At 50.8% G+C, this 56,534-nt stretch carries 53 protein-coding genes and 3 pseudogenes (1 of these 56 running past the window's edge); 24 read left to right on the top strand and 32 right to left on the bottom strand.

Features of this window, described 5'->3' with window-relative positions:
- The 9 genes from ACK5LI_RS02910 to rpsB all read right to left on the bottom strand — a co-directional run.
- Window positions 1–991, bottom strand: the 5' portion of a protein-coding gene (locus ACK5LI_RS02910; RefSeq protein WP_416946134.1) for a pyridoxal phosphate-dependent decarboxylase family protein. 485 nt of this gene lie to the left of the window's left edge; only the first 991 of its 1,476 coding nucleotides appear in the window; the start codon lies at window positions 989–991; its stop codon lies off the left edge, out of view.
- A 30-nt stretch (window positions 992–1,021) separates the two neighbouring features.
- The gene (locus ACK5LI_RS02905) at window positions 1,022–1,831 is read right to left on the bottom strand and encodes a phosphatidate cytidylyltransferase (protein WP_416946133.1); all 810 of its coding nucleotides are present in this window, start codon (window positions 1,829–1,831) and stop codon (window positions 1,022–1,024) included.
- On the bottom strand, window positions 1,828–2,559 hold the full coding sequence (locus tag ACK5LI_RS02900) for an isoprenyl transferase (protein WP_416946132.1): 732 nt from the start codon (window positions 2,557–2,559) through the stop codon (window positions 1,828–1,830). Before ACK5LI_RS02900 ends, ACK5LI_RS02905 begins: the two co-directional genes overlap by 4 nt.
- Window positions 2,560–2,753: 194 nt before the next feature.
- Window positions 2,754–3,308: a ribosome recycling factor gene (gene frr, locus ACK5LI_RS02895; protein WP_416946131.1), complete on the bottom strand. Its 555-nt coding sequence runs from the start codon at window positions 3,306–3,308 to the stop codon at window positions 2,754–2,756.
- A 5-nt stretch (window positions 3,309–3,313) separates the two neighbouring features.
- Window positions 3,314–4,030, bottom strand: a complete 717-nt coding sequence (pyrH, locus tag ACK5LI_RS02890; protein WP_416946130.1) for a UMP kinase — start codon at window positions 4,028–4,030, stop codon at window positions 3,314–3,316.
- A gap of 62 nt (window positions 4,031–4,092) precedes the next feature.
- Window positions 4,093–4,863 carry a glycosyltransferase family 2 protein gene (locus ACK5LI_RS02885; RefSeq protein ID WP_416946129.1) on the bottom strand — a complete coding sequence of 257 codons (771 nt, stop codon included), beginning with the start codon at window positions 4,861–4,863 and terminating at the stop codon, window positions 4,093–4,095.
- The gene (locus tag ACK5LI_RS02880) at window positions 4,860–6,020 is read right to left on the bottom strand and encodes a DegT/DnrJ/EryC1/StrS family aminotransferase (RefSeq protein ID WP_416946128.1); all 1,161 of its coding nucleotides are present in this window, start codon (window positions 6,018–6,020) and stop codon (window positions 4,860–4,862) included. Before ACK5LI_RS02880 ends, ACK5LI_RS02885 begins: the two co-directional genes overlap by 4 nt.
- Window positions 6,021–6,183: 163 nt before the next feature.
- Window positions 6,184–7,050 carry a translation elongation factor Ts gene (gene tsf / locus ACK5LI_RS02875; protein WP_416946127.1) on the bottom strand — a complete coding sequence of 289 codons (867 nt, stop codon included), beginning with the start codon at window positions 7,048–7,050 and terminating at the stop codon, window positions 6,184–6,186.
- A gap of 23 nt (window positions 7,051–7,073) precedes the next feature.
- Window positions 7,074–7,847: a 30S ribosomal protein S2 gene (gene rpsB / locus ACK5LI_RS02870; protein ID WP_416946126.1), complete on the bottom strand. Its 774-nt coding sequence runs from the start codon at window positions 7,845–7,847 to the stop codon at window positions 7,074–7,076.
- Between the two features lie 348 nt (window positions 7,848–8,195).
- Here rpsB and ACK5LI_RS02865 point away from each other — a divergent pair, with 348 nt between their 5' ends.
- The 5 genes and pseudogenes from ACK5LI_RS02865 to ACK5LI_RS02845 all read left to right on the top strand — a co-directional run.
- Window positions 8,196–9,986, top strand: a complete 1,791-nt coding sequence (locus tag ACK5LI_RS02865) for a hypothetical protein (protein WP_416946125.1) — start codon at window positions 8,196–8,198, stop codon at window positions 9,984–9,986.
- A 186-nt stretch (window positions 9,987–10,172) separates the two neighbouring features.
- The gene (locus ACK5LI_RS02860) at window positions 10,173–10,916 is read left to right on the top strand and encodes a lysophospholipid acyltransferase family protein (protein ID WP_416946124.1); all 744 of its coding nucleotides are present in this window, start codon (window positions 10,173–10,175) and stop codon (window positions 10,914–10,916) included.
- A complete protein-coding gene (locus ACK5LI_RS02855; protein WP_416946123.1) occupies window positions 10,901–12,565 on the top strand; it encodes a ribonuclease J in 1,665 nt (554 codons plus the stop codon). Before ACK5LI_RS02860 ends, ACK5LI_RS02855 begins: the two co-directional genes overlap by 16 nt.
- A gap of 92 nt (window positions 12,566–12,657) precedes the next feature.
- A complete protein-coding gene (locus ACK5LI_RS02850) occupies window positions 12,658–13,452 on the top strand; it encodes a fumarylacetoacetate hydrolase family protein (RefSeq protein ID WP_416946122.1) in 795 nt (264 codons plus the stop codon).
- A 577-nt stretch (window positions 13,453–14,029) separates the two neighbouring features.
- Window positions 14,030–14,227 (top strand): annotated as a pseudogene (locus ACK5LI_RS02845) (hypothetical protein); the annotation flags it as partial.
- Between the two features lie 357 nt (window positions 14,228–14,584).
- Here ACK5LI_RS02845 and ACK5LI_RS02840 read toward each other — a convergent pair.
- The 7 genes and pseudogenes from ACK5LI_RS02840 to ACK5LI_RS02810 form a co-directional block, all read right to left on the bottom strand.
- A pseudogene (locus ACK5LI_RS02840) lies at window positions 14,585–14,875 on the bottom strand (IS5 family transposase); the annotation flags it as partial.
- Between the two features lie 258 nt (window positions 14,876–15,133).
- The gene (locus ACK5LI_RS02835; RefSeq protein WP_416946121.1) at window positions 15,134–16,264 is read right to left on the bottom strand and encodes a hypothetical protein; all 1,131 of its coding nucleotides are present in this window, start codon (window positions 16,262–16,264) and stop codon (window positions 15,134–15,136) included.
- A 54-nt stretch (window positions 16,265–16,318) separates the two neighbouring features.
- Window positions 16,319–16,876: an adenylyl-sulfate kinase gene (locus ACK5LI_RS02830; RefSeq protein WP_416946120.1), complete on the bottom strand. Its 558-nt coding sequence runs from the start codon at window positions 16,874–16,876 to the stop codon at window positions 16,319–16,321.
- Window position 16,877: 1 nt separating this feature from the next.
- Window positions 16,878–17,645, bottom strand: coding sequence for a class I SAM-dependent methyltransferase (locus tag ACK5LI_RS02825; RefSeq protein ID WP_416946119.1), 768 nt, complete (start codon window positions 17,643–17,645; stop codon window positions 16,878–16,880).
- Window positions 17,645–18,397 carry an NTP transferase domain-containing protein gene (locus tag ACK5LI_RS02820; RefSeq protein ID WP_416946118.1) on the bottom strand — a complete coding sequence of 251 codons (753 nt, stop codon included), beginning with the start codon at window positions 18,395–18,397 and terminating at the stop codon, window positions 17,645–17,647. The genes ACK5LI_RS02825 and ACK5LI_RS02820 overlap by 1 nt, the downstream gene beginning before the upstream one ends.
- Entirely contained in the window at window positions 18,398–19,021 is a 624-nt protein-coding gene (locus ACK5LI_RS02815; RefSeq protein WP_416946117.1) for a gamma-glutamyl-gamma-aminobutyrate hydrolase family protein, read from the bottom strand.
- An 8-nt stretch (window positions 19,022–19,029) separates the two neighbouring features.
- The gene (locus ACK5LI_RS02810) at window positions 19,030–21,414 is read right to left on the bottom strand and encodes a PEP-utilizing enzyme (RefSeq protein WP_416946116.1); all 2,385 of its coding nucleotides are present in this window, start codon (window positions 21,412–21,414) and stop codon (window positions 19,030–19,032) included.
- Between the two features lie 651 nt (window positions 21,415–22,065).
- Between ACK5LI_RS02810 and ACK5LI_RS02805 the strand changes: the two genes are divergently transcribed.
- From ACK5LI_RS02805 to ACK5LI_RS02780, 6 genes are all read left to right on the top strand, one after another.
- Window positions 22,066–22,803, top strand: coding sequence for an MgtC/SapB family protein (locus tag ACK5LI_RS02805; RefSeq protein ID WP_416946115.1), 738 nt, complete (start codon window positions 22,066–22,068; stop codon window positions 22,801–22,803).
- Between the two features lie 314 nt (window positions 22,804–23,117).
- On the top strand, window positions 23,118–23,252 hold the full coding sequence (locus ACK5LI_RS02800) for a hypothetical protein (RefSeq protein ID WP_416946114.1): 135 nt from the start codon (window positions 23,118–23,120) through the stop codon (window positions 23,250–23,252).
- 259 nt (window positions 23,253–23,511) lie between these two features.
- On the top strand, window positions 23,512–23,859 hold the full coding sequence (locus ACK5LI_RS02795) for a DVU0772 family protein (protein WP_416946113.1): 348 nt from the start codon (window positions 23,512–23,514) through the stop codon (window positions 23,857–23,859).
- Window positions 23,860–24,457: 598 nt separating this feature from the next.
- On the top strand, window positions 24,458–24,697 hold the full coding sequence (locus ACK5LI_RS02790) for a hypothetical protein (RefSeq protein WP_416946112.1): 240 nt from the start codon (window positions 24,458–24,460) through the stop codon (window positions 24,695–24,697).
- Between the two features lie 211 nt (window positions 24,698–24,908).
- Window positions 24,909–25,793 (top strand): DMT family transporter, encoded by an 885-nt coding sequence (locus ACK5LI_RS02785; RefSeq protein WP_416946111.1) that lies wholly within the window; start codon window positions 24,909–24,911, stop codon window positions 25,791–25,793.
- Between the two features lie 485 nt (window positions 25,794–26,278).
- Window positions 26,279–26,413: a hypothetical protein gene (locus tag ACK5LI_RS02780; protein WP_416946110.1), complete on the top strand. Its 135-nt coding sequence runs from the start codon at window positions 26,279–26,281 to the stop codon at window positions 26,411–26,413.
- A 132-nt stretch (window positions 26,414–26,545) separates the two neighbouring features.
- Here ACK5LI_RS02780 and htpG read toward each other — a convergent pair whose 3' ends face one another.
- Together htpG and ACK5LI_RS02770 are read right to left on the bottom strand one after the other, a co-directional pair.
- A complete protein-coding gene (gene htpG / locus ACK5LI_RS02775; RefSeq protein ID WP_416946109.1) occupies window positions 26,546–28,456 on the bottom strand; it encodes a molecular chaperone HtpG in 1,911 nt (636 codons plus the stop codon).
- Between the two features lie 250 nt (window positions 28,457–28,706).
- Complete coding sequence (locus ACK5LI_RS02770) at window positions 28,707–30,020, bottom strand: hypothetical protein (protein ID WP_416946108.1); 1,314 nt, start codon at window positions 30,018–30,020, stop codon at window positions 28,707–28,709.
- Between the two features lie 173 nt (window positions 30,021–30,193).
- Between ACK5LI_RS02770 and ACK5LI_RS02765 the strand changes: the two genes are divergently transcribed.
- The 3 genes from ACK5LI_RS02765 (at window position 30,194) to ACK5LI_RS02755 (ending at window position 31,594) form a co-directional block, all read left to right on the top strand.
- Window positions 30,194–30,514: a TIGR03905 family TSCPD domain-containing protein gene (locus tag ACK5LI_RS02765; protein WP_416946107.1), complete on the top strand. Its 321-nt coding sequence runs from the start codon at window positions 30,194–30,196 to the stop codon at window positions 30,512–30,514.
- Between the two features lie 130 nt (window positions 30,515–30,644).
- A complete protein-coding gene (locus ACK5LI_RS02760; RefSeq protein WP_416946106.1) occupies window positions 30,645–31,019 on the top strand; it encodes a hypothetical protein in 375 nt (124 codons plus the stop codon).
- 89 nt (window positions 31,020–31,108) lie between these two features.
- The gene (locus tag ACK5LI_RS02755; protein ID WP_416946105.1) at window positions 31,109–31,594 is read left to right on the top strand and encodes a hypothetical protein; all 486 of its coding nucleotides are present in this window, start codon (window positions 31,109–31,111) and stop codon (window positions 31,592–31,594) included.
- Window positions 31,595–31,629: 35 nt separating this feature from the next.
- Here the strand turns inward: ACK5LI_RS02755 and ACK5LI_RS02750 are convergent, their stop codons facing one another.
- Complete coding sequence (locus ACK5LI_RS02750) at window positions 31,630–31,953, bottom strand: hypothetical protein (protein WP_416946104.1); 324 nt, start codon at window positions 31,951–31,953, stop codon at window positions 31,630–31,632.
- On the opposite strand from ACK5LI_RS02750, the gene ACK5LI_RS02745 reads away from it, so the two are divergent.
- Together ACK5LI_RS02745 and ACK5LI_RS02740 are read left to right on the top strand one after the other, a co-directional pair.
- Entirely contained in the window at window positions 31,942–32,718 is a 777-nt protein-coding gene (locus ACK5LI_RS02745; RefSeq protein ID WP_416946103.1) for an HD-GYP domain-containing protein, read from the top strand. The genes ACK5LI_RS02750 and ACK5LI_RS02745 overlap by 12 nt on opposite strands.
- Before the next feature lie 331 nt (window positions 32,719–33,049).
- Window positions 33,050–34,684, top strand: a complete 1,635-nt coding sequence (locus tag ACK5LI_RS02740; RefSeq protein ID WP_416946102.1) for a hypothetical protein — start codon at window positions 33,050–33,052, stop codon at window positions 34,682–34,684.
- A gap of 129 nt (window positions 34,685–34,813) precedes the next feature.
- On the opposite strand, the gene ACK5LI_RS02735 is transcribed toward ACK5LI_RS02740, so the two are convergent.
- The 4 genes from ACK5LI_RS02735 to ACK5LI_RS02720 all read right to left on the bottom strand — a co-directional run bounded on the left by ACK5LI_RS02735 (window position 34,814) and on the right by ACK5LI_RS02720 (window position 36,921).
- Window positions 34,814–35,092 (bottom strand): hypothetical protein, encoded by a 279-nt coding sequence (locus tag ACK5LI_RS02735; RefSeq protein ID WP_416946101.1) that lies wholly within the window; start codon window positions 35,090–35,092, stop codon window positions 34,814–34,816.
- 200 nt (window positions 35,093–35,292) lie between these two features.
- Complete coding sequence (locus ACK5LI_RS02730; protein WP_416946100.1) at window positions 35,293–35,745, bottom strand: peptidase M15; 453 nt, start codon at window positions 35,743–35,745, stop codon at window positions 35,293–35,295.
- A gap of 8 nt (window positions 35,746–35,753) precedes the next feature.
- Window positions 35,754–36,152, bottom strand: coding sequence for a hypothetical protein (locus ACK5LI_RS02725; RefSeq protein WP_416946099.1), 399 nt, complete (start codon window positions 36,150–36,152; stop codon window positions 35,754–35,756).
- Between the two features lie 319 nt (window positions 36,153–36,471).
- Window positions 36,472–36,921: a hypothetical protein gene (locus ACK5LI_RS02720; protein WP_416946098.1), complete on the bottom strand. Its 450-nt coding sequence runs from the start codon at window positions 36,919–36,921 to the stop codon at window positions 36,472–36,474.
- Window positions 36,922–37,450: 529 nt separating this feature from the next.
- Between ACK5LI_RS02720 and ACK5LI_RS02715 the strand changes: the two genes are divergently transcribed.
- Together ACK5LI_RS02715 and ACK5LI_RS02710 are read left to right on the top strand one after the other, a co-directional pair.
- Window positions 37,451–38,197, top strand: a complete 747-nt coding sequence (locus tag ACK5LI_RS02715; RefSeq protein ID WP_416946097.1) for a S24 family peptidase — start codon at window positions 37,451–37,453, stop codon at window positions 38,195–38,197.
- Window positions 38,198–38,492: 295 nt separating this feature from the next.
- The gene (locus tag ACK5LI_RS02710; RefSeq protein ID WP_416946096.1) at window positions 38,493–38,723 is read left to right on the top strand and encodes a hypothetical protein; all 231 of its coding nucleotides are present in this window, start codon (window positions 38,493–38,495) and stop codon (window positions 38,721–38,723) included.
- Window positions 38,724–39,412: 689 nt separating this feature from the next.
- On the opposite strand, the gene ACK5LI_RS02705 is transcribed toward ACK5LI_RS02710, so the two are convergent.
- Window positions 39,413–40,180 (bottom strand): transporter substrate-binding domain-containing protein, encoded by a 768-nt coding sequence (locus tag ACK5LI_RS02705; protein WP_416946095.1) that lies wholly within the window; start codon window positions 40,178–40,180, stop codon window positions 39,413–39,415.
- Window positions 40,181–40,621: 441 nt separating this feature from the next.
- Between ACK5LI_RS02705 and ercA the strand changes: the two genes are divergently transcribed.
- The gene (gene ercA / locus ACK5LI_RS02700) at window positions 40,622–41,788 is read left to right on the top strand and encodes an alcohol dehydrogenase-like regulatory protein ErcA (RefSeq protein ID WP_416946094.1); all 1,167 of its coding nucleotides are present in this window, start codon (window positions 40,622–40,624) and stop codon (window positions 41,786–41,788) included.
- Window positions 41,789–41,810: 22 nt separating this feature from the next.
- Window positions 41,811–43,976, top strand: coding sequence for a PAS domain S-box protein (locus tag ACK5LI_RS02695; protein WP_416946093.1), 2,166 nt, complete (start codon window positions 41,811–41,813; stop codon window positions 43,974–43,976).
- A 127-nt stretch (window positions 43,977–44,103) separates the two neighbouring features.
- Here ACK5LI_RS02695 and ACK5LI_RS02690 read toward each other — a convergent pair whose 3' ends face one another.
- The 7 genes from ACK5LI_RS02690 to ACK5LI_RS02660 form a co-directional block, all read right to left on the bottom strand.
- A complete protein-coding gene (locus tag ACK5LI_RS02690; protein ID WP_416946092.1) occupies window positions 44,104–46,446 on the bottom strand; it encodes a PAS domain S-box protein in 2,343 nt (780 codons plus the stop codon).
- A 279-nt stretch (window positions 46,447–46,725) separates the two neighbouring features.
- Window positions 46,726–47,316: a tetratricopeptide repeat protein gene (locus tag ACK5LI_RS02685; protein WP_416946091.1), complete on the bottom strand. Its 591-nt coding sequence runs from the start codon at window positions 47,314–47,316 to the stop codon at window positions 46,726–46,728.
- 159 nt (window positions 47,317–47,475) lie between these two features.
- Window positions 47,476–48,135, bottom strand: a complete 660-nt coding sequence (locus ACK5LI_RS02680; RefSeq protein ID WP_416946090.1) for an HAD family hydrolase — start codon at window positions 48,133–48,135, stop codon at window positions 47,476–47,478.
- Window positions 48,136–48,155: 20 nt separating this feature from the next.
- Window positions 48,156–49,247, bottom strand: coding sequence for an ABC transporter ATP-binding protein (locus tag ACK5LI_RS02675; protein WP_416946089.1), 1,092 nt, complete (start codon window positions 49,245–49,247; stop codon window positions 48,156–48,158).
- 1 nt (window position 49,248) lies between these two features.
- Window positions 49,249–51,375, bottom strand: coding sequence for an ABC transporter permease (locus ACK5LI_RS02670; protein ID WP_416946177.1), 2,127 nt, complete (start codon window positions 51,373–51,375; stop codon window positions 49,249–49,251).
- Window positions 51,376–51,400: 25 nt separating this feature from the next.
- On the bottom strand, window positions 51,401–52,423 hold the full coding sequence (locus ACK5LI_RS02665; protein WP_416946088.1) for an ABC transporter substrate-binding protein: 1,023 nt from the start codon (window positions 52,421–52,423) through the stop codon (window positions 51,401–51,403).
- 369 nt (window positions 52,424–52,792) lie between these two features.
- Window positions 52,793–52,963, bottom strand: coding sequence for a hypothetical protein (locus tag ACK5LI_RS02660; RefSeq protein ID WP_416946087.1), 171 nt, complete (start codon window positions 52,961–52,963; stop codon window positions 52,793–52,795).
- Between the two features lie 193 nt (window positions 52,964–53,156).
- Here ACK5LI_RS02660 and ACK5LI_RS02655 point away from each other — a divergent pair, with 193 nt between their 5' ends.
- Both ACK5LI_RS02655 and ACK5LI_RS02650 read left to right on the top strand, forming a co-directional pair.
- Complete coding sequence (locus tag ACK5LI_RS02655) at window positions 53,157–53,600, top strand: Lrp/AsnC family transcriptional regulator (RefSeq protein WP_416946086.1); 444 nt, start codon at window positions 53,157–53,159, stop codon at window positions 53,598–53,600.
- Window positions 53,601–53,964: 364 nt separating this feature from the next.
- Window positions 53,965–54,552, top strand: coding sequence for a DJ-1/PfpI family protein (locus tag ACK5LI_RS02650; protein ID WP_416946085.1), 588 nt, complete (start codon window positions 53,965–53,967; stop codon window positions 54,550–54,552).
- A gap of 87 nt (window positions 54,553–54,639) precedes the next feature.
- Here ACK5LI_RS02650 and ACK5LI_RS02645 read toward each other — a convergent pair whose 3' ends face one another.
- Window positions 54,640–55,263 (bottom strand): flavodoxin family protein, encoded by a 624-nt coding sequence (locus ACK5LI_RS02645; RefSeq protein ID WP_416946084.1) that lies wholly within the window; start codon window positions 55,261–55,263, stop codon window positions 54,640–54,642.
- A gap of 248 nt (window positions 55,264–55,511) precedes the next feature.
- On the opposite strand from ACK5LI_RS02645, the gene ACK5LI_RS02640 reads away from it, so the two are divergent.
- Both ACK5LI_RS02640 and tnpA read left to right on the top strand, forming a co-directional pair.
- Entirely contained in the window at window positions 55,512–55,820 is a 309-nt protein-coding gene (locus tag ACK5LI_RS02640) for a hypothetical protein (protein ID WP_416946083.1), read from the top strand.
- Window positions 55,821–56,008: 188 nt separating this feature from the next.
- A pseudogene (gene tnpA / locus ACK5LI_RS02635) lies at window positions 56,009–56,467 on the top strand (IS200/IS605 family transposase).
- Window positions 56,468–56,534 lie beyond the last annotated feature (67 nt).

Raw genomic sequence — 56,534 nt, 5'->3', positions numbered from 1 at the left:
ATGATGCTTTGGCCCGAAATGTGTCCAGCTGCTGTTCTCTGTTACGAAAAAGTGTGATGCCACACTCCAGAGGAACAAAAAACCATTTGTGCGGGTCAACGCAGATGGAGTCGGCGCGTTCGATACCGCTGAGTTTCCCCTTCAGTTCATCAGCCAGCATTGCGGCGCCGCCATAAGCTGCATCGACATGTAGCCACAGTTTTTCGCGCTGGCAGATGTCGGCGATAGCATGCATGGGATCGACTGCTCCCGTAGTGACACTGCCTGCCTGCGCGACAACGCAGAAAGGCTGCAGGCCCGCATCCCGATCCAGCCTGATGGCTTTTTCCAGCGCATCGGGCTGCATACGGAAATGCTCGTCGCTGGGAATGGCACGGACATTGTCCTCGCCTATCCCCAGTAGTACGGCAGAACGCGAGACGGACATGTGCCCCTGATCAGATACATACATCACCAGCGGCCTGTCCAGCCCTTGCATACCTTTCTGGCGTACTTCTGGTGCATGGGCTCGTCGGGCCACGGTAAGCCCCATCAGGTTGGCCATGGTTCCGCCGCTGACAATGGTACCGCCATACCCCTGTGGCAAACCGAACATCCCGGCAAACCAGCTTAGGACGATTTCTTCCAGTACGGTGGCTGCAGGGCCGCCTTTGAAGGTTAGCGGAGCCTGATTAAGCCCTGTGCAGAGCATATCCCCCAGAGTGCCTGCCGGTCCGGGGCTTGTGGTTATCCATGCCAGAAACCGCGGATGGCCGATTTTGGTGGAATAAGGTTCGATATGCTGTGCCACTTCGTTGATAACGGCTTGCGGTCCCAGGCCTTCTGTCGGAAAGTCTGACGGAATAATTGAAGCAAGTTCTTCGAACGTCACATCTTTTTTGACAGGATCGGATGTGATGTTGCTGATACGTCTGGCGATAAGTTTTGCCGCGCTTTGAAGGTGTCGTTCAAGATTGTCGAGATCAAGCGTCTCGAATCCGTTATGGGTCATGAAAAGGTGTCCTTGCGTGGAGGCGACGCGTTACAGGAAAAACGGAACAACACAGCGTGCTGCCGCATAAACAGGCAACACCAGCAACAGGCTGTCTATGCGGTCCAGCAGGCCGCCGTGACCGGGCAGGGCGCTGCCGGAGTCTTTGACGCCTTGCGTGCGCTTGAGGGCTGATTCAAAGAAGTCCCCCATCTGCGAAGCCACGTTAAGCAGAAGGGCAAGCAGAAGCCAAGCCCAGATGGTCGTTTCGGGGTTGCCGAACGTAACGCCTGCCAGCATACAGATTGCAGCACACAGTATAAACCCGCCGATGCTTCCTTCCCAGCTTTTTTTCGGGCTGACGCGGGGCCATATACGCCTTTTGCCGCACAGTGTTCCGGCATAGTAACCGCCGGTGTCTGACGCGAACGCTGCGCCCAGAACCAGAAGCAATTCTTCAGGGTGCATACCCAGCGCGAAATGCAGAGTAAGCGGCAGGTACATAACACCCAGAACCAGAATCTGTGTTTCGCGGAAGCAGGCATTGTCCTTACCACGGCCATAGCTGCCAAGAAAGGTTAGTGAACCCACCCAGAATGTTCCTACAAGGATGCCGAGCATCCAGCCGTACGAGTTATACATGGCAGCCAGCAGCAAGGCCGCACCAGCTGCATAGCCCAGCAGCTTGAATGACTGGCGGGTGCCGCGTTCCCAGAACATACCGTAAAATTCACGCATACCTAACGTGCTGGCAGCAAGAATCAGCGCAAAAAGGAACCACCCCCCCATAAAAAGCCCGCCGGCAAGAACAGGAAGCAGAAGGAGTGAAGTTAAAATACGTTTGTGGTGAGAGCTGATCATGAGCCTTTTTGCTCCTCGGTACGGCCGAAGCGTCTGCTACGGGAGCGGAAGGTCGCCAATGCTGCGTCCAGTTCCTCGCTGCCGAAATCGGGCCATTGGATATCGGTAAAATAGAATTCGCTGTAGGCGCTCTGGTACAACAGAAAATTAGAAAGCCTGATTTCTCCACTGGTACGGATAACCAGATCAGGATCAGGGTGACCTGCCGTCCACAGATTGTCACTGATTGTCTGCTCGGTGATATCTTCCGGCTTGGTGTCTGCTGCGGCAAGTTTTCTGCAAGCCTGTACAATATCGGCGCGGCCCGAGTAGTTAAGCGCCAAGTTAAGGTGCAGAGCACTGTTGTTTGCCGTGCGCGACATAGCATGTTCCAGAGCTTTACGTGAAGTAAGAGGCAAGGCGCTTATGTCTCCGAAAACGGAAAGCCTGATATTTTCCCGCTCCATTGCCGGTAGTTCATCACGCAGAAAAGATACCAGCAGGTCAAACAGAAAGCCGATTTCCGTTTTGGGGCGCCCCCAGTTTTCCTGCGAAAAAGCGTAGAGAGTAAGGTGTGTTACTCCCAGCTCTCTGCAGCGGGTGACTATGGTCCGAACCGCGCGGCTTCCGGCTTTATGCCCTTCGCTGCGCGAAAGCCCCCTTGCAGTGGCCCATCTGCCGTTGCCGTCCATGATGATGGCGATGTGCTGTGGCAGACCCTCCTCGGGGCCTTGCTTATGTTGGGTCAAGGGTAACTCCTTGAAATTGTTGTAGTAGTTGTTGTAGTGAAAACAGTATCTTGTACCCCTATAACTGTAAAGGGTCAAGGGTGGCAGCTATCTGTCTGACAGAGTCAAGCAAAACGCCGCCGGAAATGCCTCCGGCGGCGTTTGCTATCTGTCAGTGCATTTTACGGACGGTTGTAGCCGACCGGAAGTTGCAGCTATACTTCCATGATTTCTTTTTCTTTAGTAGCCAGCACCTTGTCGGATTTGGCTACGTAGCTGTCAGTCAGCTTTTGCACTTCGTCCTGACCGTGCTTCAGATCATCTTCGGTAATTTCTTTATCTTTTTCCAGTTTCTTTATCTGTTCGTTGGCATCGCGGCGGATGTTACGCACAGCAACTTTGGCATCTTCGGTGTATTTTTTAGCAAGCTTTACCAGTTCTTTACGACGCTCTTCTGTGAGGGGCGGTATAGAGATGCGGATAATTTTGCCATCGTTAACCGGAGTCAGGCCCAGATCGGACTGCATGATGGCTTTTTCCACAAGGTTAAAAGCGCCGCGGTCCCAGGGCTGAATGGTCAGAGTGCGGCTGTCGGGTACAGCCACGGATGCCAGCTGGTTAATGGGAGTAGGTGTCCCGTAGTAGTCAACTTTGATGGAATCGACGAGCGAGGTTGAGGCACGTCCGGTGCGCAGCCGGCCGAATTCGCGGTCGAGAGCGGCAATGGCTTTTTCCATACGTTCTTCAGCATCGAGCAGGATAGTATCCATGAAAGTTAGCCTCCTTGTACTATGGTTCCCACATCTTCGCCCATGACGGCACGCTTGATGCCGCCTTTGTACATGTTGCAGACGATGATAGGCACGTTATTTTCCATGCAAAGGCTGATGGCGGTAGAGTCCATGACGCGCAGTTTCTTCTGCAGTACGTCAATGTAGCTGAGGTTACGGTACATTACCGCATCATCATGCTGCATGGGGTCTTTGTCGTATACGCCGTCAACCTTGGTTGCCTTGATGATGACATCGCACTTCAGTTCCATACCGCGCAAAGCTGCGGCGGTATCGGTAGTAAAGTAGGGGTTGCCGGTTCCGGCAGCGCAGATGACCACGCGACCTTTTTCCAGGTGACGCTCTGCACGGCGGCGGACGTAAGGTTCACACACTTCCTGCATGGTAATGGCTGAAAGCACGCGTGTGGCGTGGCCCAGCTTTTCCAGTGCGTCCTGTACTGCAACGGCGTTGAGTACTGTTGCCAGCATGCCCATGTAGTCAGCAGACGACCTGTCCATGCCCTTGGCGGATGAGGAAAGCCCGCGGAAAATGTTGCCGCCGCCGATAACCAGAGAGACCTGCAGCCCCATCTCCAGTACTTCGGCGATTTCCCGACATATATTCGAAACAGTTTCAGGGTCAATACCGAACTTTTTGTCTCCGGCCAGCGCTTCGCCGCTCAGCTTGATCAGCGCGCGTTTATACTTAAGTCCGCTCATTGTGTCTTTCCTCAATCTTGTTTAGCTTCGCCGGCCGTTATCGGCCGGTGTTTTATTCTGTTTTATCGCTTATCGTATGGCGCGCCCCAGTTGCCTTCCTCTACACGTAAGTATTTGAGGTAGGCGTAAAATGCGCCATGCGTTGCATTAATAAAACCTGCACGCCCGTCCAGAAAACCTTTCTGGAAAAGGTACAGCTTCATAAAACGGGCAAAGCCGTGGCCCATGCCCGCAAGTATACCACCTTTTGTGCCTTTGCGCCGCAAGTCTTCTGCTCCTTGCTGCGCATAGGAGTTGATTTTGTCCAGATGCTGGGAAAAACTTTCATACGGGTAGTGCAAAATATCAGCTTCGATATTTTGCGTAGGCCCCTGTGGATGAAAAGAATAATGGGCTCCGCTGACTTCCACCTTCATCAACTCAGGGCGGAAGACGCGCAGCAGTCTGTCAGGGTACCAGCCGGAGTGTTTCATGAACCGGTCATAATACCAGTTGCGGCGGCGGGTGTAAAAACCGGCCTGTTCCGCAGGGGCGGCAGCTGTGGCCTTCAGAATAGCATCCCGCAGTTCGTCGGTGCAGATTTCATCCTGATCAAGGCTGACAACCCATTCCGTGTTTATCTGCTTAAAGGCATAGATAAACTGGGCGGCAGGCCCTTTCCACGCATTCTGCAGTATGTCAGCACCGTACTTTGCGGCAATGGCTACAGTACTATCCGATGAGAATGAATCAACGACCAGAACCCTGTCGCAAAATGCGAGCGACGCCAGACATTTGTCCAGCAGCCGCTCGCCGTTATACGTAAGTACCAGACCTGTTATGCCGGATTTCATCGGGTGCATTCCGAGCAGATTGAGCGGATTGCCTCGATGACATCATCAACGTCGCTGTCCGACAGTTTCGGAGAAAGCGGCAGGCTGACCGTTTCGCGGCCATAAGCCACTGCAATCGGAGTATCTTCCGGCTTCCAGCCGAACCGGTTCTGATAGTAAGGGTGCTCAGGGATGGCAAGATAGTGCACACCTACGCCTATGTTATGTGCCCGCAGGGCTTCCAGCATGGCGTCGCGTTCCACGCCGCAGCATTCCTGTGCCACACGTATGGTGTACAGGTGGTAGGCATGACGGGTGCCTGCTTCGTCAGCGGCGGGCAGGCCGATGCCGGTACCGGCAAGACCTTCATTATAGCGTTGCCAGATTTCTTTTCTGCGCAGCCAGTATTGTTCCACGCGGGTCAGCTGGTGGATGCCCATGGCAGCCTGCAGGTCCATCATGTTGTATTTGAATCCGTGATCCACAACCTGATAGTGCTTGTAGCCCGCATCGCTGAATCTGGCCCAGGCGTCCGCACTCATGCCGTGCAGCGCCATTATTTTGCAGCGGTCGATGGCAGCTTTATCATTGGATACAATCATGCCGCCTTCACCGGTGACGATGTTTTTGGTGGCATAAAAGCTGAAGCATCCGATATGGCCGATAATGCCAGCCTTCTGTCCGTGGTATTCGGTTTCGATGGCGTGGGCGCAGTCTTCGATGACTTTCAGGCCGTGTTCTTCAGCCAGAGCCATGATGGGGGCCATGTCACATGTACGTCCTGCGTAGTGCACTACCATGATTGCTCTGGTGCGGGGACTGACATGAGGACGGATTGTTTCAGCGGAAATATTGAGCGTTTCTGGTGAAACGTCAGCAAGCACAGGGGTGCCGCCTGCATGGATAATGGCGTTAACCGAAGCGCAGAATGTCATTGCAGTAGTAATGACTTCATCACCGGGCTTCAGGTCCAGAGTTAAGCAGGCAAGGTGCAAAGCAGCGGTGCAGGAGTTGACTGCTGCTGCATGTGCTACCCCTTTGTATGCGGCAAAGTCGCGTTCGAACTGATGTACTTTGGGGCCGGTACCGATCCATGCCCTTTCCATGCAGCCTACGACTTCGTCTATTTCGTCCTGTTCGATAAGAGGTTGTCCGAAAACCAGAAAGGACTCACGCATTGTGTGCGGGCTCCGTTACGTTGTGGGTGAGTGCGTGTTGTGGGTTGTCAGCGCCGGGGCGTTGCTTTCAAGCAGTGCAGCGGGGCAGGCAGCACGCAGGGTATCGCCTGTATCAAAAAAAAGGGGGCAAAGTTGCCCCCATTTTTTATCGGATAGCTTGTTGTTATGCTTCCTCGGATTCCGCGGCAGCATCTTCGCCAAGCTGGAAGCGTACAAAGTCGGTGATGCTGATGGAATCGCCAACTGCTTTACCGGTCTGGGTAAGCAGGTCGTTGATGCTCATCTTGTCATCACGGATGTATGCCTGCTCAAGCAGACAAGCTTCTTTGTAGAACTTCTTGATGGCGCCGTCGACAATCTTTTCGACGATGTTTTCGGGCTTGCCTTCGTCGAGTGCTTTCTGGCGGTATACACCGCGCTCGCGCTCGATGACTTCGGCGTCGATCTTTTCAGGGCTGAGAGCAGCGGGGTTGCTTGCTGCAATCTGCATGGCGATGTTCTTCGCGCATTCCTGGAAAACTTCGTTGGCGGCGGTTTCGGCCTTTTCAAAAGTCATGTTTACGAGAACGGCGATTTTGCCGTTGGAGTGAACATAACTTCCGATAGCGCCGGTTCCGGCAACAGCCATCTGAGCGGTACGGCCGGCGGCCATGTTTTCGCCAAGTGTTGCAATGATGTCGTTAACGCTGGCCTGTGCGGCTTCGTCAAGCGAACCGGTGGTAGCCACCTGCTTGGCAAGATCGGCGGACAGAGCAATGAACTTTTCATTACGGGAAACAAAGTCAGTTTCGCACTTGAGTTCTGCAAGGCCGGCAAGCTTGCCGTCTTCAGACACGTAGCAACCTACAAGACCTTCAGAGGTGGCGCGTCCTGCTTTTTTGGCTGCTTTAGAAAGGCCTTTCTGGCGCAGCCAGTCAACGGCGTTGTTGAGGTCGCCATCGCATTCCTGCAGGGCTTTCTTGCAGTCCATCATGCCTGCGGAGGTTTTCTCACGCAGTTCCTTAACCATTGCGGCAGTGATAGCAGCCATATCAAAAACTCCTGAGGGCTTCGTTATTCAGCGGATTCTTCGGCAGCGGGAGCGGCTTCAGCTTCAGCGGCCTTTTGCATGGCCTCTTCAGCGTTGTCGTTCTTGCCTTCCTTGCGCATTGCTTCACCTTCAAGGCATGCATCAGCGATGTGGCCTACGAACAGCTTGATGGCGCGGATAGCGTCGTCGTTGCCGGGAATGACGTAGTCGATCAGGTCGGGATCGCAGTTGGTGTCGGTCACAGCTACGATCGGAATGCCAAGGCGACGGCATTCTTTAACAGCGATGTCTTCGCGGTTGGGGTCAATGATGAAGGCAAGCTGGGGCAGGCCTTCCATGTCCTTGATACCGCCGAGAACCAGATTCAGCTTGTCCATTTCGCGACGCAGGCGAAGGATTTCTTTCTTCTGGTAACGGTTAACGGAACCGTCTTCGAACATAGCTTCGAGCTTTTTCAGACGATCGATGCTTTTACGGATGGTCTGGAAGTTGGTCAGAGTACCGCCCATCCAGCGGTTGGTAACGTAGTACTGTCCGGCGCGACCGGCTTCGGTCTGCACAGCTTCCTGAGCCTGACGCTTGGTGCCGATGAAGATCACCTTGCCGCCGCGGGCCACGGTGTCGACAACTTTGTCGTGCGCGGTGCGGAACAGCTTTACGGTCTGCTGCAGGTCGATGATGTGGATGCCGTTACGGGCGCCGAAAATGTAGGTACCCATCTTGGGGTTCCAACGACGGGTCTGGTGGCCGAAGTGAACGCCGGTTTCCAGCATTCCTTTCATAGTTACGTAAGCCATTAGGATTCTCCTGGGTTTTGTTTCTTCCACACCGGGCATTACCCTCGACCCGGAACGTCTGACCGACGAAGAACGGGCACCCTGGGCTGTTACCGGAGTGTGCTTAATTGTGAAAACAGTGCCTCATACGCCTTTTCAAGTTCTCTGGCAAGCATAATCGGGCAGGCTTTTTTGTACAACGACAGCGATACGTTTTAAGAGATTGTGTTTGCATCGTTTTTATGGTGGGTTACAAATAAACTGTGTTGTTGATAATATTACAAGCTTGCTTGCGATATGATAGCTTGAGAAATTCTGTTTACGAAGTTCTTCTTCTGCATTTCTGTTTTACCTATTGCGGAGAGCTCAATGAAATTTGCCTTGTTCGCCTCAGGTGGCTCTAATGACCAGATTGATGACCAGATTATGGTGCAAAGAATGCTGGATGCTCAGGGGCATCGGCAATCCAGGTCACTTGTGCTGGAAGACGGTGCCATTGGTTCTGCCGGAGTCAGCGCGGCAGGCAAGGATGTTCACGTCTTCCGCCATCCTTCGGGCAATTCTTTTGCTGTGGTCTGCGGGGTGACACTCGGCAGCGGCGTGGCCGCTCTTAAAGCTCCTTCTGATGACGTGCTGGCAGATGAAGAGCGCATCCGCAACTGGTTGACTGCGCTGGATGGTGTATTCTGCGCAGTCTGGCATGACAGACGCTCCGGAGTATGGCTTGTAGCTTCTGACCCGCATGGGATGTATCCATTATATATAGACGCGAAAGGTGAGTCGCTATGCGTTGCTTCAGAGATTCGCGCCGTGGCTCTGGCTGCGCCTTCCTGCAGGGCGGTGAACCCCGCGGGATTCGGCGCACTGATGGCTATGGGGCATATGGTGGGCAACCAGACAATGCTTCAGGGAATCGAACGGGTCGAAGCCGCTACTGTTATTCGGTGGACAGCCGGATCAGGTTGTCAGTCCTCATCCCCTTACTGGGCGTTGCCAGAAGCTGACACCACCGTGGGAGTTGCACAGACTGCTGACCTGTTGGCAGGTGTGCTCGATGCCGAGGCTAAGGTGCTTTCTGCGTCATTTCCCGAAGCGCAGGTGCTGCTCAGCGGCGGGTATGACTCGCGCCTGCTAGTGGCTGCAGTGACAAGGCAGGGCAGGCGTCCGCACGCAATTCTGGTGCAACAGCCTGAAGATGCTGCCGGTGCGGATAAACGTATTGCCAGAAGGGTTGCCAGACAATACCGCCTGTCCCGTACGGAATGGGGAATGCCCGATGACTTTTTCAGCACACGGGAATATCTCGACTACGTGCTTGCCTCCGGCGTATCAACGCGCAGCTTGTATCTTTTTATAAGTGGTGTTCGGCGGGTGGTGCCTGTCGGCGGGCAGGGCATCTGGGAAGGGCTGTTTGCAGGAAACCTGCTAGGAGCCGGAGCCGTTTCCTTTGACTTTGGCGAGTTGCTCAGGCGGCGTTGTATGACGCAGGATGGAGTCATGTGGCGCGCAGGTGCGCGACTTTTTTCTGATGCCTTTTTTACGGCCGCTATGGACGGAATATATGCCGCATTTTCTGCTCACGTAGATAAATATGGAACAGGGGCGGAAGCCTCATGCCGCTTCAATGTACTTGAGCGTATGCGCAACCGGACAGGAGTCAATCCATACACTGCCTACTCCGATATGAACATCTGTCTTTCATTGGGTAGCTCGCGTGAATACTGGGAGCATACTTTCAGGCTTTCGGCATTGCTGAAAGGAGATCAGCGCTTGTATAACACTCTGATCGAACGGCATTACCCTGAGATGAATAAAAACCCCTATCTGTCCGGTGGCAAACTTTCCAACCTTGGCACCTTCGATACACAGCATGTCTGGAACTGGCTGAAGTGCGTGTTGCCGTGGCGTGTGGCGCGCTCGGCGGGTATTAACTTTGACTGGCAGCGCAGCCGGTTTTTAGCTCGTGCAGTGGAACTGGTAGATATGTTGCCGGATGACGTCTGCCGTGAAAGTGTAGCTGAACTGCGCAGGCGGGGTATACAGTCGCCTGTCGATGAGCGTATGGCAGAATTGCTCTTGTACCGTATCGCTTTACATTGTCTCGCCCATGAATCTGCCCGCCCGGGTCATTATGGCAGCGCTGGTTCTCTGCTTGGTTAAGCCTGCACGAAAAGGCCTCTGTTCGTCTCTTGTTTGTCGCCAGTATTTACGATAGCGTGCTGACGCGGTTGATAGCGGGGGGAACGGTATCAGCCGCATATAGCGGCTGCGGTCTGCGGGGACCGCACCCTTATTATGGCTCATGCTGCTTTTATTTCTGTCTTCCGCTATCTGGATTTTTTATTAATGCAATTATTGAGAACTATCTGGTTTTATACTTCTTTTTATTTTGTTACACTTGGTACGATTCCCGTATTGCTGCTGCGCAACAGGCTTGACCCCGGTGGTGAAGGGGTGCGAAGGGCATCCGTCTGGTGGCTGAGCATGGTTCTGCGTCTTGCAGGTATCCGGCTGCATGCCGACCTGAGCGCTATTCCTGACGAACTGAAAGGAACGCCTCTGGTTTTTGTGGCAAATCATCAAAGCAATTTTGACATACCGCTGGTCATGCAGGCTGCCGAAGCATGGCATCCTGTATTTATGGCTAAGCAGAGCCTGCTGGACATTCCCTTTTTTGGTGCATGCCTTCGCGCCGGAGGGCATATCGGTGTAGATCGTGATAATCCGCGCAAAGCTGTCCGCAGCATGGACGCTGCTGTTTCGGTAGCCGGAAAAGGCCGCTCCGTGATTGTTTTTCCGGAAGGAACCCGGAATAAGGATCCTCGTACTCTTGGAAAATTTCGCGCCGGTGGTGCGCTTATAGCTTTACGTGCGGGGTTGCCTGTTGTTCCTTTGGTGCTTGAAGGTACTGCCGACCTGCTGCCTTCCGGCAAGCTTATTCTTGGCACACGCCGCGACGTATACTTGCGCGCCCTGCCTCCGTTTGACCTTTCTGCCTATGGCGAACGTGATAAAAACGCATTCAGTAATGCTCTGCGTGACACGATGGAAAGCACCTATCAGGAGATGCGTTCATGTCCGAAAATGTAGAACCATATCTGACTTTGACGCCGCTGGGCGGCTGTGGCGAGATAGGGCTTAACTGCACCGTCTGGAGTACTCCGGCAGGTAGTGTTCTGGTTGACTGCGGACTTATGTTTCCCGATGACTACCATCTGGGTGTAGACGTTGTTATTCCCAGACTGGAATATATTCTTGCCCAGAAAGAACGGATGCTGGGGATTGTGCTTACCCACGGGCATGAAGACCATATAGGTGCTCTGCCATGGCTTTTGCCATACCTTCAGGTGCCCATCTACGGCTCCCGCTTCACGCTGGCGCTTGTGGAATCAAAGTTGCGCGAGCATAACCTGCTGGACAGGGTCGAGCTGATTACAGTGTCGCCGGAAGCTCCCTGCACCATCGGCGATATGACATTCAACTTTTTCCCCGTCTGCCATTCCATCATCGAAGGGTACGGACTGGGAGTGGAAACATCAGCCGGTCGTGTTGTGCATACCGGTGATTTCAAGATCGACCCTGACCCGCTGGACGGTCATTTTACCGACCTTGAAGCGTTCAAGACGTTTGCACAGGAAGACGGCGTTGATCTGTTGCTCTCGGACTCCACCAATATTGAACGTGAAGGTTTTTCCGTTACTGAGCGGGAAATTCAGACCACGTTTACCCGCATTTTTTCTCAGGCAAAGGGGCGCGTAGTCATTACGTTGTTCTCCAGCCACATACAGCGCATCCAGCAGGTGTTTGACATTGCCGCCCGCTATGGCCGTAAGGTGGCGGTGTCCGGACGCAGCCTTGTACATAATGTCGAGCTGGCACGTGATCTCGGGTACCTCAGGATTATCGGCGGTACGTATGTAGAGGCTACTGATATCGGCGGGCTGCCGGATGAAAAAGTGGTGCTGCTGGTTACCGGCTCGCAGGGAGAGCCGTTCTCGGCGCTTTCACGCATTGCATCCGGCGAGCACAAGCTGCTTGATATTCATCCGGGCGATACTGTTATCATGTCTTCACGGTTTATCCCCGGAAATACCCGCGCCATCACCCGCCTTATCAATAATTTGTACCGCCTTGGCGCAGAGGTTTACTACGATAAAGTTCAGGCTATCCATGCATCCGGACATGCTCACCGCGAAGAGCTGCGCGTGATGCTGCAAACCGTGCGGCCCAAGTATTTTGTACCGGTTCACGGCGAATACAGGCATCTGGTCAAGCACTGTCGTCTGGCTGTGGAATGCGGTGTGGCTAAAGAGAATGCTTTAATTCTTGAGGATGGCGATCCGTTGACGCTGCGCCCCGGCAGTATTCAGCTGGAAGAGCATGTCAATGTGGAAAGTGTACTCGTGGACGGCAAAGGTGTGGGCGACGTGGGACAATCTGTTCTGCGTGAACGCCATATCCTTGGCGGCGAGGGCATGGTCGTGGTAGTGATGGTGGTAGACGAAAATACATGGGAAATTCTTGTCGGACCGGATATCGTTTCCAAAGGCTTTGTTTTCGAACAACATTTTAATCATGTACTGGAAGATGCCAAATGCATCATTCTTGATTTGTGCGAAAACATTCCTCCGGGCGACGTTACCCACCTGCAGGATAAAATTCGTAGTACGTTGCGGCGGTTTTTCCGTAAGGTTCTGGAACGCGATCCGGTAGTGGTACCGATGGTAACTCTTGTTTAAGCGGATGCCGGAACCGCTATGGCGGCAAAGCATAGGTCTGTCGTCACGCCTCTTGCGTTCGTCCTGTTGCGACCTGTGAAGGAGTCAGTTGTATGCGTGTTCTAAGGGTGAGATTTAACGGTCATTCTTTTTATGCCCGTCTGGATGGCAACCATGTGTATTGCCTTAATCCGCAGCTGGGGCTTGAGCAACCGATCTCACTTGAAGAAATTACTGTGCTGCCCGTGGTCACACCATCAAAAATAGTCTGCATGGGAATGAATTTTAAAGATCATGCGGAAGAGATCGGCTTTGAGATTCCGTCTGAGCCTGTATTCTTTTTAAAGCCACCAAGCTCCGTCATCGGCAGCGGGCAGGCTATCGTGTTGCCGGTAGCCTCGCAGCGCGTTGACCATGAGGCTGAGCTGGGCATCGTTATCGGGCGTGCTGCCAGAAATATTACTCCTGAAGATGTCCCTACGCATATTTTCGGCTATACCTGCGCCAACGATGTAACCGCCCGCGATCTACAACAGCGGGACGGGCTCTTCGGCCGTTGCAAGGGGTTTGATACCTTTGCTCCTGTGGGGCCGTGGATTGAAACCGAAGTGGCTGATCCCTCTGATCTTGTCATCCGGGCTGTTGTGAATGGCGAGGTGCGGCAGGAAGGCCATACGGCGGATATGATTTTTTCACCGCATGAGGTCGTAGCTGCGATTTCTCAGGTTATGACGCTATTGCCGGGTGATCTTGTTCTGACTGGAACCCCTAAAGGCGTCAGCCCGATACAGGACGGGGATGACGTGCGGGTCGAGATTGAAGGCGTGGGCTTGCTGATAAACCCTGCCCTTCGTGAATCCGGCGATGATGTACCGGAAGAAGGTGCCGGAGAGATTCCGGTTCAGTAGGAAGTGATGGTTGAGACTTCTTTTGGCCGCGTGCACGTGTTGCAGGCGGCTTTTTTTTAGCAAGGACCTGAACTCGATGCGACTTTATAGCAGGTTAATTTGCAGCAAAGATGTCTCCTTCCGCATTGACTCACTTACTGATTCATTTGTGGGCCTTAAGAAAACATCTTCACGTTGTGAAGAGCAGGTGCTGCGGGGATAACTTTAGTTGTCAAGGTGAGAGTATGCTATATAGAAAATGCAGCGGGAACTGTTTGACCAATCTGTACGGCGTTTTGTAGGGTGCCCAAGATATAAAAAGTAACGAAAGTGCTTATGGAGCATATAGATGCCGCAATACAAGATATTCGCGTTGATGTTGTGCTTGGAGCTGTTCTTGTGTGCCGCGTGTTCGCCAAGCGCTGTCAATGGCACTAATGAACTGCCACAACATAGACTAAAGGCGGTGCAGAACCACGGCTGGGAGCAACTATCCATTGGGCTTCGTTACGCCTCCGGTCTAGGTGTGCCACAGAGCGACACTGAAGCCGTGAGGTAGTATCGAAAGGCGACGGAGCAAAACTATGCGAAAGCGCAGTTCAACCTTGGATTTTGTTACTATACCGGTAAAGGAGTACCGCAGGATTACGTCAAGGCTTACATGTGGGTCAATCTTGCAGAGGCAGAAGGGGTTGAGCCAGCAAAAGAAACCCGCGACAAGATTGTCCGCCTTATGACCCCCGCCCAGATAGCTGAAGCGCAACGGCAGACCTCTGTCTGGAAGCCAGTGAAGTAGGCTGACACTGTTGCACATATTGCGGAAACGCTATGAAATCATTTTTTTTAACCAAAAAAAGCTGCACAATGTATGAGTTCAAGTGCAAGTGCTATCGCGGAGAGACTATTTTAGAGCGTGTGCGGTGGTATTGCAAATGATGATGGAGCGAATAGGCAAGGATATCCAACTTCTTTGTATCACTGAGTTTAGTAACTTGTCTTGAAATTGAAAGACTACATAGGTGAACTCCGTCTGATGGAAGGGCAATTTGGATTCTGTTACTTTCTCTGGTTATTCCAACCTCTGGCTCGCCTTTTCTGGTTATTTTTTTGCAAGAGTGCCGTTGCAGGCGGTTTTTTTACATTTACTTTAGATGTCGATCATTAGCCATTCAAAGTCGGGTTCCCCCATTAACTCCTCCAGCAGCCCTTCCCACACTCCGCGGTCTCGCCATCGGCAGAATCTGCGTTGCGTGTTTTTCCAGTGCCCATAATCAGGGGGGAGGTCGCGCCAAGGTGCGCCTGTGCGGAGTATCCAAAAAACCGCGTTGATGAATAACCTGTTGTCTGCTGCGGGGCGACCGACTGAGCCTTTGCGCCCGGGAAGATGCGGCTTTAAGGTGTCCCACACCCTGTCGCTAATGTCGTGTCGTCTGTGTGCCTGCATTGTCCCTCCATGCTCTGTTTGGAGGAAGCTAACACAATTTTTTAAATTTGACGACACTATCTAGCTCAGGGGAATGCACTCCTGAGTTTCCGGCCCTGATAGCTAGTATTGTAATGGGGTACATCTTCGTCGCCTAGCAGCATTCTGTTCATGGTAAGAATCCAGCCCGATTATCAACTGATTCGGTCATCAGGCTGCAGGTGTTTTCTATCAGCAGCATTGCGTTTTGTTTGTACCCTGATCCCTGGGTGCGACGCGTTATTCATCCATTTTTTGACAAAGCCTGTCAAAACACTTCCAGTCTGCATGGTGATGTAGCTCATTCTGAAAATATCTGCGTGTTGCTTGCTGCATTTTGATAAGACCAGCAACTTTGTCTTTATTCTGTTGAAAAAGTTGAATGATGTCATCGACAGTAATTCGTAATTGCTCAAAATACTGCGTTGCCGTCGCCACTGTTCTTTTGCCTGTATCAACAAAGCACTCTATCTGCTTTGCATAATGCGCATAGAACTCTTGAGCTATGTTCTGGCCTGCCGGATTGATTAAAAGCCCCATCACATAATCTTCGTTGTTGTAACGGAACGCATGAAACTGTGTGCAGCCATGAAAAGGTAAATGAAAGTCAGCAACAGGAGCAGGTGTCAACATTACTTTTACCGGCACGTTATTTACGGAGATGGTAAAGTCATTTATAAATCGTGACCATGCCCTGTTTTGAAAGTTATTATATGAACGGCGCATAATTTCAGATAAATGTTCAATATTGCAATATTGTGTGCCTGTAATTCTATAGTACACATCTGACATTGTTTTTATAACGTCATCAGGGAGTAAATCGCTTGTATCAATAATATAGCACGCATCAGGATTCTGCACACGCCGCATTATCGCCCTGTATGGAAAGTAATATTTTCCATGAATGACTGGTTTATAGCTATCAATCGTACTTAGCTTTTCGTGCCATTGTGCAGCAACACGTTCGATGCTGTTTGTTCTTGCACCTTCGATCAATGCATCACCTAGCTGCATATTCAGAATAGTTACTATAATATTGACAGGGTCACGAGAAAGCCCGAAAAGCGGCCTGTGTGCAGACAAGTATTGCTGAAACGGGTCATGCTCCCCAACAGATAGTCTGCAATCGATGGTAAAGCCACACACAGAATGTTGCCTGCGTATGGCAGCGAAAGATTTTTCTTGGTCCCACCAGTAGGTGCTCGGGATACCCATTAGGCGTAAATAGTAAAGAAAAGACTGCAAACCCGCACCATGTGGAGAAGCAACATAAAATTCTGGTTGGGCAAGTTGAGCGGACGTTACATGGAACATATTTGCAGCCAGGGACCTTTTACTAAAGTATGTGTTGTAAAGAATGGTACGATGCATAAAAGAGAGAACACCCTACAGAGTAACTAGTGCTCTCTCTTAAAAAACATTCTATTATGAATCAGCCACCAGCTTACATGGACTACAGCCAGTCGCAGAGGAAGCCGCCTGTATCCTGTCAAGCAGACACTGGACATTTGCCTCCAGCGTATCGTGTGACGAGGCAGTGATTACCAGATCAGGTGCCAGTGGAGTTTCCACCGGAGTTTCCATTCCAGCCATGTGACGTATATGACCTTGTTGAGCAGCAGCATACAGCCCCTTGGGGTCACGGGCTTGTCGAATCTCTTCTGAAATATCCAAAAAGACTTCCAGATAGCTGGGCAAATGCGCTCTGTTCCACGCGTGTACGTCATGAAACAACGAGATGGTTGCAATAATGACGGTTAGGCCTTGTTCTGCCAGCAATTTGCAAAGCCGTGCATAGGTGAACGCCAGCTCCTTGCGTTTTTCGTATTCAAACGAAGAAGACGCAGCACCCAGTACTGCCCGTAACTCGTCACCGTCCAATAATATTGCGCCAGGCATACGTGCCACAAGAGCTCTGGCAATAGTCGTTTTACCTGCTCCGGAAAGACCCGTTATCCAAACGACAGAACCTGAATTTGCCATACTAGCTTTTACGACGCGCAATCCATGCACGGGTAAGATATTCAGCTTCAATAACGTCCACAGATTCTGTCTCTTTGCGGATTATATCCAAAAAGGATGCAAAGCGCTCGGGGCCGGCTTGAACACGTACATCGTTCACGCTTTCCCAAAGACCGATGTAGCGCTCAACAGACTGTAATTCAACGTGACATCCTTCCAGATAGACGACATCGTCAAACTCCGGCCGGGCCTTTAGCGATTCCGTCAGGTTGTTACAAAATTCCGATCTTCCGGAAGACACACGCTTCATTTCCGGAACAAGATCATGCAGTTGATTTTCAATGCGTACCAGCAGGGGATTGCTTTCCCACTTGCGGGTATTCCACAGTGCCATAAAGACACCCCGAGGCTGTAAAATCCGAGAAAATTCCTGCACTGCAGTGTCAAAATCAGCCCAGTGGAATGCTGACGCCATACTGACCATATGGTATGCCGCACCGTCTAATCCGGTATCCTCGGCTGCCCCTTTTTGCCATGAAACAGACAGGTTGCCGTTAAGCTTTTCTCCCTCACTGCGCATGGCATCATTGGGCTCAACTGCTGTAACCTGTATGCCAGCAGCAGCCAGCTGACGCGTCCAGATACCAGTGCCTGCGCCCACATCTGCACAACGAGGTGACGGGCTGAGTTCTGTACCCAGCTTATGGAAAATATCAAGTACAAACGGAGAATACCCCGGACGATACTGTGAATATTTTTCTGCCAACTCGGTAAAATTTCCGTGATCCATCATTGTCTCCAGTCGTGTTGCCACGTTTTTTGTGATAGTAAATTTTCGTATATTTCCAAGTCGCTCTCTGTATCACATTCACACCATCCACCATGAACCGGTACAGTGTGTATTGCACATCCCGACTGTAGCAGACCGCGTAATAACGAGGTCATGTCCAAAGCATCTGCCTCGAGTTGCGGAAGAGCGGTGACATATTCAAGGATACGCTGCCTTCCTACACAGCTCAGCTTCAGCAGGCCCATATACTGACCGGCAACCTCGTCCAGCCCTCTCGGCTTATTGCCTATTTCCTGAAGTAGTCCGTCCTGCTGGCGGAATGTTTCGGCATCATCCAGAGGGTTTTCGTTGCGTGCTGTCCACAGCGGCAGCCAGTCCACATCATAACTGAGCGCAATATCGCCTGAACTTGCCATAAGATCACGTACATGTTGTGCGCGGTATACTATGTCCGCATACGCAACCAGAGCGTCCTCTTTACCCAATGCCGCAAACGCGCAGAGCAAAGATTGAACCATGTTTGTTTGTATCCAGCGCGGGTTGTCCACAACGTCAAAATTGCCTTGCAGAGTTTCTGCCATATAGCCGCGGACAACAATCGTGCGCTCTATGCCGGCTGCAGCCAGCGCATCCAGCTGCCAATGTAAAAGCGGGCGGCCGCCAAGTTCCAGTAAGCATTTGGGGCGATCTGCCGTGCTGGTACGCATACGGGAACCACGTCCTGCTGCCAGTATCACTGCCACTGTGCTCATTCACTGACTCCAGAACTGTCTGAACAGTTTGATATCGTTAGGATGAGGCTTTGCTTCACGTTCGGGGTGCCACATCATACCGTACACCGGTGCTGTGCAATGCTCGAAAGCCTCCACAGTGCCGTCACTTGCCAATGCTGTTGCCAGAAGAGCGGGGGCAAGCGTGTTATCAGTAATTCCCCGTGCATGAAATGAATTAACTTTCTGCACCTCTTCTGTGGTCAACATTACAGAATGCCTGACAGCAACATGATCAGGTACATGCAGGTCAGTACCTCCGAGAAAGCGATTGATAATCTGCATGCCTCGGCAAACTCCCAGAATTGGTAAGCCGTCACGCATGGCTTTTGCAAAAAGAACCCCTTCAGTGCTATCCCGATGGGGAAAAACACTCCAGTCCTCACCGCCTGTTAAAATAAGACCGGTAAAAGAAAAGCCGTCAAACCATTTTGTGACATCAGAAAGTCCGTTGGGAACAGGAACCCAGACAGCATCAGGAAGCACTTCGGATAAAAAGCGTGCCCAATCCTGTGCCAGAGCATCCCGTACTTCATGTGGTGTGACGCAAATCCGTTGAGAAACAGCCAGCACATGGCGTGTTTGCTTTGTGTTTTTTCTGTTCATGGCTCTTGTTACGCTACAGCTCGTAATACTTGTGCTGCTGGATGCAACAGGCACTTTCTGGCACTGGCAATGTTGCTGAATAACCGTTCGCCCACTCCTATAGCAGCGGGCAGGCCATACTCTGCACAGCGGATTGCCATATGCGAGTTGGTACCGCCAAACATGGTTATCAGTCCTGCGATAGAGCGTGTGAATATCCAGTCAAAGCCCGGATCCGCAGTTTCGATACATACGATATGCCCGGCAAGGGACTGTTCGTAGTTTTCGTTCTCGGCAATATGTATGACAGGTGCTTCAAGCAGGCCTGAGCCGATGAAATTGGGTGCACTGCGATGCTGCGGTACAACATAGAGGTCACGTGAAGAGCGGATGAGGTAGCTAAGCTTGAGGGACCGGCCAAGCTCAAACAGTTCACGCCCTTGTGCTGCCAGTCTTTCAAAGTGATCTGCAGGCTTATGAAGCAATGCATGACATGACCACTCCATAATGTCACGGAAATCAAGGTACGACAGCGTTTCTCTGTCAAGACCGTATCGTGAACCCCATACAGCAAGCAATTCCAGAATATCTGAGATGTTGCGCGTAAATACAAACTTTGCAAACTCTCTGCCCGCAATGGCTTCCCGTGCAAAATAGCTGAATCCGTCCACGCTTTCCGGTAACTTTGCTTCCCGCAGTAACTGTGTCAGCCCACGAGTTTCGGCAGTGCTGAAGGCAAACGATGCAGGCTCGAAACTAATTGCCTCGTTTAACGAGTCCGCTTCAAACAGCGCCACCCGGTCTGCATAGCGCGGCGAGGTAATATCATACGATCCAGGCCGCAGATGACCGTAAGCAGATAAAAAGGCACTCCGGCTTTTGCTGCCCTGACAGACTTTTTGGAAGTCGTGTGACATTCTGCCCGAAATTGTCTGCACACTCATTTTGAATGCTGCCAGTCGTTCCGGAGAAAGTGCCCCGCGATCTACGGCGGAGCGTAACAGTGTTTCCGCTATGAAGGCATGTCTTGCAAGAATGGCAAAGGGGATAGTGCCGTAATTGCGGCATTCCTCTGCCAGATAGGACAGCTGGGATAATGATGATATGTCGTTGGGGCCGAACATATCAGTATGGCGGCACATTTGCCGGCTGTGCAGCTCTTTGACAGTTTCTTTGGCGTACAGCAGTGATGAACTGCCGCCTGCCGCCACATCAAGCGCTGTTGCCGTCAATGAGTGTAAGGCCGCGCGGAATGCCTCACGCCTGGGAGAGGTAAGCAGGTCGTGGTAACGCTCGTCCAGCGTGCTGTCAAAAGTGAAATCCAGACAGGTTTGTGCGACTTCAAACTCTATTTTATCGTGAAGCTGCGGATTGGTATCAAGCCTGTTAAGCCAGCCGTTGACAAGCACTTCCGACGTAACTGCATCAAGAGCCCCCGGCAGGAGCGAGTTAAGACTCTGCCGCACATCAATATACGGCCGTCCTGCCAGCAGCAACATGAGTTCATCAGGTGGCATTGTCCTGTAAAGCATCTTTTCACGGGCCAGACTCCATACACGCTTGGTAATCATCTCGCGGTACAGTGATGATGCCAAAGTCCGGGGCATCAGGCCGATCATTTCCGCCGGATTCCAGTCCGGCATGACACCAAGAATCGTACGACGTCCATAAATATTGGGACGTGGCTGCATGTGTTCGTTGACAAATTCAACTACGAAATCAATATGTTGTGCGACATTTTTGTCGACATTAGGAATCCATGAGTTTTGCATGCATAACGGACGTACCTGCAGCAGATGTATGACTCCGGAACGATCCATACAAAATTCAATATCCAGCTCCGAACATCCACAGGCCTGTTCAATATCCCGCACAAATTCTACAAGCCTGTGCAATCGGGCAGAATCAAAATCACTGCGCGTAGCATGCCGATATACATATACAGTTTTTCCTGCGTGTTTGCCGCCAGTGATGGAGTCTGTACTTTCACTTTCATCATCATAATTCAGCACGTAGTACGGCGAGCCATCAGCGAGTACTCGTGTGGTGATAACACCGCTCATCACAATGTCGCGCACCATGCTTTGTATCAGCACCTGATCGTCAATGGATAGTTCTCCGTACGAATCCAGTACGGCTTCAACTGCACTGCGTAGCGCTTCCTCTTTCGGCAAGATATGCAGCAACGACAAAAAAGCACCAGCACCTGATGACGTGGCAGAATCTTCTCGGCGGCATGAAGAGCGCACAGCAAGAGTCGTGTCTGCTTCAAAAAAATTGACTAAGTTGCTGAGCACCTGATCAGAATCAGTACGCCATTCCTTTACCGACAAGGCCATAAAGGGGGGGATGGAACTGGAGACAACGGAGTTAAGCGTTGTCAGAACGTCGGCCTTTGAGGAAAAAACGAACATGCGGTACCTCATCACAGAAAATTGAAAACCAGGATGTTTTTATCCGGCATATTAATGGGGTATGCTGGATATTTGACAAGACACGGTTTTTCGGGAGTATAAAGCAAAAAATATGCCGTATTGTGTTTTTTGAAATATCGCTTTGGACTGGGTGTCAGTATCGGAGTTCGTGCAGAAGAAATTATATGCAACGGGGAATAATATGCAGGGGGCATCCTTGATTCTTTCAGGTGGGGGGCCTGATGCTCCTGATGCAACAGGGGCGGTAAGATGTACTGCGTAGAATAAGTGAGAACGTCTTGTAACCCTTTAGAAAAACGACCTCTTGTGGATACTGAAGCTGGTCGACTCATAAGTATAGGCCAGCGGTGACAAAAGAGGCTCATCTGATATCTCTCCTGTGCAGGGTGAGTCAGGGGTATTTAAGGAACGGGGAAAAAGTAAGTTTCAAAACAGCAGGAACCTGGGACTAAGTTCCCGCATGTGCTGCAGGCGGCTTTTTTTACATTTACTTTAATGCTTTTACGGAAACTGCGTCTGCACCAGTTGCTTAGTGTGGCGCCCTTAGGGTAATGGCTATCTTGTGACATGCCGCTTTTTGCACAATAGTAGATGCACAGGCATGCACGGCGGTTGCAATAAGGGAGGTTTATGATGACAGCGACAGCCACTTTTATGGGATTGACGTTTTCCTATTTTGATTTGATGCGTATGGGGCAGTTCGTCATCGCAGCCTTGCTTGGAGGCGCCATCGGGTACGAACGCGAGACCCGCGGTCAGGCTGCTGGTTTTCGAACCAACATGATCGTTGCGGTTGGCGCGTGTCTGATGATGCAGATGTCGTTACTCATGCCGGAGATGTTCAGCACATGGGGTGTTGAGTCTGTGGTTCGTACCGACCCCGGTCGTATAGCTTCTTACGCCATTGCCAGTATCGGCTTTGTCGGCGGGGGAGCTATCCTTAAAGGCCGCGGCTCGGTTCATGGTCTGACGACGGCAGCCAGCTTGTGGATTGTTACGGGCATCGGGCTTGCGGTAGGCGCAGGTCTTATTCTGCCTGCGATTCTGGCAACGTTTGTGGTGGTAGCGATTCTGTTCCTGCTGCCGTCATTCGTTAGCCGCTATGTACGCCGTTCTACGCGTATGACGCTGACACTGTGCCTTAACCGTACAGACATCACCGTTATGGAGCTTATGCCCATTCTGCAGCGTTACGAGGCTTTTGCCATCCAACCTGTAGGCTATGAGCATAATGTTGATTCGGGCGTGACAACGTTCGTTTTCAGGGTGCGCGGCAGTGAACACGCCGGTTGGTCTGCCATGGCATCCAGTTTGCGTCAACTTGAAGGGCTGGCAAGCCTGCATATGGAAGAAGCACCGGTTCCATAACTGAAAAGCCGGTCAGAGGCTTGGAGCATTGATCAGCCAATGCGGCCTCTCTGGCAAATACGTAGTCTCAACGTCGTTGGTATTCAGAATTCTGTTGCCTGCGACGGCACGCTGTCTCGAAATGATGCATCCGGCAGCCTGCAAGGCCCTGTGTTTTCACAGGGCTTTTTTTATAGTCTGTTATTTGCCTATAGACCCCTTGCCAGTGTGTGCAACTCAACCTATTATAAAGCTATGTCTTGGATGTATTGCAATCAGGTATATTTCCAGTTCCGAGACACAGTCTTATACAGGTGAGCTATACGGAGGGCACCATGAATTCTCAGAGATTTCGCAGGGCGCAGCAACGGCGGCCCAAGGTTAAGGTTGCTGCATTTGACGGTGCGCCATGGCTGTTAATGCTTGCCTCGGCGTTAGTATTCGGCTTGTGGCAAGTCGTATCACATTAAGCATTTTGATTTGTGCAAACGTAAAACCGCACCCCAAAGGGTGCGGTTTTTTATTATCCTTTTATTATTGCTTTTTTAGCTTTTCGTGATGAATGCATTTTTTTAAAAAAATTTACTTGACCTAGGAATAAGAATTGTTACTATTAATTCAAGGCGAACGTGGCAGTCCGCCTTGCCTACCTTCACAAGGCATCGTCAGGGCGGTTGTGGCAGCTGCCCTGACGATTCAGAAAGTAAGAGATAATTCGGAGGGCTACTCATGAGTGAACTGGCTCGCTTTGGCAACCTTGATATTGACTGGAATTTGAGTCCTGAACATGCGGTTACCATGTATCTGGAGTGGGGAAATAACGACTGGCATGCAGAATATCCCCCTGTACGCTCCAAGGACGATATCTCAACATATTTTGTGGTGGATACATGGGGCCCCAAGCCTGTTGTCCGGCTGGTGCGCAGAAATTCTGAAAAAGCAGAAGAACTGGTTACAGTAGACCTGCCCGAACATCTGGCAAACAGATGGCTGCACGAGCATGGCGATCTCAAAGGCATTTGTGAGCCCACGGAAGAAATCAAAGCCTGGCTTAGAAAGGAGCTTGGGCACGAATAAAATGTTCCGATGAAAGCATACTGTTCTTCATCACTCCTTGGACCCTTGGTACCCGAGTCTGAAGGCGACATCTTATGGGGAGATGTCGCCTTCTTCGTTTTTTTATGGCTCGGCCCACCTGCCTGTGTGTCTATAACTTGCCATCAAAATTGAAATATTTTTGTTTTGCGCAGACGAAAGCATCTGTGGGGCGGGATACCACGCTACGTAGCGCTGCGGGATGAATTTGACTGCCGTGGGGCTGGTAGCTCGCTGGTGCCGGGCATGGCGAAAAATACCATAAGCCCGATTGCGGTTTGACCTGCTAAGAGATTTGGAAGGGGCCGTCTGATATCCGTATAGTTTCAACAATACTGGGGTGGTAAAAGGAATTTTCCCGGCAGGGGCTTGACGTATTCTTGTATCTATGTGTTTATGGGACTACTCCTCTCCGATGCACCGCATCGGAAAATGGCATGTTTTTTCGGATGCCTCGATGAATACAGAGGCTGAAATCAACAGTGGAAACCGTGTACTGATGCCGGAAATCCGGCATGCTCTGAGTGTCTGGGTGCCAAATAAGGCGTTTTTTCAAGCCACATGATACAGGAGGTTCTTTATGAAACCGGAAGAGTTTGCACAGCGTTTTTTTGATACTGCTGCCGAAATGGGATGCTCCCTTACTGAAAAGGGCAATATCATCTGCAAGGGGGGCAAGAATTTGTCCCGCGGTAAGGTTGCGCGTATGTGGCAACGTTATGGTGAGCTGTGCATGAGTGATGCAAAAAAAGAGTTCAAGAACGACACTCACGGACTTAAACAGTTCCGCCAGATCGCAGAGCGTACTTTGCAGGCATAATAAAATAGAATATATCTGCAACTTGGGCCATATGTACAGCATATGGCCCTTTTTACGTCCTGCTTCTGAGTTGTTAATAATTTCACAACGTATATGATTGTATGCGCTAAATATGTCTGTGGTATTGACAGATGTGCATTGCAGTACGAGTATGCCTGCTTTGCTATTGAAGATGACAATCCATAGAATGTGTTACGCAGCTGAGGCAGTTATGCAGGATAGAAAGAGTATTGGTTATCTGGCCGCTTTTGCAGCCATTATTTTATGGTCGGGTAACTTTATTGTGGCGCGCCTGCTTAACGAGGCTCTGTCTCCTGTTGCAACCTCGTTCTGGCGTTGGGCAATTGCCAGCATTGCGCTTCTGCCTTTGGGGCTGGGAGCTTTCAGACGCGATTGGCCAGCTATCCGGCAACATAAAGGGTATTTTCTGCTCACGGCATTTGTGGGTGTGACCACCTTCAATACGTTGCTGTATCAGGCGGGACGAACCTCTGAGGCATTGAATCTTTCGCTGATTGCTACCTCTTCGCCTATCTTTATGTTTCTCTTTGCCCGTATTTTTTTAGGCGAAGCAATTTCACCACGCAGAGTCGCCGGTCTTGTCATTGCATTGGGCGGGGTGCTGCTACTTATTTCCCGGGGTAATGTGCAAACCTTGCTGCAACTGCAATTTACACAGGGCGATTTGTGGATGCTTGCAGCGGCAATCTGTTTTTCCGGCTATTCCGTATTGGCCCGTCAAAGACCTAACGGGGTTTCGCAAATGGGTTTTTTGATGGCAACGTTTTTACCGGGGGTGCTTATGCTCACTCCTGTATACGTTGTTGACCTTATACTTTCCGCACCACCGCAGGTAACGCCTAAAGTTGTCGGTTGTCTTTTGTACATCGGTATAGGTGCATCGCTAGTTGCATACTTTATGTGGAACAAGGCCGTACTCGCGCTCGGCTCATCCATGGCGGGCATCTTGTATTATTCTATTCCGCTTTTTTCGGGTGTCTCTGCATTCTTTTTGCTGGGCGAGCCGGTAAGTATCGTGCACTTGTTCAGCGGATTGCTGGTTGTCGGGGGAATTTTACTGGCCACGCGAAGCTAGTCCGTCCTTTGGCGGTTCTCCTCCGGCAGCATATACTGGCGTAACATATAACTACCTTCGTCGTTGCGTGTTTCAGAAAGCAATGACAGCAGCAGGTTGGCATTGGTTCAACCACGGTCACCTGTCGGTTTGTTTAAGCATGTTTCGGATAAGCCGGTGCGTTAATGTTGTTTGGTTAACCGACTGAATTGTAATGAAAATGTTTTTTGGCTTTCATGCCGGTTGTCGCTGATGCCGGTATGGAGGCCATTTTTATTGTGGATTTGTGGACGCAAGACCGCCCCATGGCTAGAAAAGAGTTGTCGTTTTCGGGGAGGGTCTTCTACCGGCTATCTGAAGGCATTGCTTGAAAACGGCATGAAAGTATCCCTCCTTACAGGGGCGGGGGTATTTTTCAGCAGCCTCTGCATCTGTCGCCGGCACGACATGGTGCATGAGTGCCGCACGTTAGGCGACACTGAGTATACTTTTTTGCCGCAAGGCAAATGACATACCGAGTTGCGCGTGACCGCAACGGTGTCGATGTCCGGCAGTTGCCGGACGGATTCACTAAGTTGAACCGGATTCGGTGGCAGGTGGAAGTCGCGCCTCTGCCTGCCACCGCGGGTTCACCGGAATGAGTAGTTAAGCTAAGAATACAAAACAGCATTTGCTGCTTTTTTTGTGCCTGAAAAAAGAGGCCCTGCAATGTAGATTGCAGGGCCTTTTGTTATCGGGGCACACGTTGTTTGCTTGTTGCAAGCAGCGCGTTCTTATAGTTTGCGCACCTCGGCGTACCAGCCGGTGGCTTGCTCCAGCAGGTTGTTTACCCGTCCGACAAGCGCATGGGGGTCCTGCAGATACCCTTCAAGCAACAGGGCGGATTCAAACAACTGTTCGGTAGCTTGCTGCAACAACCTGTCATCGGCATCTGCACGGTACAGGCGCAGCATGTTGCGGATGAGCATATGGTCTGGGTTGACTTCCAGCACCTTACGGGGAATGGAATCGTCCTTGTTCATGACACGCATCAGTTTTTCCATGGAAGCCGTCATGCCGCCGTCTTTGCTGGCAAGGCAGGCGGGGGAGTCTGACAGGCGCTTTGATTCGCGTACGTCTTCAACTCTGTCACCCAGAATGTTTTTCATGTGGGTAAGCAGTTGCGACAGCGTCTTGTGCCCTTCTTCGTCCAGAGCTTCCGGAGCGTCTTTCTTTTCTACGTCATCAAAGTCTTTCAGGATGTCTGCATCCGCATGTTCTACCGAACGGAATTCGAACTCTTTCCACTTGCCGAGCGATTCCATAATGAACTCGTCTGCGGCTTCATACATGTACAATACTTCGATGCCCTTACGCCGGAAGATCTCGACATGCGGGTTAAGACGGGCTGCTTCACGGTTGGGAGCGGAAACATACCACACGTGCTTCTGGCCTTCGCGGGCGCGCTCGATGTACTCATCCAGCGAGCAGAGGGCCTTGTCGTCTTCGTGCACCGAGCTGTTGAAACGAAGCAGAGGAATGAATTTTTCTCTGTTGACGTAGTCATTGTAGCCCATGCGGAAAATACGACCATGGGTACGCCAGAATTCAGCATACTTTTCAGCATCGGACGAGGCCAGCTTATCCAGATGGCTGAGAACCTGCTTTACTAATGTCTGCCTGATTTTTGCTATGAGGGCATTTTCCTGCAGAGTTTCACGCGAGATGTTCAGTGGCAGGTCTTCAGTATCTACCACGCCTTTAAGGAACGAAAGATATTCGGGAATCAGCGCTTTGTATTCGCGGCTGATGAGTACCCGTCGTACATACAGATCAAGGCCGTATTTATCGCGGTCGTAGCCGAACATGTCATTGCCGAAGGTGGGCACGAACACCAGAGAGGTAAACTGGACAGGTGCATCAATGGAAAGATGAATGGTGTCCAGCGGGTCCTGCGAGTCAAAAGTGAGGAACGTGTAAAACTCTTTGTACTGTTCTTTGGTTACCTGAAACTTGGGTTCGCGCCACAGGGCAGGAGTGGTGTTTACATGCTCACCTTCAACCGAAATAGGGAAGGGGATGAAGTTGGAATGCCTGCGGATAACCTGCTTCAGGTGGTCCTTTTTCAAAAACTCTGCTGCATCTTCCTTCAGGTGAGCCACAATGCGGGTGCCGCGCTCTGGTGCGTCCTGAGCTTCTTCCAGCTCAAAGCTGCCAAGGCCGTCACTTGTCCAGCTCCATGCCTCCTGCTCACTGCGGGCGCTGCGCGAAGTAACACGAACAGTGTCCGCCACCATGAAGACTGCATAAAAGCCGACGCCGAAGCGGCCGATAATATTGCCGGCGTCTTCACCTTTATCGGCAAGCTCTTTTAAAAAGCGCTCAGAACCGGAGCTGGCAATGGTGCCCAGATTATCGATAAGTTCCTGACGGGTCATGCCTATGCCGGTATCTGTGATGGTCAGCGTTTTAGCTTTTTCATCCACTGTAATGGCGATGTTCAGGTCAAGCTCAGGTGCGATGATCTGCTCGCTGCGGGCTTGAGCAAAGCGCAGCTTGTCCAGTGCGTCGGAAGCGTTGGAGACAAGCTCACGTAGAAAAATTTCGCGGTTGGTGTACAGAGAATGGGTAATAATGTGCAGCAGCTTACGCACTTCTGTGCGGAATTCATGCTTTTCTGTGGTTGCACCCTGTGTATCGCTCATACAATCCTCCTAGATGCGATAGTAACTCCTGTACCATCATTGCAGAAGGTTCAGGAGCGTTCGTATGTAATATTTCAGAGACCGCAGGCGCCTGCATAATGTCGGAGAGCGTCTTGCGGCATGTTGCATCGCCTGCATAAATAAATACGCATATGGCCCAGTCAAGGCTATGGCACTAAGAATACGAGCCACTTTTTCGGGGGGACGGCCTGTCAGCGTATGGTGATAGTGAATTATAGGTCAGAAGGCGCTAAACAGGCAGTGACAACAAAGACGAAAGCACGGGGCGCAATGCGATCTGCTGGGCACCGTCCAGACAGGCAAACTCTCGTAACAACGCGTTCTGTGCCGTTTTGCGGGTGGCTGCAGAACCATGCTTATGCAGGTACACAGCAAGCTGCCGCAAATTGTTGGTGGCGCATTCTCCGTGCATGATCCCTTCATCCATCTGATGGCGGCAATCTATTTTGCACGGAGTCTGCTGGTAACATTGAATGCAAAGAGCCGGAACAACGGCATAGCTACCCAATAATACGCGGATGGTGCTGTCCATGTTTTTATGCACGGCTGATTGTTCCTTTTTTTTTCCCTGCACGACTGCCGCCGCATGATCGTAGGTGGGCAAACCTATGAATGTTGCACCGTAATCAACAGCTTCGGGTGTACCTCCTTCGTCTTCAGTAAATGGAACAGAGATGATGCTGTCGGGTGCAGCCAATGTGAGCACAGCTGTGAAGTGGCATAATGCTTCTTTACTCAACGCGGTTTGATGGCGGGTGCAAGTTTCAATATGAATTGCCCGGGCACCGTGTCCGAATTCCTGCTTCAGCTGGTTGTTATGAGCAAGCAAGCTTAAAATCTCAAACTCCGGACGGTCACTGCCTAAGCGGACTCCAAGCGTCATTCTGCGGGCACCGGCTGCAATGACCTTATGCGGATAATGCAGCAGGGCATTGAACTCGGAGTCTGTCATGCTGCGCGAACCGGCTGTCGTATTGACGTTACTACGATCATACGAAGGCTGGATGTGTATGATGCGGGGAAGGTTTGCTGCCGCAAGCCTGTTTATGTCGCTTTCGGGCAGTGGCGGCGAGTCTATGCGCAGTAGCGGTACAGGCGTGGCGGGCAACTTGTCGCAAAGGTGGTGTTTCAGTTGCAGGAGATGGTCAGCACCGACAGAGCCGTCCGGCGGTAAGTGTAACGTTACAATGGGAACTCCGCCGCCAGCAAAATGTGATACAGCTTGCTTCATGCTTTGCACCCAGCTTGCGGCAGGGCTGTGCGGGGTGTCTGCTGTTTTGGGAACGCATGCATCCGGTACAGGGCACCGGACAGGCTGGTGCAGAAATACCCGATTGCCGGTCAACGCCCAGCGTACGCTCCGTGCCAGATCATAAATTCTGTCTTTGATATTTTCGTCATCGGTGCACAGCAGTGCTGCCGTATGCTGCAAAGAAAGCCCGCGCATATCGGCTGCCGACTCAAGGGCGTCACGTATGTTGATTGCAGAGAATCCGGTCAGCAGCAGTGCGCTTATGTCCTGTGTATCCGGGTTATCTGGCATTTCTGTTACTCCCGCACGGATAGACGGTTAAATGTGTCTTTAGTTCCTGTGATATATATAGCTTAGAAGTTTTGCAATGTGGATGACTCCTTACAGATATGCTGCTGCCCTTTGACATCTTCGCCTTCTGTGATTACTCCCTTGCCTTGTCTGAAAGTTAAGGAGAACTCAACATGTACACACTCACTCCCAGCGGAGTTTGCGCTAAACAAATTCAGTTTGATGTCGATGCAGAAGGCAGGCTGAATAATGTCCGCTTCATGGGGGGCTGCCCTGGCAACCTTGAAGCTATCTGCCGTCTTCTGGACGGAATGGACGCCAAAGATGCCGTTGGCCGCATGCAGGGTATAACCTGTGGTAAAAAGCCTACTTCCTGCCCCGATCAACTGGCTCAGGCCGTGCAGAAAGTGTTGAACGGTAATGGAGAGTCCATGCGTTCGCGTCCCGGCAGTTCTGCCGGTATGACCTTCGGGCTGGGTAACCCCTTTGCCTGATGCCTCCGCGGGCAGCTCTGTCTGCCGGTGGAATGAACTGCGCATCTGTATTACGGCCGGTTTTTACCGGCCGTATTTGCATGAAGCGGACAGCGTTACAACTTGAACAATTCGTAAGGCGGGAGGTGTTATGAAAAACGCATTGTTGCGTGTCTGGCGCGGGGAAGAAAGTTTGTTTGTCACCTTCTGGCTGTGGTTGGTGCTGGGGGGGCTTATCGTCTCTTTGCCTCAAACCATGCTTATGCTGGCTGGTTATTCGTTTCCTGCCGATGCGTTTGTTCAGGCGTATGCGTTTTGCCTGTACCGGCTTTGCGTGCTTGCGTTCCAGTTTGTTGTTTCCGTGGGCCTGTGGCGCGCAGCTGGTCTTGACGGTATAGACTGGCCGGATAAATTCTGGCGTCTGGGCGCGCGGGTAGTGGCGTTGGCTACTATCGGTGGTGTAATCGGTGTGGGATTTGTGGAAACGGCCGTACGGATTTATATGGTTTCAATGTCACTTTTGTAGCATACTAGCTGTGTTGACGTCCTTCGCCGGAGGTCATATTTATCAGATGACGTGTTTTTCACGCATATTGTTACTGAATGGAGATGATAATGAAACAATCTGTACTTAGTTTGTTCCCCGGTAAAGTCAGCGTTGGTTTGCTGGTTACCTTGTTGCTTGTTTCCATGCTTGCAGGCTGTGCAAGCCAGAGCGGCAGTGTTTATTCCACTAAGCAGACCCGGGTATCCCATCGGGTTGAGTACGGAACCGTTACTGATGTGCGCCAGGTGAAAATTGAAGGTGAGCAGTCCGGTCTGGGTGTTCTGGGCGGCGCGGTGATAGGCGGTGTAATCGGCAGTACCATGGGGGCCAGTACCGGGCGTACTCTGGCTATTCTTGGTGGCTCTGTTGCCGGCGCTGCTGCCGGTGCCGCCGGTGAGCAGGCTATGAAAAACAAAGACGGCGTAGAGCTGACAGTGCGTCTGGACAACGGTTCAGTCGTTTCAATTGTGCAGGAAGCGGATGAATTTTTTGCGACCGGTGAGCGTGTACGAGTGCTGACTGCAAACGACGGCTCTGCGCGTGTACGCCACTAACTGTCTTTTTTGCAATACCTTCAGGCCGGATGCTTTTAGTGTCCGGCTTTTTTTAATGCTTTATCCCATGATTTCAGAGAATGCGGTTCGCGGTGGCGCTGAGTATTTGCTAAAAAACTACATGCTGTTTTTTGTAGAAAGCTGTAAGTTGTTCGATGTATCATGCTAATTTTATAAATATTATATTTGCTGTGCGGTTTTGGCGAAAGTGTTGCTCTTGACAGTTCTAAATCTGACGTGTAGCTGAAATTGAAAATCTTTATCTTAAAAGAACGCTTGTCTGACAGCGGGGGCCAGATAATGGAATCTGTCAGGCGGGCATATTTTTTTATGTCGGGAGTTACCGGATGAGTCAGCATTCCGCAGCCTTGCCGTTGGGAATTGTACCCAGCGGATCGGCAGGAGTCGTACGTGGCGAGGGGAAACGTGCAGTAAAACACGCGGAAATTTTACCATCTGATATTGCAAAATCGTGCAGCCAATACTGTGGTGATATCCGGCTTTCGTTGCACCAACTTGCGGAGTCACTGGGCAATGCTATTGATGCCAGGGACCCATACACGCATAAGCATTCTGATGAGGTTGCAGAAGTTGCCAGAGTCACCGCCAGAACCATGGGGTGCTCTTTTGAGCATGCTGAAATGCTGCATATCGCAGGTCATTTGCATGATATCGGCAAAATAGGGATTCCGGATGCCATTCTGAGAAAACAAGGTCCGTTGACGAATGAAGAATGGCAGGTAATGCGGAGTCACCCTCAGATCGGCGCTAATATTATACGTCCTGTGGATGTTTTCTCGGATAGTGGTGGGGTTGCGGAAGTGGTGCTGCGCCATCACGAACGGTGGGATGGAAAAGGTTATCCTGCCGGACTGGCAGGCAACGATATCCCGCTGGGGGCCAGAATCATTGCAGTTGCGGATACCCTTTCCGCTATGATGCAGACGCGCCCGTACAGAAAAGGACGTTCGTTTTCTGAAGCTGTCAGCGAGATTGTGCGTTGCTCAGGGACGCAGTTTGATCCGAAGGTCGTTGAAGCTTTTATTGCATCATTAGATCAGATAAAAGCCGCGTGGCCGGAGGATACAAATACTTCTCCACTGATTCCGGACTTTGCAATTTGATGTCTGCGGCTGTGTGCTGTGTGGTTGTACGCAATAATTAGGTGCAGTCTGTTATAAAATTATTAAGACATAACACCTGTTCCGCCTGTCAGCAGGTTGCAGGTGTTATACTTTTCATTCTTTCTCCCGGGGCCTACACTCTCTTTGAGTCAGCAGGTTACGGGAGTTTTTTATGGTGTGCCAATGTCGGGAGCGGGCTACGTTTTTTTTGCCTGCTATGAAGCTGCGCGGGAGGTTGCAGGGGGGGCAACTTCTGCGAACGGGCATCGTTTTGAGTCTTGCTTTGTTTTTCTCTTTGTCTGCCGGCTGCTCACAAACAGGCTCACAGCGTATGTCACCGGAGGAAGGGGCTTTTACCAAAAACGACTTGGCGGGGCTACGCGTCGCGGGCCAGATAACGGCTGCGCAAAGTTTTATTCATTTTTCCTCTTTTGAAGAACTGGCAACAACAGAATTTGCTTATGCTTTGCTGGGCGAAGAGTCCGAAGTTGCATCAAAAAATGTCCTTCTGACGAATCATAACCTTGCGGCGCAGCAAGCCGAGCGTATTCTTACAGAACAGGAAAAAAATCTCTTAGAGTCTGTGCATAATGCCGCACGGCGGATACGCAACATTGTGCGGACCATTCCGAAAGATACACGCCCCCGCAGCATGTCTCAATCTACCGTGCATATTTTGCCCCAGTTGGAAGAGATAGGAAATGTTGTGCAGGCGGGAGGGAGTTCTCCCACACCGCTGCGTGTAGTAATCAAAAATGCAAAGCAGGTGACAGCGGAAAGCATCGTTGCGGTATCTGATCTGGTACGTCTGACACGCTATCCGGATAGAAGTGTTTACAGAGGTACAATTACGGATTTTTTTGGTGCAGCGCAGGATATGCCGGATACCGAACATGTCGGGATGTACGACTTGTTCTCCGGCATGGTTCGCCGCGTTGGCATGCGCCATTTACTTCTTCTGTATCTGCAGCAGGATATTCTGCATGTGCTGGAGCGCAACAATGCCAGTATCCGGTTTTCTGAGGGCCGCTTTCATCTTTTTGATCAGGGCAGGGCAAGTGGTTATGAAAATCAGGAACAGCGAGAGATACCTTCTGCCGGGGCGGCTTCACGTGGCATTAGTGGCACAGGGGGCGGAACGGGGCAGAACAAGCAGGAAACGGGGCAGAGCGTAAGCGAAAGAGTAACGGTGGCAGCTGAGCAGGCTAACTTGAGTCAGGATACACAGCTCCTTACGGTTCTTCAGGACAGACTGATACTTGTAGGGGAAGCGTTAGTAGCTCTGGAGGCAACTCTGAGGACGGATCCGATGGGCTGGGACCAGGCCGACCAGTCCGGAGGACAGGCCGGTACGTTGAATCAACTGCACTCCTCTGTACGTCAGTTGCGGCAAAGGGCATGGCACAATGCAGAAGTCATGGAGCTTTTTGCAGTGTTGTTAAGCACTACGCAGACTGCAGATAGTAAAAATAAAACCAGAGCAATGGATCTGGCTACCAGTGTGCGTACTGCCATGAAAGGGCTGCCGGTACAGATGCGGCAACAGGCACAGCTGTTCAGAAGCGCACTTCGACAAGCTCTTGCTGACGGTATGCAGGCTTTCAGGCAGGCTGATGACATTATTGCCGAAATGCCTGTTGATGCAGACGTCAAAGAGTCGTTTCATAACGTGTTCAGCGTATTGCACAAGGATTATGCCCGACAGGCTGTCATATATAACGAGGTTCCTGAGCTTGCATCATATGCTGCGGAAAAGGCGGTTGAAACGGTTTCTGCAGCAAAGGTGTGGCAGCGGATGGGCAAGCCTCTGCCTCCGCGGACTGTAACTGCCTTGGAGCATGATCAGGAGCTGCTTTGGTGTTTCAGACAGGAGGAACAGGCTCGCAGGCGTGATGCGGAAAGACACAACGCGTTGCTGGAGTCTGTATTTCGCAGCGCGTTTGAGATGTCTGACTCGGCAACCTGATTGTAGTGCTGTTAAGTTGTGTCTGGCTCAGGTCAAGAGCTCAGAAAAACAGGTGCAAGTTACCTGAAGTAACCTTGCACCTATTTGTATTGTACTGGCAGGCGCTGTTATCTGTTTTGTTTGCCGTGGTTACTGTGTGGGTGTTGCGGGAAGGGCAAACCAGCGCCGGACCGCTTCCGGATCTGCCCGATACGTGCCGTCCGAGCAGCGGCGGGCCGGAAAGCCATCTTCCCGTATCCAGCGCTTAACTGTGCCTTCTCCTGCCCCTACTGCTGCACAGATAGCAGTCAGCCCGACAAGAATAAGGGGAGTCTGCTTTTTCTCTGTTCTTGCGTTATGAAAGGGCAGACCATCTCCGTAATGGGACGGAATCGTCATCATCTGATAGGACACGTCAAATGCAGTCATTTCTGTATGGTCTGAGACGGGCAAAGCAGAATGTGACCTTGCACTGTTTGACGCTCCCTCTGTGAAAGGCTGTGTATGCGGCATGTGTGATGCTGCCAGCCTTCGCTTTGCTCCGTATCCGTTGTCTAAACTTCGGGAGCACTGAGGCAAGTTATTCCGGTTTTTTCCGCTTTGTTTCGTTTCTTCAGCAACTGGCCATATCATTTCGCTTTTCCTCCGACGACTGCTATGCCGCAGGTCTCACGGGCATGGTTTCCGGTATCAAAATGGAACCAGCTCATACCTTCAAAGGCTTCTATTCGCCTGATACGTGCAAACTCTTCATCATCTGGCCGCGCCATCAGATCGCATCGTACTTCCTGAGGCGTGGCATCGCGGAACAGGCAGTCAAAGGCCCGCCCGAACTTATGTTGTGAAAGCGGCGCGCCGGTGCTGCAATCAAACGGGCGCCAGCCGGAAAGACTTCTGTCGCCGCCAAGGTGCCCCGTGTTGACTGTCGTGGGGCCGTATCTGCGGCGTAGTGCGTCAAGCGCTTGTAACGCGTGAATGTCGAACAGCATGAAAAGCTTGCGGGGTGCTGCGGTTGCGTTGTGCAGCATTTGAGGCGGTACAAGCTCTTCAATCTGAAAGTGTTTCGGGGTGTAACAACTCATGTTTTCCCCTAATGCAAAGACATCGCAGGCAGATGAACATGAAAAGGAGTATGGGCAAAGGCCTGCAGTCTGTTCGGCGAGTCCATCTGACCGGCAGTTGTCACCAGTTGAATGGCAGCAGCGCGCACCAGCGTATTAAAAGGAGATTTTTTGCGTGCTGTCGGGGGAGAAAACAAGCTGCCTTCAATGTGTATCAGGCTGCCCGGTGTAAGCATGCGCATGCACCAGTCTCCCAATTTGCCAGTCGCAAAAACAGTGTGAGGGGTGCCGGATATACAATCATGACATTCCGTGTCTGTGCTGATGCGCAACATGGTGGCAGAAAGATTTTCAAATTCAGGACGATGCAATCTTTTGGGCCACAGATGTACTGTACCCAGCAAAAAAACAGTATTGATTTTGGCCATTGTCTTCCCCAACTAGTCGTTTAATTTATTATATCCTGCATTGGTGACTGCAGGACGCTATCGGCTATGCGCAGGCTCCCTGCTGTAGCGGCAAGGGTGGTGTCTGCCTGACGCTGCGAAAAACGCATAGTTCAGATTTATGCGGGTGGTGTTTTTCGTAGCCTGAGTTTGAACGGATATTGTCGCGCTGTGATATGCGTATGCCAAAGACAAGCCTGAAGCGCGTCGTCATGGCGAGCAGTGTTGATGCAAGGCATTAACTGCAGCGCAACGGTAAACAGCAACGTGCGAAAAGGTGGGCCGCCCCTGCGGCAGCCCGTTAGAAACCGAGTCCTATGTCAGGCATGCGGTACAGGTCTTTTCCGTATCTGTCCGGCTGCACATCCCCCGATGCCCACGGATCTTCAAATAAGCCATAACCTCTTGTCGCTGCCTGCTGTAGGTCACTTTCACGCCGGCAACGTTGAGAGCAGTAACGTTCCTTATTATTTACCGGCGCGAAGTGCTTGCCGCATTGCATACATTGCCTTTTTTCGCCTTTGCGGGCTCTTGCAGCCTGTGCATGTGCCCCGCATGAACGGGAACAATAGGCTTGCCGTGCATGTGTGGGGCGCACTGATTTGCCGCACCATGCGCACTGGATTTCACGGGATATCGTTCTGGCTGCGTCAGAGCATTGGCGTGAACAATATTTACCTCTGCCTGCCCGTATACGTGCCTGAGCAACTGAGAATTCACTCTGACAATGCTGACATGTTACAACTGGCATGGGCTGCCTCCTTCAAAAAACTGGTTACAGTCGTCAAAGGCTTTTCTGCACGCGGATTCCGTAGCGGAACTGCGCATGCATTCGTGTTCGAAGATTGCATAATACAGGCGCAGCAAACGCTTATGTTCACCTTGTTCTATCTGAATCATAGGTTCCGTGTTGCCGCGGGTTCTTGTCTCCATACATGCTGCACAGCTCATCAGCCCTTGCCGCACTTTACGTGTCGAAATGCAGAACGGCCTGCCGCATCGAGCACACCTTACGCAGGTCATATTCGGATGCTGTGTTCTGTCCATTTGCCCCCCTGAACATTACTAAAGGAGTAGAGAGTTCATTTGGTTTTCTGTTCGTGCCTGTTTGCCATTGTGCTTAGAACAGCTGGGTGCTGTTCTCTGTGAACAGATATTTCATAATGTGCACAGATTCGTCAAGTGTGTTTTCGTGTGTTGAAGCTTGGGCTTTACTTTTCCACAAAATGTGTTATATATTTGCCATGAAAAGCACAGATTTTTCAGAATCAGAGCGACGTATGCAGGCTTTTATTGAGGATGCCATCAGACTTCTTGGTGGCGTGTCTGACGTCGCATCTGCTGCTGGTGTCAGCCATCGTACTGTTTATGCTTGGAAAAACGGTGAACGTTTTCCGAGCAGAAGTAAGCTGAGCAAGCTTTCCTCTCATCTGGAAAGACTGGCAGGCCACAATGACGATGGTTCAGGGTTGAAAGAGCAGGAAGTTGCCCGTGACTCAGGCGGCGCATCCTACTCTGTGCGGGAGGCTGCATCGCCGCAATATGGTCCTGCTGACGGCGGGAGAGCTTCGTTACTTCCGGTTCCGCCTAGGGCTGACTTGCTTGGTGAATTTGTTTTTGTTGCTAAAGCTGATGCACGGCCTAGTGCAGGTGGCGGCTCATTGCAGACCGGTGCGGAAACTGTTGAACGCCATGCTTTCCGGCTCGATTGGCTGCTTAGCAAAACGCACGACACCACTTCATTGCGGCTGATGGAAGTTATGGGGCGGTCCATGGAGCCTACGCTGCACAATGGCGACCATGTACTCGTAAATGAAGGAGATACATACCTTATTGAAGACAGGGTATATGTGGTGCGGGTGCAGGATGAAATTTATATCAAACGGTTTGCCCGTACTCCCGGAAAGTTACTTTTCAGGGGGGATAACAGAGAACTGGCGTATCAGGATATTGAAGTAGATCCGCAGGATCAGGCGTGCGACTGGACTGTAATCGGCAGGGTTATCTGGGCGGGCAAAGAGCTTTAGTTTGTTTCAGACTGCTTCCGTTGCGGGATGGGGTTCCGGCGGGCACTGTGTTCTACCTGTCTGGTCTGGCTTAGCTTTGTGTTTTTCAGGCAACTATTTAAAGTTATTGTTTTTATAGGTCAACAGCGCTGCCTGTTCTGTCACATTTGCTGACGCAGGAGTTTAGCGTCTTATAGTTGTTCTGTCCTGTGATGTGCTATGAATACTGGAGGGTATTGCACTTTTTGTGCAATGCTTTTTTTTGTGTACTTTGAGTACGTGTGGAGGTGGATTGTAAATACACTGAGGGGATAACATGAGAAATGGGCAGCGAATGCGGAGTGTTGAACATCTGGACATGCTTTATGGGAAAGAGCGTACAGGACATGAGGGAGAATGGCTTGTGCGCAGTGTACGGCCGGACGGGCAGGTGGAGCATTGGTGGGAACATGATGAACATAAGGCGTTGCAGCTGGCAGTTGAGTTGTGCGAGAGCACCGGAGAGACAGCACAAGTATACCGTCTGTACCATGAACACCACTGCTGAAGTATGTGCTTCACTTTCAGAGGTAATTACTGAAAGCCGGCAGACAGCTTCTGATCTTCCGGCTTGGTGATGGTCAGACCTTGCTCAGTAGATACACAGGAGTCAGTAGTGTGTCTGCTACCCTGAAATTGGACCTGCCTATTGGCGGGCATTAATTATGAGAGGCTGCCGGAGTTCAGAGGCAATTTGTTGTGAAGCAGATGGTAGAACGTAGCTTGGTGGCCTTGAAATTATAGCTGAATGTGCTGACTCTGCAGGAAGAGGATGAACGGCAGTTTTTGAGTGAGCCATCAGAAAAGCGGCAAATGCCAGAATGACCGCAGCCATAGCTATAGGCAGCTGCTTGATATAGAAATAAAAATTGGACATGTTTATGGAGTGAGCTTTCCGGCTTGTTCTTGCGCCGGAATAAGGTTGGAAGCCTGATGTGTTGGGCGAGCCCCTTTAAGGTGAAGAGGGGGATTTGCCACAATAATGTACGTCAGGCAAGCGTTAAAACGTAACACGATATTGTGTTACAGTACTCATAATAACGTGAACAGGTAAATGTACTATAAACAAGGAATGTTGCCGTATTAATTAGTAGGATGATATTGCAGTACGGCCAATGCACTAAAAGTGAGCTGTGTAGATTGCTGGTTTGTTAATGAAAAAAAGTACCAGCAGAGCTGTACTTGTAGGTAGCATTTTTAGTTACAGTAATTTTTTGACCTGATGGAGTCTAAAGTTCCTGCAGACTCCAGCAGGGCTGCGGCATTAAAAAGTCTATCCTTAATTTCTGCAGGAACAGAATCTGAAGCGGCAAGGAACCAGCCTGTTTTGTCAAAAAAGGGTAGCGGAATACGATAGAGGTTTGGCGGCGTGCTGCAACGGTACTCAAGGTCAAGATAGCCGCTGATGCGTTTTCCAAGCAGTTTCTTTTTGTTCAGGCCGAAACCGGCAACCGGCTCGAAGTGGCTGGCAAATGGGGCGGAAGTCTGAATAAGATTATGAAATTCTGCAGAGTAGTATACACCTTCCTGAAAGCCCCATGTTTTGCCCTGTGTGATCAGCTCGGTCGCTTTAGTTGGCGCAAAAGCTTTATTTCGTTCATCTACGATAAGGCTGACCCCCATCGAGATGGTCTTAAACAGCAAGCTGTACCGGTGTTGATTTTTGGGGGTCGCGGTTACAGAAGGAATCAGTGCGATTTCTCCTTTAGCCGCATGGCGTAGATTGCGTCTCCAATGTGTTTGCTCCAGTGGCCGCAGGCGGACGCCCGCTTGCGTTGCAACGGCAGCAATCAGGTCAAACTCTTTACCGGACCAGTTTCCGCTCTTGTCTCTGAATATGTAAGGTGCGTAGTTGCCCACAAGAATAGTCAGGGCAGGTTGCCCATTTTCGACAGTAACAGGGGGAATGCCGAAATACGTACGGCCGTCTGCGGGCCGGACAATTGTGCTGTCCCTGTCTGTCATTCCGGCAGAGAGCTCTTGTGCATACGCTTTTCCCGTAGCGTTGCAGCAAAGTATAATCCATATAAGAAGTATTGTAAAAAAGGCAGACTTGGCCCGGCACAGGGCTTCAGGAGTACCCGACAGAGGAATAGGGGGAGATATTTTAGTAAAGAAACGTTTCATGCGTTATGTTTTTTTATTACTTGCGGGATGCCATTGAATAGGTAATTCACGGAAACTGCAGACTCTTTTGAAGGGGGGAGTATAAATACTCTGCCCTCATCTGTATACAGCTTCGGCAGATTTTTGTTTTGAGCCTGAGCCCCCTGCGGACTGCAAAAAGTTTTCTTGTTTGCTGCTGAGCAGACAACATATTTGGCATACTTGTTTTTTATTTAGAAACTAGCGATAGTAAAACGTATATGTCAGGCTTGTGATGAAACTGTAAACACAGGTGGGTGCATGTCAGAGAAATCGTTGTATGATCTGCGCAAGCTGATTGTACCGGAGGTAGTGTTCGGAGTGGGAGCGCTGCGGCTGGTTGGTCAGTATGCAGAGAATTTTAATTTGACCCATTGTCTTGTTGTTACAGATGCAGGCGTTGTCGCATCAGGCTGGGCGGATAGTGTGCTTGATGCTCTGGGCGGGCATGGAATCAAGACAACTGTTTTTGATGCGGTTTCGCCTAATCCCAGAGATTATGAGGTTCGCAATGGCGTAAACATCTACCTGAAGGCGGCTTGTGACGGTATAGTTGCTGTCGGGGGAGGCAGCCCCATGGATTGTGCCAAGGGAATAGGGCTGATGGCTGCCGGAGGCAAAGATATACTCGAATTTGAAGGTGTCGATAAAGTTGACGTGCCTGCCCCGCCGCTTATCTGCATCCCCACAACTGCAGGCACAAGTGCTGATGTTTCGCAGTTTGCCATCATAAATGATGTGCAGCGCAAGGTGAAAATTTCGATTGTCAGCAAGTCTACTATTCCCGATCTTGCCCTCATTGATCCTGCGACCACGCACAGTATGCCACAAAGGCTTACAGCTTCTACGGGGCTGGATGCTTTGTGCCATGCTGTAGAAGCCTATTCTTCAACCGTCAGTTCTCCAATGACAGACCTTTTCGCATTACGGGCCATCAGACTTATCAGTGAAAATCTGCTGGATGTTATTGATGATGGAGAGAATGCACATGGCCGGGAAAACATGATGCTGGCATCAATGTATGCCGGATTCGCTTTTTCCAACGCCATTCTGGGGGCGGTTCATGCGATGGCCCACGGGCTGGGAGGTTTGCTGAACCTTCCTCATGGCGAATGTAATGCCATACTTATGCCGCCTGTGGTTCGTGCCAATTGTCAGGCCGTGCCTCAGCGCTGTGCCGATATCGCTCGTGAACTGGGTGTGTCTGTCAAGGCAACTTCATCAGATTATCTGGGGGATGCGTTGTATGACCATTTGATGGAATTACGGCACAAAGCAGGCATCACCGGCATGTTGAGCGAACTTGGCGGAACCCGTGATGCTATTCCATCACTTGCCTATAACGCGATGCGTGATGCCTGTATGTTGACGAATCCGCGTCGGTATACACAGGCGGAAGTAGAGCTTTTGTACGAAGAGGCTTTTTAGCAGCCGGTAAGGTTTTTATAAAATGGTGCAGAAAAAAAAGACAGATCGGTTAGACGAGGTTTCCGCTTCGGGGCCTGCTACGCAAGATGCCGTTAGAGAGTGTTCTTCCGCGTTTGAGGAAAATTGCGTCAAAACAGAAACTCCTTCGGCTCTGGAATCCGAGGACACGTATCAGAAACTTGTGGGCAGTTTGATCGGTCTGGGCGAAAAATCTTTTCGCAAAAGCTACTACCCGCAGCTGCGTAGAAAAATAACTGATCTGGAAGTGTTTCAACATATGGTTGACAGCGCAAGCGATGCGATCCTTCTTATGCGTGTCGGGCCGCCACATCAAATTGACTATCTGAATAAAGCTGCCAAAGAAGTGTTAGGGCTGGATACAGCTTGCAAACAACCTGTTGATCCTTTGAGCTTTCTTGATAAACGTGTTGTCGATATTATGCAGGGATGCGCAGGTGCGTCCTGCAGCAAAAGACTGACTCTGACTGTTGCCGTACATGGCGGTGGCGAACGGATTCTGGAAGCTTCTGTTTCTCCTATGCCCGCAACAGGGCAGCCCCCGCACGTTATTATGCTTATTCGGGATGTGACAGCCAGAGAAAAGGCTGAGCAGCACCTGAGAGAAAGTGAAGAACGCTTCCGTGTTGTGTTTGAGCAGTCCATGCAACATGTTGTTCTGCTGCAGCCGGATGGCAGAGTTCAGCGGGTGAACAGGAGTGTGCTGGATGATTTTTCTGTTACGTTACAATCGTTACAAGGCCAATATGTCTGGGATGCCCCGTGGCTGATTACCGATGAGTTGAAGAGCAGCCTGAAGCAGGATGTCAACAGCGCAGCCGTAGGGGCAACTGTCCGCCGCCTGTACCATACTCCTGACGGAACATACGATTGCTCATTCAAACCTGTCCGCGATTCTGATGGTGAGATTATTCATGTTGTAGTGGAAGCCAGAGATATAACTGCTTTGCTGGAAGCTGAAAGTGAATCGCGAAGGTTACGCGATCTGCTGACTAATGTTGTTGATTCTATGCCTTCAGTGCTGGTTGCTGTTGAGGCGGACGGGTGTATAGTTCAGTGGAATAAAGAGGCAGAGCGGGTTACTGGCATAACTGCCGAGCGGGCAAAAGGGCTGCACATCTTAGAGGCACTTGGCAATTATCCGTCTCTGGCTGAACTGGTGCGGGTAAGCATCGCCGAGCGGCGTCCCCTTGTTGAGTCCAAAGTGGCGAGGGCTGAGAAGAGCGGCAGAATCGTATATGAAGACCTTATTGTCTATCCGTTGGGCTCGGAAGGGCACGAAGGTGCGGTTATCCGTATCGATGATGTATCTGAACGTGTTCTGATGGAACAGACCATGGTTCAGGCTGAAAAAATGCTTTCTGTGGGTGGATTAGCTGCGGGTATGGCTCATGAGATAAATAACCCCCTCGGCGCAATCATGCAGGGGCTGCAGAATGTTGTCCGCAGGCTTGACCCTGACAATGCTAAAAATCTGGAATACGCAAAGTCCTGCGGGCTTGATATGGGGGCAATGACCACATACCTGCGCGAAAGAAAAATTTATCGTATGTTCAGCGGAATGCGTGAGGCATCATTACGCGCTGCAGGTATCGTCAGTAATATGCTGACGTTCTCAAGAAAGTCGGACATGTCGCATTCCTCATGCAGTGTAGAAGATATGCTGGAAGACACCCTTGTTCTGGCAGAGACCGACTATGATCTGAAAAAAAGTTACGATTTTAAAAGCATCAAGATCGTTAAGGAATATCAGTCCGTGCCGCTGATAACCTGTAATAAGACGGAAGTTGAACAGGTTTTGTTAAATTTGTTGCGCAACGCAGCACAGGCGTTTTTTGCCACAGGGCCGGAAGGAGTTCTGCCGGACGGCTCCCGTAAGATGATTTGTCATAAGCCTGTTATTACTATCCGCACACGGCGTGATGACCGGTATGTCTATGTTGAGATACAAGATAATGGTCCCGGAATGAGCGAAGATGTGCAGAAAAGAGTGTTCGAGCCCTTCTTTACAACCAAGCCCCCGGGAGTCGGAACCGGCCTCGGGCTGTCGGTTTCTTATTTTATCATTACACGTAACCACAAAGGGTCAATGGTTCTTGATTCGGCACCCGGAAGAGGCTCCCGTTTCACTGTCGGGCTCCCGCTTAACGATAACGACGTGATTCATTGAGCCGGCAACATCATTTTGAATTTGTTTTTGTAAGCCTGTTTGTTGCAGGCTTTTTTTATGCAGAGTGCAGGCCGTACAGAATGTTGGCAGGGGAGCTGCGACGATTGAGACGGGAGATCTACAGGGGCTAGCTTTTCGCCTTGTCGTATTTGCGGTTCCGTTTGCAACGGTACATGGCGTGGTCGGCGTGGTTGATAATCTGGTCCACGTCCGTGGCGTCGTCGGGGCATACCGCAATGCCGATGGAGCCGGAAACGACACGTTTAACCCCATTGATATCGATCGGGGTTGTGATGGCTTTAGCCACTCTTTCTGATGCATTTGAAAGATCATCGGCGCTTTTTATGTTGTGCAGCAGCACGACAAATTCATCCCCGCCTATGCGGGCACACGTGTCTACCTCGCGCAGGCTTTGTTGCAGGCGTTCAGCCACTACACACAATACCTGATCGCCCGCTTCATGGCCCATAGAATCATTGATGTCTTTAAAATCATTCAGGTCGATAAAGAGTACTGCAAAACGCAACCCGTTGCGTTTATTTAATGCAACGGCATAACGTAACCTGTCCATGAACAGACGACGGTTAGGTAACCCTGTCAGCCCGTCGTGCATGGCCAGGTGACGGATATGGTCTTCATTACGTTTCTGCTCGGTGATATCTTCCAGAACAAGCACAATGTTGCTGGTTTGCCCCGCGTTGTCACGTACGGGTGCTACCGACACGGAAAGCCATCGTGTGTGCCCGTCTTTTCGTGGTGTCTGCGTTTCCTGACGCCAGCGCTCTCCCTGTTCCAGCGCTGCCCATATATAAGAAGACTCTTCGGGATCGGAAAGCAGCGGCAGGGGCCTGCCGATAAGCTCTTCAGGCGAGTAGCCGGTAATTTCTTCATACCGCGGGTTCAGGTGTACGGTAATACCAGCTGCGTCTGTTACAGCTACGGCGACTGAACTTTGTTCCAGCGCCTCAGACAGCATCCGGATGCGGTCTTCCTGCGCACGGCGTTGAGAAATGTCACGGGCAATACCTACAGTGCCGATGGCCATGGGGTTGCCAGATTCGTCATGCTCAATGATCGGCCGTTTGATGATATCAGTCCACATCATTTTACCTTCGGCATTGAACATAAGCTGATCGTAGCGTTGGTCCGCGAGATTATTAATGGCTTTCTCATCGCTTTCCCGCGCAGATGCGGCTGCGTAAGAAGGCCACATGTCCTCATCGGTAAGGCCGGGAATATCGAGTGAATCGCGTCCTACAAAGTTAGCGAAAGCCTGGTTCACAGCCAGATAAACGCTGTTTGCGTCTTTAATCCATGCCATGTCCGGCAGGCCGTCCAGCAAGGTGCGCAGCTGGCGCTCATATGCACGCAGGTTTGTGATGTCCGCAACAATGCCCAGTACTCCCTGCGGCAGCCCTTTCCGGTCCAGCAGGGGGACTTTGCTGACAAGCCCGATAATGCTGCGTCCGTCATGTAATGTGATGAGACGCTCTGCGTTGATGATGGGTCTGCCGGTGCTGAGTACCTGCGCGTTTTCTTCAGCTGCCGGTTCGCCCAGCGCATTTCCGTTGCCTGATTCGGAACTTGTTTTTCCGATAATATCAGCAACAGAAGTGCTGAAGATATTGCGCGCATACAGGTCGTTTGCACCAAGGTGTCTGTTTTCTTTGTCTTTCCAAAAAACATAGTAAGGAATGTGAGAAAGCACATTCTCCAGCAGTGACGTTTTTCCGGCCAGTTCTTCCTGCAGGCGGTGCAGGGTGCTGATGTCGCGCGCAATGGCGATGGCACAGGAAAAGCCTTCAAGCTGTACGTGACGGGCGGAAATAAGCACATGGCGAGGCACGCCCTTGCCGTCACGCATGATTGCCGGAAGGTTGCTTACGCTGCCTTCTCGCTCCAGCATCAGCTCAAATGTGTTGCGGGCATCCTCTTGCCATTCCAGAAGATTATCAAGAGATTCGCCGATGATGTGGTTCCAGTCTCTGCCAAGAAGGCGCTGAAGACTTTCGTTTACATCCAGTACCAGACCAGTATGCAGGCTGATAACAAGAATAGGGTCTGGCGTGGCATGAAATGTGGCCTGAAATTTGGCTTCGCCCCGTCGGGAGGCTATGTCGGAAATGGCGCTTGCGGCTTGCTTGCGTAACGAAGAACGTTCCCGTTCTGCTTCTGCATATTGGCGGCGTAAGTGGTGATGATTTTCTTCCAGAGCGGCAAGGCGGGCAGAAATGCGGGCATGATCCCGTTGCTGGTTTGCCCATGTATTCCGGCATTTCAGCCAGGCGGTAAAACCGCATAACGAAGCCGTCACCCCTGCCGACAGCGGCGGCAACAGGGCAAAGGCAACTCCGCCTTCGGGAACACTGGCGAGGCGTAACAGAAACGCTGTCCCCCAAGATGCGGTAACAGAGACAAGCAACACGGCCAGACAAACAAACGCGATTCGTTTGTTTGTGCCGGGCTGCACAGTAGACTTGTTTATACGTCCCCCACATTGGACAAGCAGCTACCCGTTCCCCGTCCCCATGACAGTCGAGAGGCTTGTCTCGTTTGCCTGATCGTATCCGCGTTCCCCCCTCAGGATTACAGATACAGTATCTTTTCGGAAACTATAACATGTTGCAGGCGTCTGCTCAAGAAGCTTTATCTACTTTAGAAAAGGCTATTGCCTTGACGCACTCGGTCTGCAGCATCAGAAAAATATTATGTTTAGCGTGACATATTGGGCTTTATTCTACTGTGTGCACTATTTGGGGCAGATGTTTTCGCGTTGTGCAGATTCCAGTCCTGTGCAATCTCCTGTAGAACAACCATTGGTAAAGTCTTCGCAGGCGCCGGCAGCATCACCGGTAACAAGTTTTGCTCCGCCGCGAATGTTCCATGCCTGATTATAAGCGCTGTCATACTGTATGGCGCGGGTAGTGTCTTTGATGGCGCCAAGGGCATTGCCCATACGCAACATAACAAGGCCGCGCCATGTGTATGTCTCCGCCGAGGGTGCCAGACGCACTGCGCGGGACATGTCGGCAAAGGCCGGTTCCCATCGCTGCTGTTCGCTGTATGCCAGCCCGCGTCGTAACAGAGCCTGTGTATAGTCCGGCTCAATTTTAAGGGCCTTGTCTAAATATTCTATGGCTTTGTCAGGGTCGGTGCATGTGTTGTCTTTCCAGAGTACATGAGCCATTGCAAACCATTTTTCAGCCTGAGGATCATGCTTTCCGCTTATGCCCATAGGGTTGAACGGTGCAAGCTCATGCTCTTCCGGACCGCCGAAGCAGCCTGCCAGCAATAAAGAGGCTCCCAGAGCCAGAATTAACATAATATGACGTACGTTCATTATTTCTCCTGCGGCAACAGCAAAGCCTGCTCCGTCTGGTTATATACGGGGCGGATGAAGCTAGCGCAAGCGTATAAGGTCGTATTGTCAGTCTCTGGAATAGGCCTCGGGCCGCTTCAGAAGTATTGTGAAGTGTTGGTGCACAGGCGGTAAGGCGGCCTAATGAAATAACTGCCGGACTGTTGCAAGGGTAAGATGAGTCAGTGAACTGATACGCAGGTCAGCGCCGGAAAGATTCTGCCCCGGAGAGTTCGGGTTGTCGAAACCGATGGATTTCATTCCCGCTCTGGTTGCGGCCAGTATGCCGTTGGTCGAGTCTTCAACGACCACGCATCGCTGAGCCGGAACCCCCAGTTTGCCTGCTGCCAGCAGAAAGATATCAGGCGCAGGCTTTGCGTGAGTAACGTCATTGCCGCCGACTCGTGTCGAAAACATATGGTCCATTCCGATTGCGCAAAGTGTGGCGCTGACAATGTCTGTGGTGTTAGACGATGCCAGCGCAAAGGGTATGTCGTTTGCCCTTAGCTCATCAAGCAGCCTCTGCAGGCCGGACATCGGCTGCAGGCCTGATGTTGTGCGAAGGTATTCTTTATAGTGCGCCATCTTGGCGTCAGAAAGTTCCTGCGCAGTCCCTTGCAGGTTGAACTGCTCTTTCATCTTGCGCCACTGGCTGACGCTGGAAGTGCCGATGAGCTGACGGTATTCTTCAGCAGATACAGAAAATCCCAACTTTCTGGCAAAGTTTCTGAAAATCATTTCATGCACGGGCTCGGAGTCGAAAATAACTCCGTCCATGTCAAACAGCAAAGCGATGTTCATGTCACAGCTTCCGCTCAGGCCTACGGCTGATCATTTCCGTTTTCAGGAATTATGATGATTTCATCAGGGCGCACGCGTACCTGTACTTTTTCTCCAGCGGCAAAAACTCCCGCATAAGCCGGAGCGCGAGTGAACAGCATTCCTGCTACGGTTTCAATGGAGTACTCGATAACCGGCCCCATGTAGGCGTTCTGCTTGATAGTACCTGAAAGTGTTTCAGTTGCGGCTTTGTCTTCAGGTAGAATTTCGATTAGTTCCGGCCGTAACGACAGGCTGACAGGCCCATCAGCGTGGTCTGTATCTTCGTTACAGGGCAAGTCTATGGATGCGTCACCGAATGTGACTACCTTACAGGCTCCTTTACTGCCCAATGACCCTGCAACCACATTGGATTCGCCGATGAAATTTGCCACAAAAGCTGTTTTAGGTTTGTGGTACAACGCTCTGGGAGGGCCTTGTTGTTCTATTCTGCCATTGCGCATAACGACAATCTCATCAGAAACGGCAAGCGCTTCTGCCTGATCATGCGTAACATAAATAGAGGTGATGCCTGAATCCTGCTGCAGACGACGGATGTCATCACGCATTGAGCGACGCAATTTACTGTCGATGTTACTCAGAGGTTCGTCAAACAGCAGCACCTTGGGGCGCAGGACCATTGCCCTTGCCACTGCCACGCGCTGCTGCTGTCCGCCGGACAATTCATGCGGGTACCTGTTTTGGTAGCCGTCCATATCTACCATCTGCAATACTTCTTTGACGCGTTGCCTGATTTCTTCCTGCGGTGTTTTCAGCACGCCCAGCCCGTACCCGACATTTTGCTCAACCGTCATATGCGGAAAAAGTGCGTATGACTGAAAGACCATGCCTACGTCGCGGCGGGTGGCTGAAAGCTGCGTCACGTCTTCGCTGCCGAACAGAATCTGGCCGGATGTTGCTGCCTCAAGGCCGGAGATAAGCCGCAATAAGGTTGTTTTGCCGCATCCGGAAGGGCCGAGCAGTGTTGTCAGCGTACCGGGAGCAAATTCAAGTGTAATATCATCAAGTGCCCGCACCTTGCCGAAATGCTTGGATACGTTATTCAGGGTGACTTTTATGGATGCATCATTCATTTCAGCCTCTTGTTGTTTTCACTTGTCTTTCTGTTTTTGAGCGCCCTGTCACGGCCTGAACCAGAATCGTGAATATCAGCATAGTTAGAATTAATACCGAGCCATAGGCCACAGCCACGCCGGTTTCACCGCTTTCCACGCGGGAAAGGATAAACGTGGTGGCTACGTTGGTGCCGGCTGTCGCAAGAAAAATGACAGCAGACACAGTGGTCATGGCACGTATGAAGCTGTACGCCATGGATGAGACGATAGTGGATTTTAAAAGCGGAAGCAGAACGGATTTGATGGTCTTCAGGCTTCCGGCGCGCTGAAGCAGCGAAGCCTCTTCCAGATTGGTCGATATCTGACTGAGTGCCGACATCCCCCCGCGGATGCCTACCGGCATGGCTCTGATGGCCATGGTGATGATAAGTATTGCTGCTGTGCCTGTAAGGTGCAGAGGGGGCGTATTGAAAGCCAGAATATACGCCACGCCGGTGACTGTTCCGGGTACTGCAAATATTAGCACCGTACCGAAATCAATAAGCCTTCGGCCTGTGAAGTCCTTTCTGGTCAGAATGTATGCGACAAGGATGCCCGTAAGTGTGGTAAGCGGGGCAGCAATAACCGAGAAGGTGATTGAATTGAAAAACGAAGGCCATGCTCCCGATGAGAAGCCGTTAAGCCACAGCTCTCCATGGTGCTTCAGCGTCAGGGTGTAATCCGCTCCCCATTGGCGTACAAATCCGCCAAGGAATATGCTGGCGTATAAAAAGCCCACCAGTGCCAGCCAGAGCATTACAAAGCAGGTCATGCATTTTTGCAGCCCTCTGGGCAGGGGAGTGACGTTACCTGCTGTTTCCACCCCCGTAACGGTTACATAGGACTTTTGACCGACCCATTTTTTCTGGATGACAAACACTGAAAGCGATAGCGCAAGCAGAATCAGGCCCAGTGCGGAGGCTTTGGCAAAATCCAGCTGAGCACCCGCAATTGAAAAGTAAATTTCAGTAGATAAAACGTCATAATCGCCGCCAAGAACCAGCGGGTTGCCAAAGTCTGCAGCAGAAGAAATCATACTGAGCAGGAATGCATTGGCTATGGCGGGGCGCAGCAGCGGCATTGTGACATTCCAGAGCGTTTCTCCGCGTCCTGCGCGCATGGTGAGTGATGCTTCTTCCATAGCCGGATTGATGGTGGAAAGCATACCCGAGATGACCATGTAGCTGACCGGCGTTAATGAAAGAACCTGCGCAATAAAAATTCCGCTGAATCCGTATATGTAGCCTGATCTTTCAAATACGTCCTGCAGAATTATTCCGTTTGGGCCGAAAAGCATCATCAGGGCATCGTTAATCAAACCGGCGCGCCCGAATAGCAGGATAAGAGACATGCCTACAACAAATGGCGGCGTGATGATGGGCAGAATATAAAAAATGCGGATGAAATTGCGCAGGCGGGTGGTTGCCCTGACTGCATACAGGGCAAAGATCAGCCCGCAGACAGTGGTGGCAGCGCCGACAGAGAAAGCCAGCACCAGAGTATTCAGGACTACTCTGCCTATTCCGTACGATGTGATGAGGGTAAAAAACTGGGCAGGCACAAAGCTGCCGTCTTTTTCAAACATCAGCGTGCTGAAAATTTTCCAAACCGGAAAAAATATAAATGCGACTACCAGCACAGTGACAAAGATGATTGCGCCGGTGATGAACGTGTCTCCGCGCTGGAAGCCAAGCTCTGCTATGCCTATGGAAAACAGGGCGGCAAGGCATAGGATTATTATGCCGGAGCCTAACCCCAGTGCGGTGTTTGTCAGGATAAAGACAGCCAGAATAACAGCAATGCCGCAACCCGCGGCGATACTGTAAAACCATCCATGTGTTCGGGTGGTTATCGGATGTGTGGCGTCCCCCCGTAACCGTAACCATGCGAAAGGAGCCAGCAGTGCCAGATATGCAGGTACGATATACGTTGCGCTGTTGTATTTCCAGCCGATTGCGTCAATGAATTCTTCCATCGTCGAATCTGTCAGGCCGTAGTCGAGTGCCACCCACGGCAGCAGAAAATACGCCGCCATTGCAATAGCCACCCAGGAGAGGATGACCACAGGGCCAACCTCTCCCGGAGCGGTTTGTCTTTTCGTTTGCATCGTCAAGTGTATCTCTTTGGTCGTTCTATCGGGCAAGCGGTTTGACTTCTTTTACCCAGCGGTCAATCAGGTGCGTACGCATTTCCTCGGTACCGTAAGTTACAAAGTCGTAATCGATAAGCTTAACCTGATCGAGGCGGATGGCTTCTGCAGGTACATTGGCATTTTTGTTGGTGGGCACCTGATACATTTTAACCTGTTGCGGTACTTCCTGACCTTCTGCACTCAGCATGAAGTCTACAAAAAGTTTTGCATTTTCGAGATTACGGCAATCTTTAATGATGGAAAGACCGCCGATTTCGTATCCGGTACCTTCTGAAGGAACTACCAGTTCAAGGGGATATCCGTTTGCTTTTTGCAGAGCATGGTCATGCAGAAAGCCGATGCCGATCATGGTTTCACCGCGGGCGGCGGCTTTACCTGGGGCGGAGCCGGACTTGGTGTACTGATTGATATTTTTGTGCAGCTTTGCCAGATACTCGTATGCTGCGTCTTCGCCTTTCAGCTGTACCATGGTGGCAAGCACTGTGTATGCCGTGCCGGAGCTCTGAGGGCTGGCAACCTGAATCAGATCCTTATATTCGGGCTTGGTCAGATCTTCCCACGAGCGGGGCATTTCAAGCCCTTTTTCTTTCAGAACATCAGTATTTACAGAGTACCCCAGAACACCTGCATAGACGCCGGCACTGTGATACTGCTTGGTGGTTGCGGGGTTTTGAAATTCGGGACCGATTTCTTCCAGCATGGGCGATTTGTAAGATTCCAGCAGGCCGTTTACGCCAGCCTGAGAGTGAGGATCAAGAGTTCCTGCATACCACACGTCACCCTGAGGGTTATCTTTTTCTGCAAGGATTTTGGCATAGGTAGTGCCGGAGCCCGAACGGGTCATCTGTACTTTCACGTCAAATTTTTCAGCAAAGGCATCGGCCACAGCCTGACATGCAAAGGGTTCGTTGGAACAGTAAATGACCAGACGCCCTTTGGCGAAACAGGTGGTGGTTATACCCAGAACAAAGACCACCGCGAGAATCATCGTCAACCGTTTCATGCTCTACTCCTTGAAAAGCTAATGAAGTAACCGTGTGGTGATGCTGCTGTGTTGTGCGGCATATCCGTCACATAATTGTAACGTCAGGTTAACAAGGGGAGGGCGTTACTGCAATCGTCCGGCGCAGATTTATTATCTTTTTTCTCGCGCAATCAATATGTTGTAGGTGTTTGTGCCGTTCGTATACTCAAACAGAAAAGAGGCGATGAAGGTACGTATATGAAAAACGGCCAGCACCAAGGTGCCGGCCGTTCTGACTTTCCACAGAGCGGTGTGGAAAGGGCAGATACAGGTGAAAGAGGTTGACGGGATCTCACCGTATCTGAGGCAGATTGTCAAAGGCAGTGAATACAGGAGAGCCCTGCCTGATTATTGCAGCGTGCTCAAACCGCTGTACAGAACAAAAGACATGGCAAACAGAAGAGCAATTTTGCCCATGTCGATCAGTTTCAATTGTACTGCGTACATACTGCTTTTGGTATTGCGAGCGGGCAGGGTCACGGGTTGAAAGAAGTCTACAAGTTGGTTGAACATGCTCATGTCTTTCCTCCAAATGCATTTGACGAATCGCCGTTTGTTAATTTTTTCCCATACTATCCAATTGTACGGTTTAAATGCAAATATTTTCCTTTATATTCGCTATTAAATCAAATATTGTGCATTGGAGTTCATTTGGTGCACTTTTTTTGAATAAGACGCCCTTGGCAAGGACACAAATGCAAAAGGTTTGCATATGACGAAGCTTGATGAACAGGACAGGTTGATTATCGCGGCATTACAGGAGAATGGGCGCCTTTCCAATATGGAAATCGCAAACAGGGTGAACCTGTCTCACTCCAGTTGCTCGCGTCGCATTGCCCGCCTTGAAAAGGACGGAGTCATCGTAGGGTATCGCGCCCTGACGGATAGAAGAAAGTTAGGCTACACCGTGCATGCCTTTTGCGAGATTGTCCGCGATCCTTCAATAAGCTGGGCTGAGCTTGCAGAACAGATGAAGGACATTGAAGGCGTTGTCAGCGTGTATGCAGTGTCGGGCAGTGTGGATATTATGGTTGAAATTGTGGCCGAAGATATGCCGCATTATTCGGAAGTAGTCCTGCAGAATTTATCCTGCACGCCCGGGGTCAGTGCCGTACAAAGCACTTTTGTTCTGGCCGAAATCAAGTCGTTATACTAAGCGGCTGCGGTTTTACTGTAAATGCATCGGCGTTGCTAAACAGCCACAACGTATTTCATGGGACGCGTGAAATTGTTCAGGAGCTTCTGGTACGTTCTATGTTGTGTGTATAATAGTTTTCTGTAGTAAGTACGCGCTGATTTGTTTGTGTATACGGTATTGCGTTTTTTGGTACACAAACCGATTGTGGTGTGGTATGCTAGCTAGCACTATTGCAGGCAGCAATGGTAACTGCCAATGCTACCATTGCTGAGTAAAACATTATTCATTTTTTTCATGGAACTACAAGTGAGTAGAACGGTCCGGGCTCATACAGGCTTTGCCTGTTTTTGTGCTGACCGCCGTGGAATAAAAGGAGATTTAAATGGCTGCTAAACGAATTTTGATGCTGGTTGGCGATTTTGTGGAAGACTATGAAGCAATGGTGCCTTTCCAGATGCTTGTTATGGTGGGGCACCGTGTAGACTCCGTATGCCCCGATAAAAAAGCCGGTGATTCTGTAAAGACCGCTGTGCATGATTTTGAAGGCGACCAGACCTATACGGAAAAACCCGGCCACAACTTTGCCATCAACTACGATTTTGACAGCGTAAATGTGGCTGACTACGATGGTTTGGTAATCCCCGGTGGCCGTGCACCTGAATATCTGCGCCTTAATGCCCGGGTCGTGGAAATCGTGCAGGAATTCAATAACGCTAAAAAGCCCATTGCTTCCGTCTGCCACGGCCCTCAGCTTCTTGTTACCGCTGGTGTGCTGCAGGGCAAAACCTGCACCGCATACCCCGCAGTAAAGCCTGATGTTGAAGCTGCCGGTGCCAGCTGGTGCAACGTAAGCGAAACCTTCTCCAATGCCTGCGTAAGCGACAACATAGTCACTGCTCCGGCGTGGCCTGCTCATCCTGAATGGATGCGCAAGTTCCTTGAGATGCTTGGTTCAAAGCTGGAAGCATAACAACATCATGCTGTGCAATTAATAAAAGGGCATCGCTTGCGGTGCCCTTTTACTGTGCCTGATGATGTTAACCGCACTGCACTTTCCCTAGATGTCTCCTTCTACCGGCCCTTTGGGTGCAGGGTAGCTGTCGCGTACAGGAGCAATAGCCTTGCCCAGCCAGTTTATGGCTTCTCCCAGATGCTGCATGTTGCCCATGCCTTCCGCATCATTTGCCACTTCTCCTTTGTTCAGCCCGTAACCTAAGTTCCAGTACACGGAGCCGGGAACAATCATCTGTGACATCTGGTACATATGGTTGATGGTGTCAAAGACATGAATTCCTCCCCCGCGACGTACGGCAACCACAGCTGCACCTATTTTGCCGCGCAAGGCGAACCCGTTGGCAATGGCGACCAGACCCGTGCGGTCAAGAACAGCTTTCAGCTCGGCAGAAACATCTGTGAAATATGTAGGCGACCCCATAATGACGGCGTCTGCTCGAAAAATTTTTTCTGCCAGCTCGTTGAAGAGGTCTGTGTTGATGGAACACCGCATGTCTTTGTTTTCAAAACACTTGTAGCAGGCTATGCAGCCACGTACAGGTTTTCCGCCTACGCGAACCAGTTCCGTATCCCATCCTGCCTGTTCCAGAGGGGCGAGGACCGCTTTTAACAGGCTTTCAGTATTGCCTCCCTTGCGGGGGCTTCCGTTAATTGCAATGGCGTACATACATAGTCTCCTTACCATGCTGATTGTTAATTTCTATCAGCTGCTTTAAATGAGCAGAACATACCGGGCCTGATAATAGCATTAGTGTTTTATCTGGCAAGTACGGTGAAATAAGTGTCTCAGTTACCTTTTGGTTATCGGATAGGGTTACTATGTCGCATGTGGCACTGCTTTAAATTGCTGTGCACGCTCAATTTACTTGATTCGGTATATAGATGTGATAGCTTCGCCGGAAAGAGGAGGGGGATATGTCGCATCAGCCAGAAGTGCAGCTGCCTGCCGACAGTTCGGAACAACATGAAGGTGTTACGATTCATGGTGAGCAATCGGACGTGACTCGTGAAGAATGTATCGTCCGGCTGTTTCAGCTGAAAGATATATCGTACGAACTGCTGGACTATTTGAATCAGCTGTCAGATGAAGATTTTATTAAAGTCTGGAATGGCGAGTACGCGATGCCGGAAGGCGTTTTTATGAAAATGGAAAGATTGTATGATCTTTCCAAAGCGCTGGAGCAGAAACTGCGCGAGCGCGTAGAGTGTTGCCGCATGTTTTAGGCTTGGAAGTGTTTATAAGAAAAAGCAGCCCGTTAAAAGAACGGGCTGCTTTTTGTATGCAGCCCCCCCGCTAGGCGGGGGGGGCCGTAAAGCTTAAAGCTATAGAGATATTAGTAAAACTCCTTTTGATTTGCTAACTAATCCCTGCGGTCTGGCAACTGCAGGTGGCAAATCAAAAGGAGGACACAATGGGTGACACTAAGAGTTTAGCCCACACAAAATGGAACTGCAAATACCACGTAGTGTTTGCGCCAAAGTATCGGCGGCAAGTTTTTTACGGAGAGAAGAAGCGCGCAGTGGGTGAGATATTGCGCAAACTGTGTGAGTGGAAAGGTGTACATATAGTCGAAGCTGAATTCTGCCCCGATCATGTTCATATGCTTCTTGAAATAACGCCAAAGATGAGTGTTTCGAGTTTTATGGGGTACTTTAAATGAAAGAGTAGCTTAATGTTGTACGACAAATATGTCGATCTTAAGTATAAATACCGGAATCGCGAGTTTGGGTGCCGTGGATATTACGTAGATACAGTTGGAAAAAATAAGGCTAAGATACAAGATTACATTAGGCACCAACTTGAGCATGATAAGCTTGGTGATCAATTATCTCTTCCATATTCTGGAAACCCGTTTACGGGTCGCAAGTAACAGAGATGCAGATGCCAGACGAACGTGCGCCTGCTAGGGCGCTGCTAGTAAGAAAGCCTTATAGGCG

The organism is Oleidesulfovibrio sp., assembly GCF_047973035.1.
GTDB lineage: Bacteria > Desulfobacterota > Desulfovibrionia > Desulfovibrionales > Desulfovibrionaceae > Oleidesulfovibrio.
Note: the sequence above shows the minus strand (reverse complement) of the source record. Positions and strands in the feature narration are given on the sequence as shown.

Coding starts and splice junctions, on each gene's coding strand:
- ACK5LI_RS02850 (WP_416946122.1), top strand. CDS start 12,658: ATGCGTGTTCTAAGGGTGAGATTTAACGGTCATTCTTTTTATGCCCGT.
- ACK5LI_RS02740 (WP_416946102.1), top strand. CDS start 33,050: ATGTCACCGGAGGAAGGGGCTTTTACCAAAAACGACTTGGCGGGGCTA.
- ACK5LI_RS02835 (WP_416946121.1), bottom strand. CDS start 16,264: ATGCATCGTACCATTCTTTACAACACATACTTTAGTAAAAGGTCCCTG.
- ACK5LI_RS02825 (WP_416946119.1), bottom strand. CDS start 17,645: ATGGATCACGGAAATTTTACCGAGTTGGCAGAAAAATATTCACAGTAT.
- ACK5LI_RS02710 (WP_416946096.1), top strand. CDS start 38,493: ATGAGAAATGGGCAGCGAATGCGGAGTGTTGAACATCTGGACATGCTT.
- ACK5LI_RS02735 (WP_416946101.1), bottom strand. CDS start 35,092: ATGACTGCATTTGACGTGTCCTATCAGATGATGACGATTCCGTCCCAT.
- ACK5LI_RS02785 (WP_416946111.1), top strand. CDS start 24,909: ATGCAGGATAGAAAGAGTATTGGTTATCTGGCCGCTTTTGCAGCCATT.
- ACK5LI_RS02880 (WP_416946128.1), bottom strand. CDS start 6,020: ATGCGTGAGTCCTTTCTGGTTTTCGGACAACCTCTTATCGAACAGGAC.
- ACK5LI_RS02660 (WP_416946087.1), bottom strand. CDS start 52,963: ATGAGCATGTTCAACCAACTTGTAGACTTCTTTCAACCCGTGACCCTG.
- ACK5LI_RS02905 (WP_416946133.1), bottom strand. CDS start 1,831: ATGATCAGCTCTCACCACAAACGTATTTTAACTTCACTCCTTCTGCTT.
- ACK5LI_RS02645 (WP_416946084.1), bottom strand. CDS start 55,263: ATGTACGCCATTGCAATTAACGGAAGCCCCCGCAAGGGAGGCAATACT.
- ACK5LI_RS02680 (WP_416946090.1), bottom strand. CDS start 48,135: ATGAACATCGCTTTGCTGTTTGACATGGACGGAGTTATTTTCGACTCC.
- ACK5LI_RS02755 (WP_416946105.1), top strand. CDS start 31,109: ATGAAACAATCTGTACTTAGTTTGTTCCCCGGTAAAGTCAGCGTTGGT.
- ACK5LI_RS02865 (WP_416946125.1), top strand. CDS start 8,196: ATGAAATTTGCCTTGTTCGCCTCAGGTGGCTCTAATGACCAGATTGAT.
- ercA (WP_416946094.1), top strand. CDS start 40,622: ATGTCAGAGAAATCGTTGTATGATCTGCGCAAGCTGATTGTACCGGAG.
- ACK5LI_RS02750 (WP_416946104.1), bottom strand. CDS start 31,953: ATGCTGACTCATCCGGTAACTCCCGACATAAAAAAATATGCCCGCCTG.
- ACK5LI_RS02725 (WP_416946099.1), bottom strand. CDS start 36,152: ATGGCCAAAATCAATACTGTTTTTTTGCTGGGTACAGTACATCTGTGG.
- ACK5LI_RS02770 (WP_416946108.1), bottom strand. CDS start 30,020: ATGCCAGATAACCCGGATACACAGGACATAAGCGCACTGCTGCTGACC.
- ACK5LI_RS02760 (WP_416946106.1), top strand. CDS start 30,645: ATGAAAAACGCATTGTTGCGTGTCTGGCGCGGGGAAGAAAGTTTGTTT.
- ACK5LI_RS02810 (WP_416946116.1), bottom strand. CDS start 21,414: ATGTTCGTTTTTTCCTCAAAGGCCGACGTTCTGACAACGCTTAACTCC.
- ACK5LI_RS02885 (WP_416946129.1), bottom strand. CDS start 4,863: ATGAAATCCGGCATAACAGGTCTGGTACTTACGTATAACGGCGAGCGG.
- tsf (WP_416946127.1), bottom strand. CDS start 7,050: ATGGCTGCTATCACTGCCGCAATGGTTAAGGAACTGCGTGAGAAAACC.
- ACK5LI_RS02830 (WP_416946120.1), bottom strand. CDS start 16,876: ATGGCAAATTCAGGTTCTGTCGTTTGGATAACGGGTCTTTCCGGAGCA.
- ACK5LI_RS02790 (WP_416946112.1), top strand. CDS start 24,458: ATGAAACCGGAAGAGTTTGCACAGCGTTTTTTTGATACTGCTGCCGAA.
- ACK5LI_RS02670 (WP_416946177.1), bottom strand. CDS start 51,375: ATGCAAACGAAAAGACAAACCGCTCCGGGAGAGGTTGGCCCTGTGGTC.
- ACK5LI_RS02705 (WP_416946095.1), bottom strand. CDS start 40,180: ATGACAGACAGGGACAGCACAATTGTCCGGCCCGCAGACGGCCGTACG.
- ACK5LI_RS02815 (WP_416946117.1), bottom strand. CDS start 19,021: ATGAACAGAAAAAACACAAAGCAAACACGCCATGTGCTGGCTGTTTCT.
- ACK5LI_RS02765 (WP_416946107.1), top strand. CDS start 30,194: ATGTACACACTCACTCCCAGCGGAGTTTGCGCTAAACAAATTCAGTTT.
- ACK5LI_RS02780 (WP_416946110.1), top strand. CDS start 26,279: ATGACATACCGAGTTGCGCGTGACCGCAACGGTGTCGATGTCCGGCAG.
- ACK5LI_RS02640 (WP_416946083.1), top strand. CDS start 55,512: ATGTCGCATCAGCCAGAAGTGCAGCTGCCTGCCGACAGTTCGGAACAA.
- ACK5LI_RS02695 (WP_416946093.1), top strand. CDS start 41,811: ATGGTGCAGAAAAAAAAGACAGATCGGTTAGACGAGGTTTCCGCTTCG.
- ACK5LI_RS02860 (WP_416946124.1), top strand. CDS start 10,173: ATGCAATTATTGAGAACTATCTGGTTTTATACTTCTTTTTATTTTGTT.
- htpG (WP_416946109.1), bottom strand. CDS start 28,456: ATGAGCGATACACAGGGTGCAACCACAGAAAAGCATGAATTCCGCACA.
- ACK5LI_RS02820 (WP_416946118.1), bottom strand. CDS start 18,397: ATGAGCACAGTGGCAGTGATACTGGCAGCAGGACGTGGTTCCCGTATG.
- ACK5LI_RS02805 (WP_416946115.1), top strand. CDS start 22,066: ATGATGACAGCGACAGCCACTTTTATGGGATTGACGTTTTCCTATTTT.
- ACK5LI_RS02745 (WP_416946103.1), top strand. CDS start 31,942: ATGAGTCAGCATTCCGCAGCCTTGCCGTTGGGAATTGTACCCAGCGGA.
- ACK5LI_RS02730 (WP_416946100.1), bottom strand. CDS start 35,745: ATGAGTTGTTACACCCCGAAACACTTTCAGATTGAAGAGCTTGTACCG.
- ACK5LI_RS02855 (WP_416946123.1), top strand. CDS start 10,901: ATGTCCGAAAATGTAGAACCATATCTGACTTTGACGCCGCTGGGCGGC.
- ACK5LI_RS02675 (WP_416946089.1), bottom strand. CDS start 49,247: ATGAATGATGCATCCATAAAAGTCACCCTGAATAACGTATCCAAGCAT.
- ACK5LI_RS02800 (WP_416946114.1), top strand. CDS start 23,118: ATGAATTCTCAGAGATTTCGCAGGGCGCAGCAACGGCGGCCCAAGGTT.
- ACK5LI_RS02685 (WP_416946091.1), bottom strand. CDS start 47,316: ATGAACGTACGTCATATTATGTTAATTCTGGCTCTGGGAGCCTCTTTA.
- ACK5LI_RS02715 (WP_416946097.1), top strand. CDS start 37,451: ATGCAGGCTTTTATTGAGGATGCCATCAGACTTCTTGGTGGCGTGTCT.
- pyrH (WP_416946130.1), bottom strand. CDS start 4,030: ATGAGCGGACTTAAGTATAAACGCGCGCTGATCAAGCTGAGCGGCGAA.
- ACK5LI_RS02655 (WP_416946086.1), top strand. CDS start 53,157: ATGACGAAGCTTGATGAACAGGACAGGTTGATTATCGCGGCATTACAG.
- ACK5LI_RS02720 (WP_416946098.1), bottom strand. CDS start 36,921: ATGCCAGTTGTAACATGTCAGCATTGTCAGAGTGAATTCTCAGTTGCT.
- rpsB (WP_416946126.1), bottom strand. CDS start 7,847: ATGGCTTACGTAACTATGAAAGGAATGCTGGAAACCGGCGTTCACTTC.
- frr (WP_416946131.1), bottom strand. CDS start 3,308: ATGGATACTATCCTGCTCGATGCTGAAGAACGTATGGAAAAAGCCATT.
- ACK5LI_RS02665 (WP_416946088.1), bottom strand. CDS start 52,423: ATGAAACGGTTGACGATGATTCTCGCGGTGGTCTTTGTTCTGGGTATA.
- ACK5LI_RS02795 (WP_416946113.1), top strand. CDS start 23,512: ATGAGTGAACTGGCTCGCTTTGGCAACCTTGATATTGACTGGAATTTG.
- ACK5LI_RS02650 (WP_416946085.1), top strand. CDS start 53,965: ATGGCTGCTAAACGAATTTTGATGCTGGTTGGCGATTTTGTGGAAGAC.